The following is a 57671-nucleotide window of genomic DNA, read 5'->3' on the forward strand; positions in this document are numbered from 1 at the left end:
ATTGATAACATAAAATCGGAAAAAAAATCATTTTGGCATGGGTGTGAAATTACTTTAGATCTAGAAACAATGAAAATTAATATAGATTTTAAGTACGAAGATTAAAATAAGATATTCAGAGATTGTAATTTACATCATATACTTTGCCTACTTTTAATGTATTAATTTCCATTTAAAAGTAGGCAAAGTATATGATGGGAAGAAAAGTTTTCAAATATTTTTGATCTGAGTTTATTAAGGAAATTATTACAGGATTATACCAACCAATCAGACTTTGGTACGGGCGGCAAATACACCCGTGCCATCCAAGCCATCACCGTATTTACACAAGGTGTCATGGGCAACAATATTGTTACCGCGATTGCTAATGGTTCCGCCCCTTATCTTGCTAATGAAGTGAAAAACCAAATTCAAGGTAATAGTGTTGAAAGTGATATTCAGCGCACGATAGCGCACGGATTACTGAATGCAGGCCTTGCGTTGGCAAAAGGTGAGAATGCAGTAGTGCAAGCCTCTGGCGCAATGACAGGGGAAACAGTGGGTATTTTATCGCACTCACTTTATGGCAAAACCCCCGAAGAACTCACTGAAACTGAAAAGCAGAATATAAGTGCATGGGCAACGTTAACTTCAGGGATTGTCGGTGGTTTAATCAGCGATAATAGCACAGGCGTTGCTAATGCCGCTCAAGCCGGGAAAGTGGTAGTTGAGAATAACTTTTTGGGAGATATTTCACGCGAGGCATTAGATAAAAGCCGTGAGGCATTACGGGAAAACAAATATACGGAGAGGGATGTTCGTGAGTTACTGGCGTTGGAAGTCCGTGACCAAATCAATGATGAACTGTTAAATCAGTACCGGAAAGATCCGGCGTCTTTGACACCGGAGCAGCAACAGAGATTTCTGCAGGAATTGCAGCAATATGCTTATGAAAAAACTCACTTGCACGATACCAAAACTGTCGAACAGCTGGTCATTATGTTGTTAAAAGAAGGGGATTCATCGCTGCTCTCGAACAAAGGCTTCCCATATGCAGGGCGTACAGAAGCGAAAAATGCTTGGGCAGACAAGGAAAGGCAACGGGCATATGAGCAAAACGGATGGCTGGGTGCTCTGAACTGGACACGTACACAAACCGAAGAAGAAAAACTGTTCAGAAAAGCCGATAACCTAGCCAATACGTATGGCTACCACAGAGATAATGCGGCTATTGGTGATGCTCCTCTTCAGGTATTGCAGGGTGGTTTGACAATCCGAGTTATGGCACCGCTATTGGGAGGGGCAGGTAAAGCCACGGCATATTTATTGGGAGATGGGACAGGCAAAATGATGCTCACAACAGGAACAATAGGAGCCACAGCAAATGCTGGGATTCAATATGGATTTACAGGAGAAATCAATTCCGTGGATGTAGTGTTTGCTTTTGGAACAGGCGCTATGACGGCGTATACGAAGCTTGGGGGAACAGTTGCCTGGAATGCAGGCATGGGGGGAGCCGCAAGTATGTTTAAGGGGGATGATCCTTTTACAATACTTACAAATGCCACTACTGCAGGTATTGGTTCTAGCGTGGGATATGGTTTCGCGGGTAAGCCTATAAGTTATGGATGGAATCAATATAAATTGTGGAAAACAGGAGGTTGGGATCCCAAATATAACCCTAAATTGCAAGGTGGAGCTATAAAAGGATTATATGGACTTTCGAAAGATATGAAACCCCATCCTTTGCCTGGTATTTTGGGAAATATAGGCTCTGCCTTTACAACAGAGACTACAAACTTTCTGATGCAAGAGAAAATTAAGGAAGTTGAGGAAAAAAATAGTGAATCAAAAAACTAATCAATTTGAATACTTTCTTGTTATGACTATTTTGTGTGCGGTAGTCCTGTTTATTATGGGGCTGGTTATATACAGCATAGGTGAGTGTATTATTTGGTTATTGATTGGTGGAGATTTTATTTTTTCAATCGAGTTTTTAAAAAAGATTATTAAAGCAAGTCTATGGGCTGGGCTAGTCGTTGGAATAGGGATGTGGTTTATAGAATATAAGTTACGTAGATGATGTTAAGATCCCATCTCAAAATGGTGGGATCTTTCTTTTGGTTATCACTCCGTCTCAATAACCTTGGCTTGTTAGCCCGTGATACTCATCAATCCTTTTAGAAACCAACGATAACGTTACTGAGCGTGATATTCAAAATCACCTCTTCCAGCAATAGGGGCAATCACGACAGGAAGTGGAGCATTAATGGAGTATGGATTAGGTAATTTTATAGCAAAACCTGTAACTAATTGGGTTGGTAAAATAATAACAAAAGGCAATAATCCCGGATTTAATAAAGTATTAAGAAAATATTCAGAGTCAGAAGTTAAGGGAAACTCTTATATTATGCAGGAAGTATCCGAAATTAGAATTTCTTCTGGAGCAGGTAACTTAAGTAGTAGTGCTATATCTGAATTAGGTGTTTTTTATATACAAAAAAAAGATGAAGAGGAGAAAAAAGAGTGAAAATAATTTTTCTTATTATAGTGTTAATGATTATGTTTATATTTGTTTCATTTATAAGTGTAATGATTTTTTATTTTTTAGTGGAGGTGTTTTTTTATTTTTATTCAGATATTTCAATTTCATTTAAAGTTAATGAAATAAAAAAAGCATTAAAAGTAAGTATTGGTGGAGGTGCAATTATGGGGTTAGGTATTGGAATGTTATATATAAAAGAAAATAAACTAAAATAATTTTTTTAGAATAAAATTTCAAACTTTGAACCATTTTAGATATTTTAACGTAAATTAATAATATTATGAATATAAAATTAATCGAATATTTACACTCAGTTTATCCGGAATTATCTATCGATATTAGTTATATAAGAGGATATTCTGATAAAGAAATTTCCAGCATGGAACGCCTTTATGATATTCGAATTACAGGGCAATTCTATGAGTTTTTAAGGTGTATGGGGCGCTGCAGTGGTGGTCTTTTTGGTGATGATCCACTAGTATTTTATCAAGGTCAGGAAACCATAAGAGGTGATATTTTATTTCAAATTGGTGCAAGAGAAGAGCTGGCATCGATCCAATGCCATGATTTGTTAAAACAAAAACCATTTTTTATTTCAGTAGAAAGTTATACACAATATCTCTTTCTACTAACAGATTCAGATAATCCAGACCTTATATTTAATTATAATGAAAATGATGAATGTGTAGAGAACACGAATTGGGATCTGAATAGTTATTTACAGCATGTTATCAATGTTTATACTCGTCATTATCCGGTTGATCCACCTTTTGATCGACACGGCGAACTTATTTTGATTTAAATAAAAAATCTATCTTATGAACTGCTCCCAGTTTAAAGCTGGGAGCACACTTGAATCATGAATTTTTTAAGTCACTTACAGCTTCATTTAGAATTTCTAAAAAGTCATTTAACTTAAATTTCATTGGATTTTTTCTGAAAGTATTTCGCATCAGAACAAAACTCTATTTCTATGTTATTAATTCCTTTGTCCTTATTCAATTGGCAATATATTTGTCTGTTATATGTAATTTCAGCTGTTATTTCTTCATATTTAGAATCACTGAAGAAAGTAATTTCAAAATGGTTATTTATATATTATTCTTTCGGCCTTTTAGGATCTAAGAAACCAAAAGATAGTCATCTGAGTTATAGTGAATATCTCTACCATTTGGTAAGCCAGCGAGAATCAAGTAGGAGATAGGATGGCAATTGATATTACATGTTATACCAAGTTAGATGTTGAGTCATTACAACCTAAATTAGATGTAATTAAATTAAATTACGGTTATTTATTCGAGCAGTCATATCTTATGTATGCTGCTAATGAAGTGTTAGTACATGAACAATTGAATTTTATTGAGGATCGAGTCGAAAAATATAAAAAGGAAACAGATCTACTAATAGCGGAAGAATTTGGGCTTGAAGAACCGAAGTCATATTTTATGATATCAGTGAATGATAAATTCTTCCCTGAATTGAACACTTCTGAAGTAGCAAATATGCTCAGAAATGAGTTAGGAGAGGAAAATATTATTGTGCTTTTGAATGGTGAAAATTCAATCTAAATTTTGTGATAAATCCCAGTCAACTCTTGGAATGCAGCTCAAGATTGCGGATCTTAATGCTCAGAAAGACTCCACTTGCGACAATTGCAGTGTTACTTGGCTAAAGGAAAGGAATAGTGAGTGTTTTAAATGAATATTGGGAACCTAATTTTGGTACTATTTATACTTGGTTTGCAATGGATAAAAATGGAAAAATTGCGGTTATGGTAAATAACTGTTTTGGTGATCTACCAATAAATTTGTTACGTATTAAAAATGTAGAGCCATTACTTGACCATCTCTGTGAGTATATGTGGGAAGAGTCTCAAGTATTTAACCACTATCCAAGAAATAAGAATGGCTATTTTGAACTTGATTTATACTCAGCTTGGCGGCAACGATCTGATTTAGATAGAAATAATATTATCTATAATCTTCAAGCTGATTTGGTAAAATCTGGTCATTATAGTGAGTCTAATCTACCTGCTAATAAAGGTTTTTTTGTTTATCATGGAATTGAAGGCAATACTGCAGGGGAAGATTATCCAGTTGGTTTTACTGGAAAAACAAAAATGGGAGACTATTTTAGGTACTTAGTACCAACGATATACGCTTCAATCTATGACTTTCCTGAAGAATTACGTTATGGAATAGCTGTTTCTGATACAGTAGATTTTACTCTCGACAGAATATTAGATAACGACAAAATTGATGAGTATTTCCCAAGGATATATTGTAAAAATTAATATCTTGATTTTCATAAAATATAAATGAAGATATTTTCTCTAGAATATAATCTGTGTCGATAATAAATACTTAGATATAATACAATGAGGAATTGGTTTGAAAGCAATACTAAAAGAGTTATCTAGCGATTTTTATGATTTAGATAATTATTATCCTGATAATGAGTGTTTTTCTTTGAGTTTATTACTACGTATAGGCACCGAAGAGAGTAATGGTGCTGATAATTTTGATCTGTTGGTTTGTTCTCCTGAATGGATTTTGAAGAATATATGGGGACCTCGGATATTAAGACATATACTTATTACACCGGAATATAATATTAATGAAATAAAAAAAGTTATTAATAGTTATATTGCCAAGTGTGATGGTAACTCATGGTTAGAAATAGCAGGGAAACTTTCTTGTTATTTTGCATGGGAGTATGAAAATTACCATTTTTAATTGTATTAATTACATGGCATCGTTAGTTGATGAGTTTATTTAGTATTAAGAATTTTGAAATTATTAAAATGTTTAGACATAAAATACATAAGTACACTGTGAACATCACTTGAAAATAAATATTTGTTTCGCATCAAAAAATAAAAAATATTTCTAAGCCATTTACCTTCAAGTGTTATGTGGATAAAATAAGCAAGTAAATTTATAATTAAAATTTATATGGAATATATCTTGAGAAAGTATTACTTAAAATAACTTTAGTAAATAAGTATAAAATTAAAAAATGAAATAAGTAATACAGTATTTTTAGTTATTAAAAAATTCAAAGTGACAGTTAATTTTATTTGGCTGAACAGAATAGATAAATCTCTGGCAAGACTCAAAGAACACTATCAAAAACCTAGCCTAAGTTAAATAAACATTGGCTAGGTTTTATTATTTAAATCATACTATAACTTAAAAAGAATAAAGCGAATCTTTAGACTCTTTTAATTTTTGTGCTAATTCAGAAGCTTCATATCGCTCTGTTACTATTTCGATATAAGAGGCATTTTCTGAGGATCCTGCGACTTCAAGCGCTTTATTTAATTCATCTATTGTTGTGACTTTCTCACAATACCAATCTCTTGCACCAAATGCTTTAGGTAATTGATGATAATTCCATTGAGCAAGATCGTTATAATAAGCTTCGGGATAATCACATAATAATCGTTCAATTAAGTAACCATCGTTATTTAAAACAAGGATGATTGGTTTTAATCCAAAACGAACAAATTGGCTAATCTCTTGTACGGTTAATTGATGCGAGCCTTCACCTGTAATTAAAATAACTCGTTTGTTAGGCGCTGCAAGTGCAGCACCAAATGATGCAGGTGTTGCCCAACCAATAGAACCCCATAATGTTTGATTATGGAATTGTGCACCATCTGGTAATAGGGAAAAACCTAACCCCATTGATGATGTACCTGTTTCAGCAATAATAATATCGTTAGGTTTAAAAAACTTTTCTAAATGAGGATAGAGATACTGAGCAGTAATTTTACTATTATCAGATAATACAGCTTTGCCTAATCCTTTGGCTTTTATCTGATGATAAGTTCTATTCGGTAATCTTTGAGTTAGTGCTGAGAGCACGTCTTCCATATAAATGGATGTATAGATAACAGAATCAATCTCAACATATTCTGGCATGATGCTGATATATTGCTTTGATTTAATATTGGCAGTGAAACTCCCTGTATTAAAGTCAGTCATCATTGCACCAATTCCTAATACGTAATCACTATTTTCTACAAATTCTCTGACTTCAGGTGTCATTAATTTGCCATCATACATACCAACATATTGAGGATGAGATTCACTTAAAATACTTTTATCCATAAACATAGTGGCATAAGGTAAGCCGGTCTTATCAATAAAAGATCGAACACTATCTGATAACCCTAAACGTGCGGATAAAATACCGGGCAATACGCAGGTATTATTGCTGTGTGTAAGTTTTTCAATAATGAGTGATACTACTTTTTCAAGTATTTCTTGATCGCTTATTGGTTTTTTCGGTGTGATGATTGGTGAATATTCTATCACTTGCATAGTGGCATAATCAGAAGGTAAGCCAATATAAACAGGACGACGCTCTTTTAATGCAGTCACAATTAAGCGTTCCATTTCGGGAATACAATTTTCAGGTGTCAATATTGTGTGAGCACAAGCAAGGCGTTGGCCTAATTGATAAAAAATATCAAAATCACCATTACCCAATGTGTGATGAACCAGACGCTTACTTTTTTGTACACCACTTGCTGGCATACCAACTAAATGAAAGATAGGTAAGTTTTCTGCATAAGAGCCAGCGATAGCATTAATCGCACTTAATTCACCAACACCAAATGTTGTCGATAACGCAGCCATACCTTTAATTCGGGCATAACCATCAGCTGCGTAAGCCGCATTTAATTCATTGCAGTTACCAATCCAACGCATATGGTTGCTATTACAAATAGTATCTTCTATGGGGAACGCATAATCACCTGCAACACCAAAAACATCACTTATTCCTAAGTCATATAGGCGGTTTAACATATACTCAACGACAGTCTTACTCATATTATCTCCATAAAATCCGAATAATAGTCTGTAAAAGTAGAAGAATGCTTTTACATTATGCTTAATGTTTTATCGCGGATATTATTTGATATGAAATGGTTTATTATCATTGAGGGTATAACTAAATGTAATAAGGTGAGCGTTGCTAATGGATATTCGCACATTGCGCTATTTTGTTGAGGTTGTTCAATTAAATGGTTTTAGCCGAGCCGCTGATGCACTATTTATCACTCAACCTGCGATTAGTCGTAGTATTAAAAAATTAGAAGATGAGTTAGGTGTAACTTTATTACTGAGAGAAGTTGATGGTGTCAGGCTAACGGATGATGGTGCAATACTATTTGAACATGCAAAACAGATACTTGCGCAATTTAATAATATGAATAAAGCATTACAGGATAAGTCTGGGCCATTAACAGGGGTATTAAATGTTGGATTACCTCCTGTAATAGCCTCGACTTATTTTGCTGATATTATTATGGCATTTAGTTCTCTTCATCCTCAGGTTGAACTAAAAATATTTGAACTAGGCACCAAGCAAATGGCCGATGCCATGAGAGAAGGAAGAGTTGAAACAGCCGCGGTCGTATTGCCTTTTAATGAAGATACTTTTGAATTAATACCTTTTTCAGAAGACCACTTAATGTTATTAATGTCGCCATCCCATCCTTTGGCTATAAAAAAGGAAGTTCATTTTAAAGAGTTGATTAATGAGCCTTTTATTTTCTTTTCTGAAGATTTTCGTATTAATGATTTAATTTATAGTGCTTGTGGTATTTACAATACTATGCCTATTATTGCGGGGCGTAGCAATCATTTAGATTTAATTATTGCAATGGTAAAAGCGGGTGTGGGAATAACGCTTTTACCTAACAGCATGTGTAATAAAAACCCTATTGATGATTTGGTTGTTGTTCCAGTGGTCGAGCCAATATTGTCATATCAAATAGCACTAGCGAATAATAAAAATAACTATAAAAGCCGCAGTTGCCAAGCATGGGAACAGTTAGCAAGAAAAAAGCTAATAATAGAATAAAACATTAAAATGGAGCTTATTTATATTCTATTTAAGAAATAAATATCAAAATTATCTTTAAATAATAAAATGATTAAAAATAAATAAATGTTATTTTTTAAGAAACGCGGATAGATGTATAAAAGTAGTTACATAAATGATAAGTTTATATTTTGCACGTAGTCCTACGAGTAATAATAAAACGGGCAAATAAAAGAGTAATCAGACAAGACAGGAATAGGATAGGGAAAATGAATGAGAATAATAGTTCTGTAAATCAACATTTTATTCGCAAACTTGAAGGTATTGTTGGTAAAAAACAGGTATTAACACAAGCACATAAAACAGAACGTTATCGTAAAGGTTTTCGTTCAGGACAAGGTAAGGCATTAGCTGTTGTCTTTCCCGCTAATTTATTAGAACAATGGCGAGTTTTTAAAACCTGTGTTGAAGCCGATAAAATTATTATTATGCAAGCGGCGAATACTGGATTAACAGAAGGCTCGACACCTAATGGTGATGATTATGATAGAGACATCGTAATTATTAGTACATTACGTCAAGATAAAATACAGGTTCTCTCAGAGCATAATCAAGTTATCGCTTTTCCTGGCAGTACGTTATGGCATTTAGAAAAAGTATTAAAGCCATTAGGACGTGAGCCTCATTCTGTTATTGGATCATCTTGTATTGGTGCGTCAGTAATAGGGGGGATTTGTAATAACTCAGGTGGTGCTTTAGTTCGCCGTGGACCTGCATATACCGAATTATCACTTTATGCTCGTGTTAATGAAAAAGGGGAAGCTGAATTAGTTAACCATTTAGGTATTGATTTAGGCGAAACGCCAGAAGAAATATTAACTAATTTAGATAATCGTCATTATCATGAGAAACAGATACAAACGACAGAAAAATTAGCTTCTGACCATGAATATCATGAGCGTATACGCGATGTTGATGCTAATACACCATCTCGTTTTAATAATGACGAACGCCGTTTATATGAAGCCGCTGGGAGCGCAGGAAAATTATCTGTATTTGCCGTGAGATTAGATACTTTCCCAGCAGATCATCGCACTCAGGTTTTTTATATTGGTACTAATAATCCGGACGAGCTTGAAGATATTCGCCGTCATATTTTAAGTCATTTTAAAAAGCTACCAGTTGCTGGAGAATATATGCACAGAAGCTATTATAAAATGGCTGAAGTGTATGGAAAAGATACGTTTTTGGTGATTGATAAATTAGGCACAGATAAAATGCCAATATTATTTGCCGTAAAAGGGCGAGTAGATGCGGTATTAAATAAAGTGCCTTTCTTACCTAAAAATATGGTAGATAGAACCATGCAATTTATGAGCAAACTATGGCCTGCTCATTTACCAGAGCGTATGACAGATTTTCGTGACAAATATGAACATCATCTTATGTTAAGAATGGCTGATGATGGAATTGAAGAAGCTGCGACTTATTTAAAAGAATACTTTAAATCAGCATCAGGCGATTATTTTGAATGTACTGAAGAAGAGGGAAATAAAGCCTTCTTGCATCGTTTTGCCGCCGCAGGTGCTGCTGTCCGTTATCATGCCGTTCATGTTAATGACGTAGAAGATGTGTTGCCATTAGATATTGCATTGCGTCGTAATGACAAAGATTGGTTTGAAAAACTACCACCCGAAATAGAGAGTAAATTACTTTATAAACTCTATTGTGGGCATTTTATGTGTCACGTTATGCACCAAGATTACATTATTAAAAAAGGTGTTGATGCTAAGGCATTAAAAGCAGAAATGCTGGCGCTATTAGATCAACGTGGAGCAGAATATCCCGCAGAGCATAACGTGGGCCATATGTATTATGCTAAGCCTCAATTAAAAGCATTCTATAAACATAACGATCCAACCAATAGCATGAACCCAGGTATTGGTAAAACCTCAAAATTAAAATATTGGGGAGATGAGTGTGGTTGTGGACGCGCTCATAATGAGGCTAATACAGAGAATAAAGAATAATAGTTTTATACTGAGCTTATTTAAGCAACAAGAAAGGCAGGGTAAAACCTGCCTTTTATTTTATCAATTAACTCGCAATCTCTTGAGCATATAAATAAAGCTCTTGTAGCTGTTTTAATTTTTCCTCGTTATCAGCGTGTTCTTCCGCTAATAACTGAATAGTATTAATATATTCCGTTAGTTTTTCTGGCGTTAACATCTCTTTTCTATGCGCCAACCAACGTTGTTGTTCATCATAATCAAGCGTTGAAGGATAATTTCTTGCACGATAACGGAAAAATAGAGGTTCCATTCTCGCATCTTCAAACGTTAAATCTAAAGCTGGTAAATTCTGTGGTTGTGTTGAGCGAATAATCTCCATCGCACTACGATCATTTTCACTGAAAAAACCATTATAAATCTGTGAATCAACATTATCGGATACAGCAAAAGGCGTTTGTTGTGCAAATATTTCCACAACTTTATTGCGTATATCAGGGTGAGAAAACAAGATCGCTTGATTTTTTAAACAAGTATCAACATCTAAACCAATTCTATCTGCATCTTGTTGTCTTAATGTCTTTTGCGGTGCGACAATTGGGCATTTATTAATATGCAATAATTTAATTGGAACAGGTGGCTCATCAGCTGATAATTCACTACGTGGTGTATATAAACGCTCACGTAATTGGTCTGAGTTGAGGGTTAATAGAGGAGATATATCTGCGGCTAAGTCACAAACAATAACTGCATTACGATTATCAGGATGCCACGCTAATGGGGCAACAAGACTTAAATTAGAACGCGCGGCACCAAACATACCTGAAACATGCACAATCGGTGTCATTGCTGGAATATCAATTAGCGCTTGCACTTTGCGTTTATCACGTAAATTAAAGAAATAATCAAACATTCGTGGTTGAGCTTGTTTTAATTTTTTTGCCATCGCAATGGTGGCATAAACATCAGACATTGCATCATGGGCATTTTCATGAGAAATGCCATTGGCTTTAGTTAATAACTCTAAACGAAAGCTTGGAAAACCGTCCTCATTTTCAGGCCAAATAATACCTTCAGGGCGCAGTGCATAACAGGCACGTAAAACATCAAGTAAATCCCAACGCGAGTTTCCTTTTTGCCAGCTATAAGCATAAGGATCATAAAAATTACGATAAAGGATATTACGAGTGACTTCATCATCAAAACGAAGGTTGTTATAACCCATAATACAGCTATTAGGTTGGCTAAAAGCTTGATGGATCTGGCGAGTAAACTCTGCTTCAACCATCCCATTTTTTGCCGCAATTTGTGGTGTTATTCCCGTGATCATCACGGCTTCTGGATGAGGTAGATAATCATCATTAGGTTTGCAATAAATAACGAGAGGATCTTCAATAATATTGAAATCCATATCAGTTCTTATACCTGCAAATTGAGCTGGGCGATCTAGGGCAGGATTAGTGCCGAAGGTTTCGTAGTCATGGATGTAAAATGTGGGCGTTTTCGCTGAATTAGACAAGGTTTCCTACCGTAAATTTATTGATGATTTTTAAAATCATTACTCAATGAGTTGTATTGGGCTTAATTAAGACCATGGTAAACCATAATGCGGTAAACGTGAAATGTCAGATCAAAGCGTACTTATGTAGTGTTTAATATAGGGTGTCACAGTAAGGATAAGTAGGAGCGTACCGCCACTAATATTGATCTTTTTGATGACAATAACATAAAACTACAACAAGCATATCTATCGTATTATTTTAGCTACTCATTCTTATCATCTTTTTATTTGTCGAAAAATTGCATACCAGAGTAGGGATGTTGACGACAAGCTTCTAAGCGACTTTTTAAATCACCCACATGGACTTCAAGTTTATGATAGTCAGGATCGTAAAAATAGAATGAATCACCTTCGCTTTTATTTTCTTTCCATGCAGTAATGTCATGGGATAAAAGATGCTGTTTAAAGGTTTCAAAATTATTTGCAGATAAACTGAAAGCATAATGGGTGTAATCACTGTCTTCAGTAATATGGCGTTTATCGTGAGATAAACATAGCCATAAGGAACCCAGTTGTAGGTAAGCGCCGTTATCCCATAAAGCAAGAGGTTTAAAACCTAATATTTCAGTATAAAAGGCAAAGCTTTTATTCACATTATTGACGGCGAGGGTTAGGTGGTTTAAATCAGTTAGCATGGCTTTAAGATAGTTATGAAAGATACACCTATTTTAGCAAAGGAAACCAATGAAAATGGATTATATGATACCTATTTGTGCGTTTTACTGTGAATAACAGTAATAAAAGATAAAAGTGGATCTAGAACACATAGTTCAAGTTGTTAACGTTAACTTATGTGCTTTATATCACATTAAAGCGATAAAATTGTTTGTTAACTTAAAAGTTAACGTTAACATTTAGGGGTGGAATGACTTTATAAGGCACTAAAACAATGAATAAAGACTCAAAAAAATACTATGCGATCTTAAGTGCACTGTTATTTTTCTTCTTTTTTACCTGGTCATCATCATTTTCATTAGTTTCTATTTGGTTAAATCAGTATGTAGGGCTAAAAGCGACTGATACTGGATTAATATTTTCTGCAATTTCTCTGATTGCGCTATGTGCTCAACCTTTATATGGCTTTATTCAAGATAAATTAGGACTAAGAAAGAATTTGTTATTAGTGATTGCAGTATTGCTTATTCTTTCTGGGCCTTTTTTTCTAGGTTTCGCATCAATACTACGTTGGAATATATTTGTTGGCTCCATTTTAGGGGGCTTATATGTTGGAATGACATTTAATGCGGGCATTGGTGTATTAGAGTCATACACAGAGCGTGTTAGTCGTATTCGTGGTTTTGAATATGGTAGGGCGAGAATGTGGGGATCGTTAGGTTGGGCATCAGCAACTTTTATTGCCGGACACAATATAAATATCGATCCTAATTACAATTTTGTAATGGCTTCTATTTCTGGCATTGTATTCTTAATTCTTTTAGCACTATTAAAGACCGATAAATCAGACGCATTTAATCAATTAGAGCATGGGAAAACATCAGCGATTACCCTCAAAGATGCGCTGAATTTACTTTCATTGCCGCGCTTTTGGGCGCTTATATTGTTTGTTATTGGTACCTGTGTTTATGGGGTTTATGACCAACAATTTCCCGTCTTTTTCTCATCACAATTTGCAACCTTACAACAGGGAAATGAGATGTACGGATATCTGAATTCATTGCAGGTATTCTTAGAAGCTGGTGGTATGTTTATCGCACCTTTCCTTGTAAATAGAATTGGTGCTAAAAATGGCTTATTACTAGCAAGTAGTGTTATGGCTGCACGTATTATTGGTTCCGGATTAGTTGAAGGGCCTGTTTTGATCTCTTGTATGAAATTATTACATGCGGTTGAATTACCGATTTTATTAATTTCAATTTTTAAATATAACAGCCAACATTTTGATAAACGTTTGTCTTCAACACTTTATTTAGTCGGTTTTCAATGTGTGAGCTCTATTGTCGCAACATTATTATCTCCATTAGCGGGTTATGGCTATGATCATTATGGTTTTGCACCAACTTATATGGTGATGGGATGTATAGTGATAGGAACAACACTTCTCTCTGCTATGTTTTTACGTTCAGATGCGAAAGCATTATTGCCACTTGATGGCTTACAATATGAAGATAAAAATAAAGCACAACCTATTTAATCGCTCATAAGTTTATCCTTTGTAGTGTCGATTTGGGCTACCAGTGAAAATGTGTAGCCATTTTTTTATTATTAATTAAGTGAACATTTACGGGTTAAAGAATGTTGACTATATTTATTAATACATATAATCCTAATTAATTGTTAATTAAGCAAAACCAATTAAATTTGTAAACTTTACTTGTTTATTGACACGATTAAGCGATAATCTTAAACAGAACTATTTATCTTAAATATCAATTGTAAAGGTGTAGGAAATGGATAACGCAAACAAGCCGTCTTTCCAAAACGTACTGGAGTTTGTGCGTATGTATCGTCGTAAGAACAAAATCCGTCGTGAGATCACTGACAATGAGAAAAAGATCCGTGATAACCAAAAACGTGTTCTTTTGTTAGACAACTTAAGTGAATATATTAAACCAGGTATGTCGATTGAAGATGTACTGGGTATTATTGCTAATATGCGTAGTGACTATGACGATCGTGTTGACGATTACATTATTAAAAATGCCGATCTGTCTAAAGAGCGTCGCGAATTATCTAAGCAGTTAAAAGCGATGGGCGAAATTAAAAATCTGCCTGATCTAAAAGACTGATTGCTTTGCTAAGAAATTAACTGCCTCTGAATTAAATATTCAGAGGTTTTTTTTTATCTTATTTTTGGCTTTATAAATGCTCAGTTAATTTGTGAACAGTTACCAAAAAAAGAACCCACTAAAAAGTGGGTTCTCGATTTAGAAGTATTATCAAGATATTCTTAATAACACCTTATTATTAGTTTTTGCTTTCAGCTTTCGTCATTTCTGAAGACGCGTGGCTAGTAGAACAATGTCCGCCTGCACCTGTGCGGCCTTTTTTATCAAAAGCAGGGCGTGCTTCCCACGCTTTGATTTCAATTGCCACAGGCGCTTCATCAGCGGCTGGTGCTTTTGTCATTGGTGAGCTTGCATGTAGTTGGCGTGTAGCTACAACAGGCTCTTGACGAATAACGACTTCAGCTGGTTTGCTCACTGTTACTGCTTCAACTTCCACAACCGGTGTTGCGTTTTCTGCTGGCTGGCCTTCAATGACAGTTTCAACGACAGGGGTAGCAACAATTTCAACAGCAGCAACTTCTTTGTGTTGTTCAACAGTTTCTTCAGTTGCTATTACTGCTTCAACAGGTTGAGGCTCAGGTGTTGATGTTTCACTTTCTACTGGTGCAACCGTATCTTGTGCAACTTCTTCTGGCGCGATATTTGTTTCAATTTGTTGTGAAGTTTCATGCATGTAAGCCTCAGTGGTATTCAATACTGCTGAAATATTCTCTTTACGAGTAACATGCTCTTCTGTATTCACTTCATTGATTGCATCACTGATCACGTTAGTTTCAACAGGCTCAGTTTGTGGCTCTACTGCAACAATTTCAGCAATAGCTTCAGTGGTTGATTCAGTGCTAACAGTGACAGAGTAAGTTGATTCAGAGGTTTCTGTCTGTGCAATATCAGCAACAATGGCTTCTGAAACCACCGGTGCGATAGCTACCATTTGTGGATCTTTATGAGTAATAATGTGGTTTCCAACAGAAACGTCATTGTTGTTTTCAACATCATTCTCAATAAATGGTGCATCACTTACAGGAGTGACTGGATAGCGAATGAAGACTTTACCTGAAGCCAGTTCAGGAGAAGCAACTGCCATTGTCAGAGGCATTGGTGAGACTGTTAAGGTGCGCTCATCACGATAGCGACGACGACGTTGACCACTTACACGTAAATGACGAGGTGAACGGCGAGAACGACGTGGCATAACATTATCTTGTCCGTTATTATCTTCGTTCTTATTGTCATCTTGTGATTTAGTTGCATCAGGTAGTGCTGTTACAACTTGTGCTTCATTTGCTTCAACTTTCACAACAGCGACTGCTTTAGGTGCTGGTTTTTCAGTTGGGGCAACTTTAGTTTGTGTCGTTGCAACTGGTGGTTCAGAAACTGCTTTTTCGGTCGCAACAGGTACAACGGCTAATGTATTACCATCGTCAGTCACACGTACAGATTGTGTTAATTGACGACGATTACGGCGTTGCATAGCAGGGCGACGAGGTTCTTCTTTCTTCTCATCAGCACTATTCTTTGCAACAGTATCATTCTCAGAAAGAGCTGCTTGAGCTTTAGCTGCTTCTTGTTGTTGACGTTTCTCTTCTTGACGACGACGCTGTTCAGCACGTTGTTCACGACGCTGCTGGCGACGAGCTTCGCGTTCTGCAATCTCTTGTTCACTACTAACTTCAGTTGTTGGAGTCGTTTGTGGTTTTTGATTGCGATTCTTGCGATTGTCTTCGCTATTCGAGTTATCACGATTACGATCGTTATCACGGTCACGGCGATTATTATTGTTACGTCGATTATTATTACGACGCTCACGACGATTGTCGTTGTTCTCTTTCTTGTTTTCCTGTGGTTTTTCTTGTGTTACCGCAGGCTCTGGTTCACTAGTAAATAAGTTAGAGAAGAATTTTGCAATAGAAGCAAAGAAACCAGTACCTTGAGCTTCTTCTGTTTTAGCAGGTTTAGCTTGAGGTTGAGGCGCCTTTTTATTTTTTACTGTTTCAGCAACAGTTTCTTCTTGTAATCCAAAGGCTGAAATAGCAGGTTGTTCAGGTGCTTTACGCTCTGTAACAACATCATCTTCAGCTTCATTTAACTGATTTTCATGGAATTGCGCTAAGTTGTAGCTAAGAGAAGTAATTTCTTCGCCTTTACGTACACGAATAACAGAGAAATGAGGGGTTTGCATTTGGTCATTAGGAACAATAACCACTTTGACATTAGATTGACGTAACTCGATGTCGGTAACAGCTTTACGTTTTTCGTTCAGCAAATAAGAGGCGATTTGAACAGGTACAATCGCATGCACTTCATGGGTATTTTCTTTAAGTGCTTCTTCTTCAATAAGACGTAACACAGAAAGTGACAGTGATTCATTATCACGAATAGTACCAGTGCCTAAGCAGCGTGGGCAAACGTGATGGCTAGATTCACCTAATGAAGGGCTTAAACGTTGGCGAGACATCTCTAATAAACCAAAGCGAGAGATGCGTCCAATTTGAATACGAGCACGATCTTGACGAACAGCTTCACGCATTCTGTTTTCAACTTCACGTTGATGGCGCACAGGCGTCATATCAATAAAGTCGATAACAATTAAACCACCCAAGTCTCGTAAACGTAATTGGCGTGCAATTTCGTCAGCTGCTTCTAAGTTAGTATTAAATGCAGTTTCTTCGATATCACCACCACGGGTTGAGCGTGAGGAGTTGATATCAATCGCTGTTAATGCTTCAGTTGTATCAATAACTAAAGCGCCACCAGAAGGAAGGCGAACTTCACGCTGAAACGCAGATTCAATCTGTGATTCAATCTGGTAATGGCTAAATAAAGGAACGGCGCCAGTGTAATGGCGAATTTTACTAGCAAAATCACCACGGCCAATCGCTTCAATATGGCTACGTGCCATTTCAACGACTTTTGCGTTATCAATTAAGATTTCACCAATATCAGGACGTAAATAGTCGCGGAATGCGCGAACGATTACATTACTTTCCTGATGGATTAAGAATGGTGCAGGGCGATTGTCAGCTGCTTTCTTAATAGCATCCCAGTGTCTTAGACGATAGCTTAAGTCTTGTTGCAGTGCTTCAGCTGATTTACCAACACCAGCTGTACGTACAATCAGACCCATGCCATCTGGGATTTCAAGGCTTGATAAAGCTTCTTTAAGTTCAGTACGATCTTCACCTTCAATACGGCGAGAAATACCACCTGCACGAGGATTATTTGGCATTAATACCAAATAGCTTCCTGCAAGGCTAATAAAAGTGGTTAACGCTGCACCTTTATTACCACGCTCTTCTTTATCAACTTGAACAATAACTTCCTGGCCTTCTTTTAAGACATCTTTGATGTTAGGACGACCATGGGAGTGATAATTACTAGGAAAGTATTCGCGGGCTATTTCTTTGATAGGAAGGAAACCGTGGCGTTCCGCACCATAATCAACAAAAGCGGCTTCTAAGCTGGGTTCAATTCGAGTGATTTTACCTTTATAGATATTCGCTTTTTTCTGTTCATGACCGGGGCTTTCGATATCCAGATCGTACAAACGTTGCCCATCGACAAGGGCAACACGCAACTCTTCCTGCTGAGTTGCGTTAATTAACATTCTTTTCATATTGTGACTTACTCGTTATTTTCACGTTTTATAATGTGCCACTAACATACGTAATTACACTATTGATAACCGATGACCTCGTGTCTTTTACAAATGCGTCAACCTCACGGTTGTCGATTGTATAGAGGTGCAATATGTCGGTGAGTCTGATTTTTAGTTCAAAAATTCAGCACTCTTTAATTGAACACAATGTTTCAACTCAATAAGCGATGTATTTATGGCATACTAAATTGTTTGATTTTCGACTATGTCTTACGCCATTGCTGCATTTTGAAAATCAAACAAACAAAATTTTCATAAATATACCTGATAAACATAATCAGGAGAGTCTGCATTATTCCATTGGTGTTAGGGTTATAGCAAGATGACTTTTCTGCTTTGGTGACTTTTTCTGTATAAATATGAGAGATTAGCTAATGTTTCGTCTTTTTCCCATTATTCAGGTTAAAATAGACGACAGAATTGATGTTATTTTGTGCACCATAAAGTTGTTTGTAATTTTTATTTTAAGAGAGCCAAAGAATCGCCACTATGAAATCATTTAATCAAGTTCAGTTCGTCACCATTGATGGCGATGAAGCAGGCCAGCGTATCGATAATTTTTTACTGGCACGCTTGAAAGGTGTACCAAAAAGTATGATTTACCGAATTATCCGAAAAGGAGAAGTTCGAGTTAACAAAGGGCGAATTAAACCTGAATACAAAATTAATGCAGGCGACAGTATTCGTATTCCTCCTGTACGGGTATCAGAAAAAGAAGAGATCGCTGTATCACCAAAACTTGATAAAGTTTCGGCATTGGCAGATTGTATTTTATATGAAGATGACCACTTAATGCTCATCAATAAACCCTCAGGAACCGCAGTGCATGGGGGAAGTGGGTTAAGTTTTGGTGTGATTGAAGGCCTACGCGCATTACGCCCAGAAGCTCGTTTTTTAGAGCTTGTACATCGTCTTGATAGAGATACATCGGGTGTTTTATTAATTGCAAAGAAACGTTCAGCATTGCGTGCGTTGCATGAGCAATTACGCTTAAAACAGATGCAAAAAGATTATTTAGCCTTAGTTCGTGGGCAGTGGCAATCTCATACTAAAGTTGTTCAAGCACCGTTATTGAAAAATATTCTTCAAAGTGGTGAACGAGTGGTTAAAGTGAGTAATGAAGGAAAACCTTCAGAGACTCGTTTTAAGGTTGAAGAGCGTTTTGAATTTGCCACACTTGTGAAAGCAAGCCCTGTGACAGGAAGAACACACCAAATTCGTGTGCATACATTACATGCAGGTCATCCTATTGCATTTGATGATCGCTATGGTGATCGTGATTTTGATTCACAATTGGTAGGAACAAAACTTAAGCGCCTATTCTTACATGCAAGTTCTTTGACATTTACTCATCCTTCAACGGGTGAACAAATGCGAATTGAAGCGCCAATGGATAATCAGTTACGTCATTGTTTACAAGTATTACGTAGTCAAAAATCTTAAGCTTGAAGTTTTTGTTTCAACAGAAAATTCGAATACTCAATACGCCCAGTTAGCTGGGCGTATTGTTTTTCTTAATTCACTAAGAACGTGAATAGAAAATAGGATTAACCTTCGACTTTTGTCATGCATTGCTCAACAATTTTATCAATATCCCACTCTTTAGGCAGTGATTTTGAGCCGTTTTTGCGCATTTCCATATCTACACGGATAAATTCTGTTATTCCGTAATTTTTAATAATATTGTCGTAAGTGCATTCACACACTTCGGCAATTTGAGGAATTAGCGCATCATCAGTAATACCCGAACCTAATATGCAACTACTGACAAAGTTCTTTTTAAATAAGGATGTGTTGTCCTCTTTTTTGTCTGAAATCACGCTGTCTTGGATAGTATTTGCGGTGGTAGTTGTTTTCGTTGTTGAAATTTCAGTATCTTTTTCATCAGAACAACCCACTAATGCTGTTACCACCACTAAAGCTGTTAAGACTGATGCTAATTTATTCATAATACGCTTTATCGCTACATAAGATTAAAAATAAGATGATCAGATTTATTTTTGATCATCAGAGAAAAATAATGGGTTTATTCTTTGCGAGAGTAACATTTTATTCAATCGGATAAGTGGTAAACCAATTAAAGAATTTGGATCATCGCCAACAAGTTTATCAAATAGAGTAATGCCTAGCCCTTCAGATTTAAAACTTCCTGCACAATTGAAAGGCATTTCTTTATTTAAGTAACTGATAATTTCTTCATCAGTTAAATGACGAAAGTAAACTTGAAATAACTCACAATGTGTTTGATGTTCTAACGTTAGGCTATTATATACAGTTAATCCGGTGTAGAACGAAATACATTGCCCTGAAGCTTGTTTTAATTGTGCAAAGGCATTATCAAAATTATGGGGTTTCCCCGTGATCTTTTTATTCAGCACACAAACTTGATCAGAACCAATTATAAGGTGATGTGGAAATTTTGCTTGTAAAGCGCTAGCTTTTTCATAGGATAAGCGGCTGACAAGATCTTGAGCGCACTCTGTGGGTTTTGGGGTTTCGTCAATCTCTGGAGATGCCTGTATAAAGGGCATTCCAAGCTTTTTCAGCAACTGAGCTCGAAAGGGTGAAGTAGACGCAAGAACGAGTGGCAACATATTTTTTTTAAAATCCGTAGCAAAATGATGCCTGACATTCTAAACTATGCGCCGCTGATAAAGCGAATTTTGGTGGAAAGGTGTAGATAACCCGCCTTTTTCTTTGACTATATTCCATTACAAAGATAATATGCGCGCCTTATGCAAAAGGTAAAATTACCCCTGACCATTGATGCGCTGCGAGCAGCTCAAAAGAATTTAGACTATGACGGTCATTATTCTCCAGAGCAAGTAAGCCGCTTAGCTGAATCGGTGGTCAGTGTGGACAGTAATATTGATGTGGCTTTATCATTTGATATTGACCATCAACGTCTTGCCGTGATTAAAGGACATTCCGATGTGGATGTAACTTTAGAATGTCAGCGTTGTGGTGGCCATTTTCCGTATCATGTTCACGCAACATATTGTTTTAGCCCTGTTGTCAGTGATGAACGGGCCGAGGCATTACCGGAGGAATATGAACCAGTCGATGTAAACGAATTTGGTGAAATAGATTTGCTGGCGATGATTGAAGATGAAATAATCCTCAACTTGCCGGTAGTTCCGGTACATGATTTTGAACACTGTGAAGTGTCCGACGCGGATATGGTGTTTGGTGAACTCCCTGAAGAATTATCAGAGAAACCAAATCCATTTGCCGTATTAGCCAGTTTAAAGAAAAGTACTAAGGAGTAAGGTCAATGGCCGTACAACAAAACAAACCAACTCGTTCTAAACGTGGTATGCGTCGCTCTCATGACGCGCTGACAGTAACTCAGGTTTCTGTTGACAAAACTTCTGGTGAAACTCACCTGCGTCACCATGTAACTGCTGACGGTTACTACCGTGGCCGCAAGGTTATCAACAAGTAATTAGCTTTATAGCTCGTTGATACCTTGACAAATCTAACCATAGCGTTAGATGCGATGGGCGGGGACTTCGGTCCTCGCATCACAGTGCCTGCTTGTTTGCGGGCGCTGGCATCTAATCCTCATTTAAAAATATTGCTGGTAGGCCAACCAGACTCTATCTCTCCTCTGCTTGCAAATCAAAATGCTGAGCTAATCTCCCGTTTACAAGTTATACCCGCAGAACATATTGTCGCCAATGATGCTAAACCTTCACAGGCTATTAGAGCAAGTAAAGGCACATCAATGCGAGTGGCACTTGATCTCGTGAAAACAGGGGAAGCACAGGCTTGTGTAAGTGCAGGGAATACTGGTGTATTGATGGGATTAGCAAAACTTCGACTTAATGCTATTGATGGAATTGAACGTCCTGCACTGGTTTCGGTATTACCTAACCAGAAAAAAGGTAAGACGGTTGTTCTGGATTTAGGTGCTAACGTTAATTGTGATAGCAAAATGCTGGTACAGTTTGCGGTAATGGGCGCAGTTATGGCCGAAGAAATAGCAGAGATTGATTCACCGAAAGTGGCGCTTTTAAATATTGGTGAAGAAGAGAGTAAAGGATTAGATAATATCCGCGAAGCTGCTACGGTATTAAAATCGACACCGAATATTAATTATATTGGTTATGTTGAAGGTAATGAATTACTGACAGGCAAAACTGATGTTTTGGTGTGTGACGGCTTCGCAGGTAATGTCTCCCTTAAAACGATGGAAGGGGTTATCAGAGTTTTCCTTTCATTGATTAAATCTTCTACTACCGAAAATAAAAAAACGTCGTGGTGGATGAAAATATTGAAGAAGTGGTTACAAAAACGGCTAATTACGCGTTTTGGGCATATGAACCCCGACCAGTATAACGGTGCTTCTCTGTTAGGATTACGCGGTATCGTCATTAAAAGCCATGGTGGCGCAAATGAAAGCGCGTTTACAGCAGCAATAGAACAGGCTGTTCATGCCGTTGAGCGAAAAATTCCAGAGCGAATTGCTTCACGGCTGACAACAGTATTACCCAAGAGCGACTGATAGAATGTATACAAAAATCTTAGGTACTGGTAGTTACTTGCCTGTACAAGTGCGAACTAATGCCGATTTAGAAAAAATGGTTGAAACATCTGACGAGTGGATTGTTACCAGAACGGGTATTCATGAACGTCGAATTGCAGCAGAAGAAGAAACTGTTGCTGTGATGGGGGCGGGCGCTGGCGAAAAAGCATTAGAGATGTCAGGTATTGATAAGCAAGATATTGGATTGATTATTGTTGCGACTACATCTGGCTCACACGCATTTCCAAGCGCGGCTTGCCAAATTCAAAATGCATTAGGGATTAATGACTGTATTGCTTTTGATGTTGCGGCTGCATGTTCTGGTTTTGTTTATGCATTAAGTATTGCGGATCAATTTATTAAAGCTGGTTCTGTTAAAAAAGCATTAGTTATTGGTGCTGACAGATTATCTCACGCGTTAGATCCAGAAGATCGTGGCACGATTATCCTATTTGGTGATGCAGCAGGTGCTGTGGTTGTTGGTGCATCAGAAGAAGAAGGCATTATCTCTACCCATTTACATTCTGATGGACGTTTTGGTGATCTATTAGCATTACCTTATCAGAGTAGAGAAAGTGTCGATTTACCTGCTTACGTTACTATGGCAGGAAACGAAGTATTTAAAGTCGCAGTTCGTGAACTTGCCCACATTGTGGATGAGACACTTGAAGCTAACAAAATTGATAAATCTGAACTGGACTGGCTTGTGCCTCATCAGGCAAATTTAAGAATTATTTCAGCGACAGCGAAAAAGCTGGATATGACAATGGATAAAGTAGTGGTGACATTAGATCGCCATGGCAATACGTCAGCAGCATCAGTCCCAACAGCATTAGATGAAGCTGTAAGAGATAATCGCATTCAACGTGGTCAGTTAATTTTACTGGAAGCGTTTGGTGGTGGTTTTACTTGGGGTTCTGCACTTATCCGTTTTTAATATTATCAGGAAAATAAACATGACTGATTTTGCAATGATTTTCCCCGGTCAGGGATCACAAGCTGTTGGAATGCTTGCAGAACTTGCAGAGCAATACCCAATCGTGACTGAAACATTTGCTCAAGCATCTGATGTATTGGGTTATTCTCTTTGGGACTTAGTTCAAAACGGTCCAGAAGAAGAGCTAAACAAAACCTGGAAAACACAGCCAGCATTATTAGCAGCTTCTGTTGCTATCTGGCGTGTATGGCAAGAAAAACAAGGCAAAATGCCACAAATGATGGCAGGTCACAGTCTTGGCGAGTATTCTGCTTTAGTGTGTGCGGGTGTTATTGATTTCGCAGCTGCAATTAAATTAGTAGAATTACGCGGTCAACTGATGCAAGAAGCCGTGCCTGCGGGTACCGGTGCAATGTATGCGATTATCGGTTTAGATAATGACGCTATTGCAAAAGCCTGTGAAGAAGCAGCACAAGGACAAATTGTCTCGCCTGTAAACTTTAACTCACCGGGCCAAGTTGTTATTGCAGGCAACAAAGAAGCCGTAGAACGTGCTGGTGTGTTATGTAAAGAAGCAGGTGCTAAACGTGCTTTACCATTAGCGGTAAGCGTGCCTTCTCACTGTGCTTTAATGAAACCGGCAGCTGATAAGCTTGCGGTTGCATTACAAGAAATTGAATTTAAACAACCTGAAATTCAGGTTGTTAATAACGTTGATGTGGTAGCGCAAACTGATGCGAATGCAATTCGTGATGCGTTAGTTCGCCAGCTTTATAATCCGGTTCGCTGGACTGAAACGGTTGAACTTATTGCCGAAAAAGGTATCACACAACTATTAGAAATCGGGCCAGGAAAAGTATTAACTGGCTTAACAAAACGCATTTCTAAAGAAATGAACGCTGCAGCAGTTAATGATATTGCGTCATTAGATGTTGCATTAGGAAATGACTGAGGGATCTCATGGGATTTGACGGAAAAATAGCGCTAGTTACTGGTGCAAGCCGTGGTATTGGCCGTGCGATTGCAGAAGATTTAGTTGCACGCGGTGCGACAGTAATTGGTACAGCAACGAGTGAAAACGGTGCGCAAGCTATCAGCGAATATCTAGACGGTAAGGGTAAGGGTTTTGTGTTAAATGTCACAGAAAACGACTCTATCGAAAAATTTTTAGCAGATGTGCGTGCTGAATTTGGCGAAATTGATATTTTGGTCAATAATGCAGGTATTACTCGTGATAACCTGTTGATGCGCATGAAAGATGATGAGTGGCAAGATATCATTGACACTAATCTTTCATCAGTCTTCCGTCTGTCTAAAGCAGTTATGCGTGCTATGATGAAAAAACGTCATGGTCGTATAATTACCATTGGTTCTGTTGTTGGAACCATGGGTAACGCTGGACAGGCAAACTACGCGGCAGCAAAAGCGGGTGTGATTGGTTTTAGTAAATCATTAGCACGCGAAGTTGCTTCCCGTGGCATTACGGTGAATGTTGTTGCTCCAGGCTTTATCGAAACTGATATGACTAGAGCATTAACAGATGACCAAAGAGCAGGTATTTTATCTCAAGTCCCTGCTAACCGTTTAGGTGATGCCAAAGAGATTGCCAGTGCTGTAGCTTTCTTAGCTTCTGATGAAGCAAGCTATATCACGGGTGAAACATTGCATGTCAATGGTGGCATGTACATGATCTAATTATGGGGACGTCTTTATATTTGCTTTTTGCGTACAATATAATGCAAAATATAGCGAATAAAGTAGTCCACACAGTCGGGATTGGTTAGATCTTTTCCTGTATTTATAAACTAAGAAAATCATCGCGCAAGCGAGTTTTGATAGGAAATTTAATAGTATGAGCACTATCGACGAACGCGTTAAGAAAATCATTGTTGAACAACTGGGTGTTAAAGAGGAAGAAGTTGTAAATTCAGCTTCATTTGTTGATGACTTAGGCGCTGATTCTCTTGACACAGTTGAGCTGGTAATGGCTCTGGAAGAAGAATTCGATATCGAAATCCCAGACGAAGAAGCAGAAAAAATTACTACAGTTCAAGCTGCTATTGATTACGTTGAAAACGCAGGCAAATAAGCTTGCTAATCTAGGCGGTCACTCGACCGCCTATATTTTTAATCCTAAACTTTTTCCCTCCTTGGAGGATAAGCGTGTCTAAGCGTCGTGTAGTTGTGACCGGACTAGGCATGTTATCTCCTGTCGGTAATAACGCAGAAGCTTCTTGGGAAGCTGTGTGTGCCGGACAGAGTGGTATCGGCCTTATCGAAGATTTTGACACCAGTCATCATGCGACTAAATTCGCTGGATTGGTAAAAGATTTCAATCACGAAGATTATAATCTTTCGCGTAAAGACGCGCGTAAGATGGATCTTTTCATTCAATATGGTATTGCAGCTGGTGTGCAGGCCATTGCGGATTCAGGTCTTGAAGTAACAGAAGCCAATGCAAGTCGTATCGGAGCTGCTATTGGTTCTGGTATTGGTGGCTTAGGCCTTATCGAAGAAAACCATACATCTATGATGAATGGTGGTCCTCGTAAAATTAGCCCATTCTTTGTACCTTCAACCATCATTAACATGGTTGCAGGGCATTTAAGCATTATGTATGGTCTTCGTGGCCCTACAATCTCTATCGCAACAGCGTGTACTTCAGGTGTTCATAATATTGGACATGCTGCACGTATTATCGCTTATGGTGATGCAGATGCAATGCTGGCAGGCGGTGCTGAAAAAGCAACCACACCATTAGGTCTGGGTGGTTTTGGTGCTGTTCGTGCATTATCAACACGTAACGATAATCCTCAAGCGGCTAGCCGTCCATGGGATAAAGAGCGTGATGGTTTTGTATTAGGTGATGGTGCAGGCGTTCTTGTTCTTGAAGAATACGAACATGCTAAAAACCGTGGCGCTAAAATTTATGCTGAAGTAGTTGGTTTTGGTATGAGTAGCGATGCTTATCACATGACTTCACCAGCAGAAAATGGCGAAGGCGGTGCGCTGGCGATGACAAATGCACTGAAAGATGCAGGTATTGCCTCATCAGATGTGGGTTATATCAACGCACACGGCACATCAACAAATGCAGGCGACGTTGCTGAAGCTCAGGCGGTAGAAAACGTATTTGGTAAAGGCACTGATGTATTAGTTAGCTCAACAAAATCTATGACAGGTCACTTATTAGGTGCTGCGGGTGCAATTGAGTCTATCTTTACAATCCTTTCACTGCGTGATCAAATCGTACCTCCAACAATTAACCTAGATAATCAAGACGAAAATTGTCATCTTGATTTTGTTCCACATAAAGCACGTAAAGTTGAGAACATGGAATATGCTCTGTGTAACTCATTCGGCTTTGGTGGTACTAACGGTTCAATTCTCTTTAAACGCGTATAAGCCGTTTTTTGTAGAAAGTTGAAAAAATACCTAAAGGCCCAGGATTATTCTGGGTCTTTTATTTTGTCCTTTTACTGCCAGTTGCTTTATCATGTGCAGATTGATATCAATAACATAGATGTAAGGTGTGTTAGATGTATTGGGTAAATGGACAACAGCAACAAAATGTAGATGCCAGTGATCGAGCAGTACAGTTTGGTGATGGCTGTTTTACAACACTGGCTGTTGAACAGGGGGATCCCGTTTTATTATCTGCACACATAAACCGCTTAAAACAAGGCTGTAACGCTCTCTTTTTACCTCATCCTAATTGGTCTGAACTTGAAAAGCAGATCATCTATGTGGCTTCTCTGGCTCAAACAAAAAGTGTTATAAAAATTATTATTAGTCGTGGTTTTGGTGGGCGAGGATATTCCTCTAATGGATTTATAACACCGACAGTAATAATCTCATTGTCCTCTTATCCTACTCATTATCTCCACCAGCAAAACGAAGGTGTATCGCTTGGTATTAGCCCTGTTACCTTAGGGCAAAACCCTTTGCTGGCTGGGATCAAACATCTCAATCGTTTAGAACAAGTCCTTATCAAATATCATTTAGAAAAAACAGAATTTGATGATGTTTTAGTGTGTGATAATGAAGGATATTTAGTTGAAGCTAATGCAGCGAATCTTTTTTGGCGCAAAGGAAATAGGTTTTTTACACCAAATCTGACTAATTCAGGGGTAAATGGCATTATGCGCCAATCTATTTTTCAATTAGCTCAAAAAAATCATTGGAAAATTGATATTGTGAGAGAAAAACCTGAAACGCTTTATCAGGCTGATGAAATATGGTTAACAAATGCGTTGATGCCAGTGATCCCCGTTTCACAAATCACTTTTTCAGATGATAAGTGCTATAAATACCCTAGTAGGGATTATTATCATGTTGTTTTACAACACACTTTGTCACTTAAATAGAATTTAATGAGTTATAAATGAAGATAAAAAAAATAGTATGGATAGTTTTTTTTGCCTTATTGTTTAGCCTTGGCGCAGTTGCATTGTATATGATGCAACATATTCGGGGTTTAGAAGAAAATATTGTTGTGAAACAAGATGAAATGCTACTGACTGTACCAGCAGGAACAGGGCGTGTTGCTATGGAGCAACTATTAATAAAAAACAATCTGCTTAGCGAAGGGGATTTTTTTCAGGTTTTATTAAAAGTGAAACCTGAATTAAGCCAATTTAAAGCAGGTACTTATCGTTTAACAAAAGGAATGACATTGCATGATGTCTTACTGCTTATCAAAAGCGGTAAAGAAGCCCAGTTCTCAATCCGTTTTATTGAAGGAAGTCGCTTAAAGGATTGGCAATCTATTTTTGAGCAAGCGCCTCAACTTGCAGCTGTGGCACACACAATGGATAGTGATAAGTTACGTGAAGAAATAGGAATAAAACCAGAGATTTCTAATTTAGAAGGTTGGTTTGCACCTGATACATACCATTACACCGCGGGTACGACAGATGTCGCAATTTTAAAACGCGCCTACCAGCAAATGGAAAAAACATTAGAAGAAGAGTGGATTAAACGCGATAGTGATTTACCGTATAAATCGGCTTATGAAATGCTTATCATGGCATCAATTATTGAAAAAGAGACGGGCATTGATGCCGAAAGAACAAAAGTCGCGTCTGTTTTTATTAATCGATTAAAAACTAATATGCGATTACAGACCGACCCAACGGTCATCTATGGTTTAGGTGATAAATATAGAGGCACGATTTATCGTAGTGATTTAAATGGTTATACACCTTATAACACGTATCAAATTGATGGTTTACCACCAACACCAATAGCAATGCCGAGTGTCGCTTCAATTAGAGCTGCTGCACATCCAGCGGATACTCGTTATCTCTATTTTGTTGCAGATGGAACGGGTGGTCATAAATTTTCAACCACACTCAATGAACATAATAAAGCCGTCGCACAATATCGACGCTTACAACAAAGATAATTATGAACAACAGTAAATTTATTGTAATTGAAGGACTTGAAGGCGCTGGAAAAACCAGTGCGATCCAAACGGTTGTTGATACCCTAAAAGATAAAGGTATTACTAACCTAGCATTTACTCGTGAACCGGGTGGCACACCGCTTGCCGAAAAATTACGTGAACTTATCAAACAAGGTATTGAGGGTGAAAAAGTTACGGATAAAGCAGAATTATTGATGCTATACGCAGCGCGTGTTCAACTTATAGAAAACGTGATAAAACCTGCACTTGCGGATGGTAAATGGGTTATTGGTGATAGACATGATCTCTCTTCACAAGCTTATCAAGGCGGCGGGCGCGGCTTAGATAAAGATCTTATGTTGTCACTTCGTAATACTGTCCTTGGTGATTTTCGCCCTGACTTAACCTTATATCTTGATTTAGATCCTGCTATTGGCCTTGCCAGAGCGCGTGCTCGAGGCGAGTTAGATCGGATTGAACAAGAGTCAATGGATTTCTTTTATCGTACTCGCGAACGTTATCAAGCATTGGCTAAAGATGATGATTCTATTATTACGATAGATGCCTCTCAAGCAATTGAAAAAGTACAAGCAGATATTCGTCAAACATTAACAGCGTGGCTAGTTCAGCAGGAAAATAAATTACTATGAATTGGTATCCTTGGCTAAATCAGGCATATCGGCAACTTATTAGCATGTATCAAGAAGGGCGTGGTCATCATGCTTTGCTTTTACATGCGATAGAAGGCATGGGAGGAGAAGCACTCTCTTATGGATTAAGTCGTTGGTTAATGTGCCAGAATAAACAGGGATTAAAAAGTTGTAATGAATGCCATAGCTGTCGATTGATGCTTGCTGAAACACACCCTGATTGGCATGTTTTACAAAGTGAAAAAGGTAAGTCTTCGATAGGTATTGAAGTTGTAAGAAAAGTCACTGAAAAGCTGGAGCATCATGCTCAGCAAAGTGGTTCTAGAGTAGTTTGGATAAAAGACGTTGAAGCGTTAACAGAAGCGGCTGCAAATGCATTACTCAAAACGTTAGAAGAGCCGCCTAAAAACACCTATTTTTTACTGAATTGTCAGCAACCAGAGGTTTTATTAGCGACATTGCGTAGCCGTTGTTTTTATTACCATTTAGCAACGCCGGATTTTCAACACGCAACGCACTGGTTACAGCAACAATTACCAAATATACCTTATGCGAATAGTGTGACAGCATTGAATTTATCGCAGAACGCTCCAATTTTGGCGCTTTCATTATTGAAAGATGAGTGGAAAGAAAGAGAGACTTTTTGCCAAGCGTTATACACCAGCATACAACAACGTAATTTATATGCATTTCTGCCACAATTAAATCAAGATAATGCTGAGCATCGCCTGTATTGGTTGTTATCACTGCTGCTTGATGCATTAAAATATCAAACCAATGCACAAACCTATTGTGTGAACCAAGATCAGCAAGCATTGATTATGGCGTTATCACAATGGCCTTCGGATATTTTATTATCCACTATTGATGGATGGAAACAGTGTCGTTATCAGTTAATGACCATTCCTGCATTAAATAGAGAATTATTACTAGTAGAACAACTGCTAGATTGGGAAAATCAGCTAGCCACAAAAAATTAATTAGCTATATATTAATTATGATTTAGCTGTAATAAAAAACACCTATACGTTGTACCAGATAAATGAGAGTAAGTTATGTTTTTAGTTGATTCACACTGCCATCTCGACTGCTTAGATTATGAAAAATTACATGAAAATATTGATGATGTTGTCGAAAAAGCACAGCAGCGTGATGTTCAATATATGTTAGCAGTAGCAACTACATTACCGGGTTTTAAGAGTATGCGTGAGCTAATCGGTAAACGTGACAATATTGCCTTTTCTTGTGGGATCCACCCTTTAAATTTAGACGAAGGTCATGATGTTGAAGAATTAGCTCGTTTAGCAGCCGCACCTGATGTTGTGGCTTTAGGTGAAACAGGGCTAGATTACTATTACCAACAAGAAAATGCGGCACTACAACGTGACATTTTCCGTGAGCATATTCGTATTGGGCGCCAAGTTAATAAACCCGTTATTGTGCATACACGCAGTGCTCGTGAAGATACGTTATCCATTTTAAAAGAAGAAAAAGTTCAAGATTGTGGCGGTGTTCTGCATTGCTTTACAGAAGATAAAGAGACCGCAACAGCATTACTTGATCTTGGAATGTATATCTCCTTTTCCGGCATTGTGACATTTAGAAATGCAGAACAAATTAGAGAGGCCGCTCGTATCGTTCCTCTTGATAGAATTTTAGTCGAAACAGACTCTCCTTATTTGGCACCAGTTCCTCATCGCGGAAAAGAAAATCAACCGGCTTATGTCCGTGATGTTGCAGAGTATATGGCAGTCTTAAAAGGGGTGAGTGTTGAAGAGTTAGCGCAACAAACAACGCGTAACTTTGCTAAGCTCTTTCATATTCAAAACTTACCTGCTTAATAGAATTGATCAGGAATTAAAATAAATAATAAGGTGATGAAAATGGCAGAAGAAACAATTTTCAGTAAAATTATTCGTGGTGAAATCCCAGCTAATATCGTTTTTCAAGATGATACAGTGACCGCATTTCGTGATATTTCACCTCAAGCACCCACTCATATTTTAATTATCCCCAATAAACTTATTCCTACTGTAAATGATGTTACTGTGGAAGATGAACAAGTATTAGGACACCTTTTTGTTGTTGCTGCAAAAATTGCACAACAAGAAGGTATTGCGGAAGACGGTTATCGTTTGGTGATGAACTGTAACAAACATGGTGGACAAGAAGTTTTCCATATTCATATGCATTTGCTTGGCGGAAAACCATTAGGGCCACTATTAAGCCAATAATGGATATAATGCTAACAGCAGGATAACAGGAAGTAATACATGATAAGACAAGGTAAGGCCATTTGTTCATTACTTATCGCTGTATTTATGACGACATTGCTCTCAGGATGTTTATCATCTCATTCAGGTAATAAACTCTATTTCAATCGTCAGCAGGCTATTATTATGGAGCCTTCGGTATTAGTTGTAGGTGTTGTTGCTGGTCAGCCAACCATTGAACACCATGCTAATGGCACAAAAGCGACAGTCATGTTATCAAATACACAATCTTACCCTGTCTCTATTCGCTATCGTTTTTATTGGTATAACGAACAAGGGCTTGAAGTTTCCCCTGCTGGGAATGTAAATGATGTGACTATTCTTGGCGATGGTGATACCGAAATTAGTGGTGATATACCAGATAAGACCATTAGTTATGTCAGAGTTTATCTCTTTACTTAGGATAAGGTAACGCGAGCATGAAAAGAGTTCTATTTGTGGCGATGTCTGTGTTTTTATTAGCAGGTTGTCCATCCATGTTGCCACAACAACCGCCAGTACCTGTTGAACCAGTTACGCCTACTGAGCCAGTAGAGCCACCTAAACCCATAGAGCCACCGATTGAAGTTGTGCCAACGCCACCTAAAATCACGAGTATTAATTGGAATGCAGCTGTCACGCCTTTAATTAGAGAAATGGCGGTTACTGGTGATTTAGAAGTGGGTAAGCTTATCGTTGTTGATAATGTTAAAAATAATTCAGGCGGGAATATTCAAGCGGTAAATGCAACCAATACTATTATTGAATCAGTTAATACTATTAGTGCATTGCAAACTGTGCCTTATACACAAATGATGTCAGCACGAAAAGCACTTGGTTTATCAGGTGAAGATAGTTTAGGTCTTCGTAGTGCAGCGATTGGTTTAGCCCGTTATTTGAAGGCTGATTATATTTTATTCTCAACCGTTGATGGTAAAAAAGATAACCGTGTGATCAGTATGCAGTTAATGTCAGTTTCTTCTGGTGAAATTCTTTGGAATGGACGCCATCAGGTTGAGTGATCCGCATTACTCAAGTTTGCTTAATGCCTTGCAAGCGCTTTTTCCTGCAACGGCATTAAGTAAATGGAAAATTACGACATTAGAAGGATCAGGTGGTGGCGCTTTTCGCGTGCAATGTGCAGATATAGATTGGGTTGCTCGTTATTATGGTGATGAAAAAAAAGCGCTTTATGTACATGGAAGAAAAGAATACGCCATTTTAAAACAGCTTTCAGGATCTGACATATCACCTAAAGTTGCCACCCGTTATAAAGAATGGTTTTTTCTTTATTGGTTACAGGGCGAACATTTAACCCATCAATCGCTTTTTAGTACTTATTTAAAACCGCTGGCTGAAAAAATAGCTATACTTCATCAACACACGCCGCTAGGTTTCCCTCTTAACTTAAATCATGAGCTATTAGTTTATTGGCAGAGTATTGATAGGAAACGCTTGTCTGCTAAATGGCTACACTTACAACAACATTTTTTACGCCAACCGCGATGCAATCTCATAAAATACGCGCCTGCTCACATGGATTTGCATGTTGAGAATATTCTTCTTAGTGATTCAGGTATAAAATTTATTGATTGGGAATATGCCGCCGATATTGATACAGCGGATTCGTTGATGACGTTCTTTGCAACAAATCAACTCAATGAATCGCAGCAAAATATGTTTTTAGATTATTATTGTTCGTATCATTGCCATTATGCTCAACTCAAAGAGACGGATGTTTCTTCTGTAAAGGAGTTGAGAGAGCGTATTCTTTCAAGAGAGCCATTTATTTTTTATATGATGCTAATGTGGTATGAAGTTCGTTGGCAACAAACAAAAGATAGATCATTTTTAATAATGTCTGAACCTTTACGTCGCTATTTTAGTCTGACGAGTTAAAGACGTTATCTTGTCACAATTACAAAGAGAGGAATGTTATGGGTCCAGTAATGCTTGATGTTGAAGGATATGAACTCGATAGTGAAGAGCGTGAAATTTTAAAGCATCCTCTTGTCGGGGGATTAATCCTTTTTACCCGCAACTTCCACGATGCTGAACAATTAAATGAATTAGTTCGCCAAATTCGTGATGCATCTCATGAGCGCCTTGTGATTGCAGTAGACCAAGAAGGAGGACGAGTACAGCGTTTTCGTGATGGTTTTACACGCATACCGGCAGCTCAATCTTATGCGGCATTAAATGAAAGTTATCAAGCGAGCCATTTAGCACAAGAAGCTGGATGGTTAATGGCATCAGAAATGATAGCTATGGATATTGATATCAGTTTTGCGCCTGTACTCGACTTAGGTCATAACTGTATTGCCATTGGTGAGCGTTCTTTCCATGATTCACCGGAAGTTGCCATGACAATGGCAGAGAGTTTTATTAAAGGTATGCGCTCTGCTGGCATGAAATCAACAGGTAAACATTTCCCTGGCCATGGTGCGGTCAGAGCAGATTCTCATAAAGAAACGCCTCGCGATGATCGCTCTTTAAATGATATTCGCCAACGTGATATGTCTATTTTTAAAGATTTTATTCAACGCCAGTTATTAGATGCCATTATGCCTGCTCACGTTATTTACTCTCAGGTTGATGAGCGTCCTGCAAGTGGCTCATCGTACTGGCTGAAATCCATTTTACGTGAACAATTAGGCTTCCAAGGCGTTATCTTCTCTGATGATTTATCGATGGAAGGTGCTGCTATTATGGGAAGTTACGCAGAAAGGGCACAACGTTCATTAGATGCTGGTTGTGATATGCTGTTAGTGTGTAATAACCGAAAAGGGGCGGTGAGTGTGTTAGATAACCTGTCCTCTGTCAAAGCAGAACGCATTTCCACATTGTACCATCACCGAGGTCGTTACACATTGAGTGAGCTACAAAACTCTGATCGTTGGAGAAAAGCGAATCAGTTGCTGACCCAATTACAGGAGCAATGGCAGGAGCGAGCATGATTATATATTTACATGGTTTTGATTCCACAAGTCCTGGAAATCATGAGAAAGTTTTACAGCTACAGTTTATTGATCCTGATGTGCGTTTTTTAAGCTACAGTACGTTGCATCCTCGTCATGACATGCAACACTTACTGAAAGAAACGGATAAAGTGATTAAATCCACGAAAGAGCCCGTATTAATTTGCGGTGTAGGATTAGGTGGATATTGGGCAGAGCGTATTGGTTTCTTATGTAATATTCGTCAGGTAATGATTAACCCTAATCTTTTTCCTTACGAAAACATGACAGACAAAATCGACAGACCTGAAGAATATTTAGATATTGCAACGAAATGTATTAAAGATTTTCGTTCTAAAAACAAAGATAACGCTTTAGTAATTTTATCCCGTAATGATGAGGTTTTAGATAATCAGCGTTCTGCTGATGAATTATCGCCTTATTACTCTGTAATTTGGGATGAAGTACAAACGCATAAATTTAAGAGCCTCTCTGAGCATCTATTTAAAATTAAAGCGTTTAATAGCAAAAGCTAAGACTAAAGTAATGTGTTTAAAATGGATGGCGTTTGTTCCATCCATTTTTTTGTCTAATGTAGCTAAAAATGCTCATACTTTCCTTTCTACCTATCTCTTTTCAACATTTGTTTTGATCCTTTATTTTTATCATTTCAATTATCACGACTGACTTTAACAGTCTCCTTTGTTGTTATTATGTTAATTCATTGTATTTGTTGATAAAAATAAATACCTTTGTATTTTTAATGGTGATTTATTCATCACTCAAAGGCAAAAAACGACTATATTCTTCAAAAAATAGGTATGAATATTCAAATATTTTTGATATAAATCAACTTTGGTATGACCATCTTCCCAATTAACTTGCTTAAGAACAAAAATAACAGCCGAAACGATTTAACTGCCGTTATTTAAGTAGATTTCACTAAGGCTATTTAAATAACAACAGTAAATATCTTTATGGAGTGACGTTAAATGTCATTAAAAAAAATTGTTATTGTCGGTGGTGGTGCGGGTGGTTTAGAACTGGCGACCAAATTAGGCAATAAATTAGGACGCAGCAAAAAAGCAGAAATTACCTTAGTGGATCGCAATAACAGCCATCTATGGAAACCCCTGCTACATGAAGTAGCAACGGGCTCTTTAGATGATGGCGTTGATGCTTTAAGCTATCTAGCACACGGTTATAACCATCATTTCAATTTCCAATTAGGTTCATTAACGGGGCTTGATCGCGAACAGAAAAACATCACACTGGCTGCTATTTATAACGAAGAGCAAGAGCTACTCGTACCTGAACGCACGTTAGACTACGATATTTTAGTGATGGCATTAGGCAGTAAATCAAACGATTTTGGTACCCCAGGTATTAAAGAAAACTGCATTTTCTTGGATAGTCCGCAACAAGCACATCGTTTCCATAACGAAATGTTGAATTTGTTCTTAAAATATTCAGCAGATGCTAATGCACAAGAAGAAAACCGTAAGGTAAATATTGCGATTGTGGGTGGTGGTGCTACGGGTGTTGAGCTTTCGGCTGAATTGCATAATGCAGTACGCCAACTAAATAGCTATGGATTAAAAAAATTAGCGCCTTCAGCATTAAATATTACGTTGGTTGAAGCAGGCGAACGTATTTTACCTGCATTACCAGTGCGTATTTCTAGTGCTGCACATCAAGAATTAACAAAATTAGGCGTGCGAGTGATGACCAAAACTATGGTCACAAGCGCAGATAACGGTGGATTAAACACCAAAGATGGTGAGCATATAGATGCTGACTTAATGGTGTGGGCAGCAGGTATTAAAGCGCCTGATTTTATGAAAGAGATTGCAGGTCTAGAAACCAATCGTATTAATCAGTTAGTTGTTAAACCCACCTTACAAACAACCTTAGATGAGTCTATCTTTGCGATTGGTGACTGTGCATCTTGTCCACGAAAAGAAGGGGGATTTGTTCCTCCAAGAGCACAATCCGCTCATCAAATGGCAAGTCGTTGTTACAGCAATATTTTAGCAATGTTAAAAGATAAACCGCTAAAAGATTATGTGTTTACCGATCATGGTTCGCTCGTTTCACTTTCTAAGTTCAGTACTGTAGGTAGTTTGATGGGGAATTTGATGAAGGGTGACATGATGATCGAAGGGCGCATTGCGCGGATTGTTTATATCTCTTTATATCGAATGCATCAGATTGCTTTGCATGGTTACATCAAAACAGGGCTTATGATGTTAGTAGGATCAATCAACCGAGTAATTAGACCTAAGCTGAAACTTCATTAATTTATCTTTTGCTTTGTAAATAAGACAAAAGTTACCTTTTTAAACCCTCATATTATATGAGGGTTTTTTATCTATTTTTTCTTTTAAATTAAATAATTAAATGAGAATATCTAAACAAGGTAAATAATCTTAGCATAAAGCACTAGATGATTTATCTGTTTATATCGAAAATAACCAATAACTCTAAAGCTCAATAGAACAATGATAAATATAATTTTATTATTAAGGTTAAACTTGTAATATTAAAGATAGCATTTGTTTTTATTTATTACGCTAAGTTATTTAAGAATTTTCTTAAATAAAAAATGATGTTTAATTCATTAATTCATCAAATAAAATGTTATGGTATTTCGTAAATTTGTATTAGAAAGATAATAAGTGAAAATTATTAGAGATAAGCTTAACTTGTTATTTTTACTTGTATTTAAGTGAATAAAATAATTTTACAAATCTTAAAAGTAAATTTTATAATATGAGTTAAATATGAAATATCGCCTATTTTTAGGCAACACTTGTTAACTTGGTGTTATCATAATGCTATATTATAAAATAGTATAATGACTTCTATTTTTTTCAGCTTAATAAATTAAGATCTATCTTAATATAATGTGTAAGTCTTAAGAATGTAGTCAGTATTTATTTAATTAAGTAATTAAAACAGAAATAAGTGGTGTATTTAACATGTCATAAATACGTAGTTTACTTATTATGTTAATCAGCATGGATGTTGAATTAAGCTATCAGATTAGAGAATTCATTTATTGAATACTAAATATATTAGCCAGTTAGAGTGAAACAGTGGCTTTTATTACGTATCTGCGGCAATTAAGGATAAAACAAATGAAAAGGGGTAAAAGTGGGTGTTAATGTCAGAAAGTACACACTAATAGGACTAATCATTGTATTAGCTATTCTTTCATTTATTGCATGGAGGTGGGTATTTCCCCAGCCTCAATACGCTCATGTCGTTTCGGCGACACCTATTAAATCGACCGTTTTTGTGACAGAAGAGTATTGTCATCGAATTGGCTTACCTACACCTTTTACACCAGAAAAATTGTCACGATTTCATCCTGCAGAGCAAGAGTGTCGAGTGTTTTATATGATTGAAGCACTTAATAATAGCAATATTGCTAATTTCCCTTATCCCCAATTTAAAGAGTGCATTCCAATTTATCGTCAAGAGCGCAGAGTTGTGGGTTATGATGTGCTTTATACTATCGATGGAACACCAGGCAAAGTACGGACTACATTTAAACCAGGTGAAGTTATCGCGTTAGATTCTGATGGTAGGCTGATTTTAGAACAAGAACCTTATTGCTCTATGAATGAAAAAGTACCTTGTCGCAAAGAATAAACCTAATGATATAAAAAGAAAGGCGTAATGAAGTTACTTCAGTTACGCCTTTTTGTTGATTTAATAACCATTAGGGGTGGTTATTTTATGCTCATCAAATGCACTTAACATATCATCAATAAACGTAAGTCGTTTTTCACGCTCAGTTAAATCTGTAATAAATTTCAATTTTGATGGGCCATCTAAGCGGAAAATGGCAGGTTGCTCCTGAAGTAAGCTGATTAAATAGCTTGGATCGACTTTGTTTTTCTCACCAAACTCAATAAAACCACCTTTATCATGCGCTTCAATTCGGGTGATACCCAAGCTCATCGCACTTAAGCGAATAGCGGCATTACGCAGTAGATAACGTCCTGCATCAGGCAATTTACCAAATCTATCAATTAACTCTGCTTTTAGATCATTAAGCTCTGTTAAGTCGATAGCACTAGCAATTCGCTTATAGAATGAAAGTCTGACATTTACATCAGGAATGTAATCATCAGGCAACAAGACTGGCATTCTTAATTCAATTTCAGTTTGTTGATTGGTGAGATCTTCAAGTGATGGCTCTCTACCTTCTTTAAGTGCTTCTACAGCGCTTTCTAATAATTCCATATAAAGTGAGAAACCAACGGTATTCATTTGACCGCTTTGTTCTTCACCTAGTAATTCACCTGCACCTCGAATTTCTAAGTCATGAGTTGCTAATGCAAAACCGGCACCCAGATCTTCCAGTGAAGCAATCGCTTCTAAACGTTTATGAGCATCCTTTGTCATTGCTTTCGGATGTGGCGTCAACAAATAAGCATAAGCTTGATGATGAGAACGACCTACACGACCACGTAATTGATGTAATTGCGCTAAACCAAAATGATCTGCCCGTTCAATAATAATGGTATTTGCAGTGGGTATATCGATACCTGTTTCAATAATTGTGGTGCAAAGTAATACATTAAAACGCTGATGATGGAAATCATTCATCACACGCTCAAGTTCACGTTCCCGCATTTGCCCGTGACCAATACCAATACGCGCTTCAGGAACGAGTGCAGCCAGTCTCTCGCGGGCTTTTTCGATATTTTCAACATCGTTATACAAATAATAAACTTGTCCGCCACGCAAGGTTTCACGCAAGATAGCTTCACGAACCACTAAATCATCATATTCACGAACGAATGTTTTCACGGATAAGCGACGTGCTGGCGGTGTTGCAATAATAGAAAGATCACGCATGCCACTCATTGCCATATTCAGCGTACGAGGAATAGGCGTTGCTGTTAGCGTTAAAATATCGACATTTGCGCGCATAGCTTTGATACGCTCTTTGTGACGAACTCCAAAGCGGTGCTCTTCATCAACAATTAACAATCCCAAATCTTTCCATTGAATATTCGGTTGAAGGAGTTTGTGTGTACCAATCACAATATCAATTGTTCCTTCAGCCAGTTTTTCTGTGATTTGTTGCTGCTCTTTTGCACTACGAAAACGCGAGATCATCTCAATATTAACGGGCCAATTAGCAAAACGATCACGGAAATTATCAAAATGTTGCTGAGCTAATAGAGTAGTTGGTACTAAAATGGCAACTTGCTTATTGTTGTTAACTGCAAGAAAAGCGGCACGCATCGCAACTTCTGTTTTACCAAATCCGACATCACCACAGACGAGTCTATCCATTGAAATAGCTTGGCACATATCGCTAAGTACCGCATTGATAGCCATTTCTTGATCAGGTGTTGTTTCAAAAGGAAAACTTTGACGGAAAGATTGATACTGCTCTTTGTCCATTTTAAAGGTAAAGCCTGTTTTTACTTCACGTTGAGCATAAACATCTAATAACTCGGCTGCGACATCACGTACTTTTTCAGCGGCTTTTTGACGAGCTCTTACCCATGCATCGCCACCCAATTTATGTAATGGGGCATTTTCATCTGCACCACCAGAATAACGGCTGATCAAATGCAGTGATGAAACAGGAACATAAAGCTTGTCATTACCTGCGTAGCTTAACATCAAATATTCAGCTTTAACGCCACCCGCTTCTAGGGTTGTCATACCTTGATAACGGCCAACACCATGCTGAAGATGAACAACAGGTTGCCCTATGCTTAATTCAGCAAGGTTGCGAATTAAGGTATCTGTATTGATGGCGCGACGATTGTCATGGCGACGACGATTAATGCGTTCACCTAACATATCGCTTTCACAGATCATGGCTAACTGGCGATGGCTATCAATAAAACCATGCTCTGCGGCACCAATGATAAAGTAAAAACCTTTCTCTTGGGCGTCAGATAATTCAATGATCTGCTTGGGTGCTATTTTTATCCGTGATAAAAGCTCTTGTACTGTTTCGCGTCTACCTTCACTTTCAACAGAGAAAATCACACTGCCTGAAAATTGTTCTTGGAATCGGCGTAAGTTATCTAAAGGCGATTTACTTTGAGCGTTAATCGATAAATCAGGAAGAGGCTGATAGCCTAAATTGGTCTGTCCGGCTTTTTCTGGCAACGTTTCTGTTTTAAGTTGAATACGAGGCCACTGTTTTAATTCTTTATTAAATTTATCAACATTTAGCCAAATATCATCTGGCGGTAACAGTGGTCGCATAGGATCAACACGACGGCTTTCAAAACGTTGATTGATGTCTTGCCAAAATTTTTCGGCAAAATCTTGCAGATCTTGTGTCACTATCAATGTGTTTTTAGGGAAATAAGCAAATAAGTTAGATAAAGGCTGTTCAAAAAATAGGGATTGCCAATATTCAATTCCCGTTGGCAATATGTGTTTACTTACTTGCTGATAAATATGTTCAGGATCACGTCTTACATCAAACCGCTCGCGCCATTGGCTACGGAAAATTTCTATCGCATTTGCATCTGTTGGGAATTCATGGGCAGGCAGCAAATTAATTTGATCAACTTCTGTTAATGTCCGCTGTGTGTCAACATCAAAAGTACGCAGGCTATCTATTTCATCATCGAAAAAATCAATACGATAAGGAAATTCACTTCCCATCGGAAATAAGTCTAATAATGCACCACGCGTTGCGTATTCCCCATGTTCTAATACTTGTTCGACATGGCGATATCCCGCTTCATCTAATGTTTTACGTAAATTATCACGAGAAAGTATCTCTCCTTTTTGCATTACCAACGCATGACTTGCGAGATAATCAGTAGGGCAGACTTTCTGCATTAACGTATTGACTGGTAAGATTAAAATTCCCTTGAGAAGTGATGGAATACGGTATAGCGTAGAAAGGCGGTTTGAGATAATTTCTTGATGAGGTGAAAAACTGTCGTATGGCAGTGTTTCCCAATCCGATAATGTCTCTACTGGATAATCACAAAACTGACGGATTTCATCTTGTAAACGTAATGCATTTTGCATATCACGAGTAACAAGAACGACTAATCCAGAGTGGCGTTTGATGATCTCTGCACATTCTAGAGCACAAGCGGCACCAGTCAGTTGACCTAGCTGACGAGTATCCCCTTGTTTTATAGGAAGTTGATAACGATATTCTGAGGACATAAGCGTGTAATGTGAACTCTTTGTTGTAGTTAACTCCCAACACATCTTTAGCTTAATGGCTAAAGCTTAAACTGGCGGGCAGGTTAAGATAAAAGAAAAAACCACAGTTTGGGAATAGAGTGGTTCCATTCAGTAAGACTACCCTTTATTATCCCTGAACACTTCGCATTAGCAACAGGAACAGCACAGATTTCATGTACAATTCTGTCTCATTTTATATAGGGCTCCGTTATATGCGGGGTCGTGCGGTCGATAAGTTCGGTCGCTTCGTCTCATGGCTATCCGCTTTAGGGATTATGTTAGGTGTAGCGGCACTGATCACAGTGACTTCTGTCATGAATGGCTTTGAACGTTCATTGCAAGAAAGTATTCTTGCTTATATTCCACAAGCAATCGTGACATCACCTAACGGGCAATTACCCCGAGATCCAAATATAGCTGAAAGACTACTGACGCGTGAAGGTATCATAAACGTGACCCCTTTAGTAGAAGGTGATGTTGTTTTGCAAAGTAAAGACAATATCAGCGTTGGTGTCATGCTGGGTATAGAAAAAGAGCAAGATGAACCTTTAACGCGGTATATTCGGTTTGGGGATTTTTCTATGCTGAAAGCAGGCGATTATGGTGTGATTTTAGGAAGTGGTCTTGCTAAACAGTTAAAAGCAAAAGAGGGGGATAGCATTCGCCTTATTGTGCCAAGTGTAAGCCAATTAACGCCAATGGGAAGATTACCTAGCCAACGGTTATTTACTGTTAAAGGTATTTTCCAAAGTAGTGGTGATGCAGATGCTTCACAAATCTTAGTGAATCAGCAAGATGCAGCACGTTTAATGCGTTATCAGCCGGGTAATATTACCGGATGGCGTCTTTTCTTCTCTGATCCTCTTAATATTGAAAAATACAGTGCGCAACCTTTAGATAAAAATCTAAGTTGGAAAGACTGGCGCGAACGTAAAGGTGAATTTTTCCAAGCTGTTAAAATGGAAAAAAATATGATGGGATTATTATTAAGCTTAATTATCGCAGTGGCGGCTTTTAATATTATTACCTCACTTTCTTTGTTAGTGATGGAAAAACAAGGAGAAGTCGCTATTTTGCAAACGATGGGTTTAAAACGCTCTCAGATTATGTCCATCTTTATGCTACAAGGTGCAGGTGCAGGTATTTTAGGGGCGGTAGCTGGTGGGCTTTTAGGTGCATTACTCTCGAGCCAACTAAACGTCATTATGCCAGCTGTAGGACTTATCCCTCAAGGAGTGGAATTACCCGCAACACTTGATTGGGGGCGTGTCTTTATGATTGGTTTCTCCGCTATTATTATTTCCCTTTTATCCACTTTATACCCGTCTTGGCGGGCCGCGGCTATTCAGCCAGCAGAGGCGCTACGTTATGAGTAATTCTTCTTTGAATAAACAGTCAATGGCATCAGAAAAACAAATGCAAATTAACAAAGATGGTTTATTGGATTGCCACGCCCTATGTAAACAATACCAAGATGGTTCTATTTCCACACAAGTGCTGAAATCAGTCTCTTTTAAAATGGATAAGGGCGATTTTCTTGCCATAGTGGGAAGCTCAGGTTCAGGAAAAAGTACCCTATTACATTTATTGGGCGGGCTCGATTCTCCAACATCAGGTGAAGTCTTTTTTAAAGGGCAGTCACTTAATAAATTATCCTCTTCGGAAAAAGCGGATCTGCGTAATAGCCAATTAGGCTTTATTTATCAATTTCATCACCTACTACCTGATTTTACAGCGCTTGAAAATGTTGCTATGCCACTAATGATTGGTGGCACGAGCGCTTCAATGGCAAAAGAAAAAGCGATGTCTTTACTTGAAGCTGTTGGATTAAAAGATCGCGCTCATCATCGCCCTTCAGAGCTTTCTGGTGGTGAGAGACAACGTGTTGCGATTGCAAGAGCATTAGTAAACGATCCTGCATTAGTTCTTGCTGATGAACCAACTGGTAATCTTGATCAGAAAAATGCAGAAGGGATTTTCGAATTGTTGATTAAGTTAAACAAAGAAAAACAAACTGCATTTCTGGTCGTCACGCATGATTTGTCATTGGCTGCTCGTTTTCAGCGCCAACTTGAAATGAAAGATGGTCAACTACAGTCACAAAACGCAATTTCAGGAGTGAAATAATGGCGCAATTGCCACTTGCATTAGTGACCGCATTACGTTTTTCAAGAGGACGAAAACGTGCGGGAATGGTTTCTTTAATTTCAGTTATTTCAACGCTGGGCATTATGCTTGGTGTTGCTGTCTTAATCATTGGCCTAAGTGCCATGAATGGATTTGAACGTGAATTAAAAAATCGCATTTTATCGGTGGTGCCTCACGGGCAAATTTATTCAGTAGATCAGCCATTTATGCAATGGAAATCCGCATTACCTCGTATCGAGAATACTCAAGGTGTTGTCGCTGCTGCTCCTTATGTTTTACTTACTGGATTGTTAGAAAAAGGAACAGAGTTAAAGGCAGTGCAAGTTATGGGTGTTTCACCTGAAAAGCAAAGTGATATCAGCCTGTTACCTCGATATGTCCAAAACAATGCATGGCAAGATTTTAAGGCAGGTAAGCAACAAATTATTATCGGGCAAGGTGTTGCTGATGCACTAAAGATCAAACAGGATGATTGGCTCACCGTATTAATTCCTAATAATGATGATCCAACTAAACTTTTACAGCCTAAACGTATTCGCTTACAAGTCAGTGGCATATTTAAACTTAGTGGTATGCTCGATCATCAATTAGCGTTAATTCCTTTAACGGATGCCCAGCAATATATGGATTATGGGCAAGGCATTACTGGGATTGAAGTGAAAACGGTAGATCCTTTTTTCGCCAATGAAATTATTCATAATGCAGGTTTAAACAGCAAAGAATATGTTTATGCAAAAAGCTGGATAAGTGATTATGGCTATATGTATAGCGATATTCAGATGATCCGTAGCATTATGTATTTATCGATGATCTTAGTGATTGGTGTCGCTTGTTTTAATATTGTCTCAACGCTGATTATGGCGGTAAGAGATAAAAGTAGTGATATCGCTATTTTACGAACATTAGGCGCACGAGATAGCCATATTCGTAATATCTTTTTATGGTACGGCTTATTATCAGGCATGATTGGCTGTATCGCAGGTGTGATATTTGGTGTGTTGGTTGCTTATAATTTAACGCCATTAGTGTCTGTTATTGAATCATTAACAGGACATAGTGTGTTGTCTGGCGATGTTTATTTCGTTGATTTTCTACCTTCAGAAGTTCATTTAATTGACGTTTTCTCTGTATTTATTACCACTGTGATCTTAAGCCTGATTGCAAGTTGGTATCCTGCACGTCGAGCCACTAAACTAGATCCTGCAAGAATTTTAAGTGGACAATAAGTTTATTGACATACAAAGAAGAAAAAACGCTTAAACTAGTGAAGGTAAGAAACGCGATATTTAAATTTGAAAACCAAGGATTGTAATGATGAAACTTAAACTTCGTCATCGTCGGCTTAGGAAGTTTCGTAAAATTAAGAATTTACGTAGACAACATTCACGTTGTCGCTATTTTCATCTAACCCATAAAACGGAACATGAAATGAATTTACCCAAAGTTGTCGTATTAACAGGGGCTGGCATTTCGGCTGAATCAGGAATTAAAACATTCCGATCAGAAGATGGATTGTGGGAAGAACATCGCGTTGAAGATGTTGCAACACCTGAAGGTTATCAACGCAATCCCCAATTGGTTCAGCAGTTTTACAATGAACGTCGCCGCCAATTGCAGCAACCCTCTATTCAACCAAATGAAGCGCATTATGCATTAGCGAAACTAGAGCAACGTTTAGGCAAAGAGAATTTTTTACTGGTGACTCAAAATATTGATAATCTGCATGAAAAAGCAGGCAGTAAACATATTTTGCATATGCATGGTGAATTGCTGAAAGTGCGTTGCCCTCAATCTCGCCAAGTATTTGAATGGAAAGGGGACTTAGAAACAACAGATCGTTGCCATTGTTGCCAATTCCCATCACCATTACGCCCTCATATTGTCTGGTTTGGTGAAATGCCAATTGGTATGGAAGAGATTTATCGTGCTTTGGCTGAGGCTGATATTTTTATCTCTATCGGTACATCTGGAAATGTTTATCCAGCAGCAGGTTTTGTCCATGAAGCTCGCTTAACAGGTGCTCATACCGTTGAGCTAAATCTTGAGCCAAGTTTGGTTGAAAGCCAGTTTGAAGAGAAACATTATGGCCCAGCGAGCCAAGTAGTTGATGAATATGTTCATAAATTGTTTGAATTAATTAATGATCCTAAAGCTGATTTGACGCAATAATTATTTTATAGAGTTCCCTATTATTGTTCTTAGAGAGATCTTAGGGGGCAAAATGGATAAATTATTAGAACGTTTTTTTGAATATATTAATTTTGATACACAATCAAAACCATCTTCAAAAATGTCACCAAGCAGTGATGGACAATTAAAACTAGCCAAGGCATTGGCTCAAGAATTAAAAAAACTGGGTTTTTCTGATGTGATGCTCAGTGATAAGGGATGTGTAATGGCAAGTTTACCATCCAATGTATCTTGGCCAGTGCCCGTTATTGGCTTTATTTCGCATCTTGATACATCTCCTGACTTTTCAGGAAAACATGTGAAACCACAAGTTCTTGAAGATTATCGTGGTGGTGATATTGCTTTAGGTATTGGTGATGAAGTGTTGTCACCAGTAATGTTCCCAATCTTACATTCAATGATTGGTAAGACATTAATTACTACTGATGGTAAAACATTACTGGGTGCGGACGATAAAGCGGGTATTGCTGAAATTATTACTGCGATGGTGCGCTTAAAAGAAACGAATCGACCTCATGGGGATATTCGTATTGCTTTCACTCCTGATGAAGAAATTGGGCGTGGCGCGCATTATGTAGATTTAAATGCATTTGGCGCAAGCTGGGCTTATACCGTAGATGGTGGTGGTGTTGGCGAACTGGAATATGAAAATTTCAACGCCGCATCCGTGAGTATCAAAATTGTAGGTAACAATGTTCACCCAGGCAGTGCAAAAGGGGTGATGGTTAACGCGTTAGGATTAGCAACGCGAATTCATCAAGAATTACCTGTCGATGAAACGCCAGAAAATACCGACGGTTATGAAGGTTTTTACCATCTGCAAAGTATCAAAGGCTCGGTAGAAAGAGCAGAAATGCATTATATTATCCGTGATTTTAACCGTAACTTATTTGAGAAACGCAAACAAAATATGATTGCGATTGCAGAGAAAGTCGGTAAAGGCCTACATCCTGATTGCTATATTGAGCTAACGATTGATGATAGTTATTACAATATGCATGATAAAGTTGTTCAATTCCCACACATCATTGAAATAGCCAAACAAGCAATGATTGATTGTGATATTGAGCCAAATATCAAGCCTATTCGTGGTGGTACAGACGGTGCTCAACTTTCTTACCGTGGATTACCTTGCCCTAATATTTTTACAGGTGGTTATAATTTCCATGGTAAGCATGAATTTATCTCTTTAGAAGGAATGGAAGCAGCGGTGAGTGTGATCATGCGTATCGCTGAAATTACAGCTGAAAGAGAAAAGGCTAAAGTGATTAATTAATCACTTATTAAGAGCTTCGAAAATAAAAAAATAGCCGATATTTCGGCTATTTTTTTGGTTACATTTTTTATTTACAGTGTTAGCTAAGGTTATTTATGTTCTTTTTAATCTTCATTTAACGTGTTACCTTCAGTTTTATCTTAAGTGATATTGATAAAACAAAATAGAATAAATTACTAAAAAGAAATCTAAAATAAATTAGATAGAGTCTCTTAAGTTAAAATAAAATCACTTCATAATAATATGAATGTTAATTATGAGTTTTTCAAACTTAGAATATACGCTATTTTACCGCAATAGATTGATAAATTAGAACAAGTTAATGTCATCTATAATTATTGTAAAATGATAATATAAGGATGGTAGAATGGATGCGGCATCAGGGAAATTAGTTAATCCTGTAATTGAAAAACAAATTGATTTAAATAATAAAAAAGAAATGAATATTAATAATGAAAATAAAGTGTTAATAAAAACACATGAAAAACAATCATTTATTATTATCTCTAGCTATTTTTTGATAACTTATTTAATCTCATTTTCTCTTTACGCAACAAATAGTAAGCATACGTTATTGCTTTTTTTCTTACAGAGTACATTTTTTGTTGTTATTCCTTTTTTCTTTCGTAATACAAGAGTACTTTTAAAAGAAACGATAAATTATTTAATTCGTTAAATTATAAAATATTTAATAATAAAAAAGCCCTGCCATTAATATGACAGGGCTTTATAACTTATTGTTGGAAATTAGTAATAATTAATCTTCAAAATACCAATAACCTTGATTAACTAACTGAGTTAATAAACGCACAAATTTTGGATCAGCTAATGCATCGCCCAAGTGTTGTTTATCAATATAATCATATTGGCAAAGCGCATCCACAGCTTCTATATGATCAGTATCCATCAATTGACCATTTACAAAACAGTTATCGCCAACACGTAACGCACGAATACCGTTTAAACGATGAAGTTGCTCACCTTGTTGCAGTAAATCGTGAATTTCTGCATTTTCATATAAAGGCTCTGGAACTGCGAGATCAAGTTCATGACGAGATTGAGAAATAAATTCACCAAACCAATGACGGAATACTTCTGGTTGAGCAAGTAAATCTTCCATCATGTCATGGAGTTTATTTAACTCTTGATGTTGCACTAATGCTGGGTTCTCACGCGGTGTTAGATCTGGATCGCTATAACGATAACTACCTAAATCATTTGCTAGCACATAGTCAGCGAAACCACTGAAAAGTTCACGGGCATTAGGTGCTCTGAATCCGACAGAGTAGTTTAGCGATTCTTCAATCGCATAACCTTCATGTGGGAATCCAGGTGGGATATAAAGAATATCACCCGGTTCTAATTCCTCATCAATAATTGCTTCAAAAGGATCAACTTGAAGCAGATCAGGGTGAGGGCAGTGTTGTTTCATTGGGATTTTTTCACCCACACGCCAGCGACGACGACCTTGTCCCTGAATAATAAAGACATCATATTGATCAAGGTGTGGGCCTACACCACCACCGGGAACAGAATAAGAGATCATTAAATCATCAATGCGCCAATCGGGTAACACGCGAAATGGCTTCATTAATGCCGCACTAGGAAAATGCCAGTGATCGACGGCTTGTACAAGTAAAGACCAGTCTTTATCACCAAGTCCTTCAAAGTGCTCAAAAGGCCCGTGTTTGACTCCCCACTGTCCGTCTTGGCAGCTTACAAGACGGCTATCTACTTCATCTTCCATTGCAAGACCAGCAAGTTCGTCAGGAGATAAAGGATCAACAAAACGAGAGAAGCCGTTTTTAATTAATAAAGGGCGTTTTTGCCAATGGCTTTCGAGGAATGATTGCCAATCTAAATTAAGTTTATAGTCCATTGTGTATATCCTGAATTCGGGAAGCCTGAAGCCATAGTATAATGAATTCTAATTTCCTGCTAAACATTCCTTTGAGCAATGTGAGTAATAGCGGGTAACACAATAATAATTGAACAGATATCATACATAACGCCGTATATTTGGCGGTAATGAAAAAAGAAAGGAGTGTCTTATCAATAATGATTATTCACGCTCAGTGGTAAGTTGCTGCTCAGCAAAGGTTACGGTGATACGAGCGCCACCTAAAGGGCTATCGGTAATAGTAATTTCACCACTGTATTGTTCAATAATATCTACCGCGATAGATAAGCCTAAACCTTGCCCCGGGCGCAGCGTGTCTGCTCTAGTTCCTCGCTGGAAAATAGCCTCTCTTTTTTCGGGGCTGACACCTGGGCCATCATCATCAACAATAATCATTACACTGTTTTCATTATTGCTAACGTTGATTTCAACGAATTCTAAGCAATATTTACAGGCGTTATCCAGAATATTTCCCATCACTTCCATAAAGTCATTTTTCTCACCTAACCACATAATTTCAGGTGAAACATTGAGTGTTAAATCAACTCCTTTTGACTGATAAACTTTACTTAATGCACTACAAAGATTATCGAGTAATCCTGACAACGAATGGAGTTTTCGCGTGGTAATATCGTGATCACCATGAATGGATGCGCGGTGTAGGTAATAACCCATTTGTTGTGAAATTCGTTCAATTTGGTCGAGCATAATAGGTTCAGCTTGCTCTATCGTCATTTGTTTGCCTGATCGCAAAGAGCGTAATGTTGATTGCAACACTGCTAGTGGCGTTTTTAAGCTGTGGGTGAGATCAGATAAACTTGTACGATATTTACTGTAACGACTGCGTTCATTACGCAATAACACATTTAAATTTCGGACTAAGCCTTTTAGTTCGGTTGGCGGGTTTTCATCCAAATCATTGCGAGTCCCTTTTTCTAATGCACTGATTTGTTCAATAACTTGCTTTATGGGTCTTAAACTCCAATGTGCAGCCAACCAAATTAAGGGGATAACTAAAAATAGATTTGCAAGAATGATATATAAGAACCAATCCCAAACTTGACTGACTTTTTGCATACGTTGGGGAATAGGATCGATAACCGCGATTGCCATATAAGGCATATTATCAGCCGCAGGATAATGATTAATCACAACAGAGTGAGTTAAAAACTCATTACTGGAATATTCGTCAAGGCGTTTGAGATAAACACGATATTGCGGTAACTGCTGTAACATTAAACGTGTTGTTTTGACATCAACAGAGATTTCAAATAGGCCTTCTTCATGGCGCCATTTATGTTTAATGCTATCAGGAATAGCTTTCGGTAAGTCGGGCGGCGTCCATAATACACTACCTTTATCATCAAAAATAACCACCAGCGAGGTATTGTTATTATTAAGATTTGTTGGAAATTCAATATTTAGCTTGCTCTTATCCCACTGCGCTAAGCTGTAGTAAAGATTACTTTGACTACGCATCAACATAAAAGTAGTTTTATCCACACTGACAATCGAACCGACAATGGCAACTAACCCATAAGAGAGTGTAAGTGCCAAAATAATGGCACTAGTTGCAAGTAAAAAGCGAGTTCGTAATGAGAGCGGAGAGCGCTGTTTTTTTTGCATATTAAGGTTTCATATCAAAACGGTAGCCTTGCCCACGTACTGTAACCACCACATCATTAGGGTATTTTTCTAAGATTTTTTTACGTAATCGACCCATTAGTACATCAATAGTGTGACTCTCTTTTAATTCAGCATCTGGATATAACTGACGCATTAATGCATCTTTACTAACAACTTTATTTTGATTGCGCATCAATGTTTCTAGAATTGTATATTCAAATGCGGTTAACTTAATTTGTTCTCCTGAAATCATGAACTCTTTACGTGATAAATCCAATTCAAAAGGTTCAATGGCGAGAGTTTGTGATGCAATTCCCATGTTTCTTCGCATTAATGCCTGAATACGTGCAACAATTTCTTCAAAATGAAAAGGTTTTGTCACATAGTCATCAGCACCTGCATTTAATGCTGAGACTTTTTCTTGCCAACTTTCACGCGCCGTTAAGACCATTATTGGTAGGGTAATATTATTCTCTCGCCATCTACGAATAAGGCTAATGCCATCTTCATCTGGCAATCCTAAATCCACAATGGCAACATCAGGTGTACCTTCTGCTATAAAGCTATCTGCTTCTTTGGCATCTTCTGCTGCATCAACCTGATGTCCAGCATCACGAAATTGCACAGATAAGTGATGGCGAAGTAAGATATTATCTTCAATAATTAAGATCCGCATTATTCCACCTTGAGTACAATCAGCAAAAATTCACTGTTGTAAAATAAATACAGGAAATGATAGTCAAACTATCATATAAAAATATGGGCTCATCATAGACAATCTAGCGCTTAAAAAACACTGTATCCAGCAAAGTGTTTAAGTTGTAGATAGTTTTCTCTGTGTTTAGGTTATAAAAAAAGGCAGAAATTATCTGCCTTTTTAGAGAGGAAAATTAGTTTAACTTATCAACAAGTTGAGTTGCAAAACCAATATAGCTTTCAGGTTTCATTGCTTTTAAGCGTACTTTTTCATCTTCCGGTAGTTCTAAACCATCAATGAAAATGGCCATATCTTGTTCTGTAATGCGTTTACCACGAGTAAGCTCTTTTAGTTTTTCGTAAGGTTTTTCAATACCATAACGACGCATTACAGTTTGAATCGGCTCTGCTAACACTTCCCAGTTGCAGTCTAATTCTTCACGAAGATGATTTTCATTCACTTCAAGTTTATTAAGACCTTTCATAGTTGATTGATAAGCAATCAGCGCATAACCAATCCCCACACCTAAATTACGCAGTACCGTTGAGTCCGTTAAATCACGTTGCCAGCGAGAAACAGGTAACTTGCTAGAAAGATGCCCCATAACGGCATTTGCTAACCCTAAGTTTCCTTCAGAGTTTTCAAAATCAATAGGGTTTACTTTGTGAGGCATGGTTGATGAGCCAATTTCCCCCGCAATCGTTTTTTGTTTAAAGTGATTCAGTGCTATGTAACCCCAAATATCACGGTCGAAATCGATTAAGATAGTATTGAAGCGACTAATACAATCAAAAAGCTCTGCAATATAATCGTGTGGTTCAATTTGAGTTGTGTACGGGTTCCATGTAATACCAAGTGAAGTGACAAATTCTTCACTAAATTGATGCCAATTTACTTCAGGATACGCAGCTAAGTGAGCATTGTAGTTACCCACTGCACCGTTGATTTTACCTAAGATCTCAACTTGTGTTAGTTGACGATATTGGCGTTCCATACGGTAGGCAACGTTAGCAAACTCTTTACCAATTGTAGACGGCGTTGCAGGTTGACCATGAGTACGAGAAAGTAATGGTAAATCACGGTATTCCTGAGCCATTTTACTAATGGTATCAATAATTTCGCGCCATGCAGGTAATAAGATCTCTTGGCGTGCTGTTTCCAACATAATGGCATGAGACAGATTATTAATATCTTCAGAAGTACAAGCAAAGTGAATAAATTCAGAAACCTGATGTAAAGCAGGGATGGTCGCCACTTTTTCTTTTAAGAAATATTCTACGGCTTTTACATCATGGTTAGTGGTACGTTCGATAGTTTTAATACGCGCTGCATCTTCTTCATTGAAGTTAGCAACAATTGCATCAAGGTAATCGTTTGCGTTTTTTTCAAAGGCTGGAACTTCTTTTATGTCGGCGCAAGATGCCAGCTTTTGTAGCCAGCGAACTTCTACCTGTACACGGAATTTCAGAAGACCGAATTCACTAAAAATAGAACGTAACGACGAAGTTTTACTACCGTAACGACCGTCAATCGGTGAAATCGCTGTCAGCGAAGATAATTCCATTGTTGGCAACTCCCAGGTTGAATTTAAAGTATTAACATTGAGCGAGAAAATCATCAGCTTGTCGCAGAATAGTCTTTTGATGCAGTAAAAAATCAAAACGACGACCACCGACTTGACGCCAGAGCACAGCACTACGAATGCCAGTTAATAACAACGCTCTAACTTTAGCTTGAATAATAGGGTTCTTTAAAAGATCAATAGAGCCATGAACCTGAATGCGAGGGCCAACAGGGCTAACGGCATCAACATAAACGCCCGCAAGTGCATTAAATACACCTTCAGACATAGGTTCAAAATAACTTTTTTGGCGCTCTAATTGAGAAATTTTTTGCGATAAGTGTGAGCTGTAATCATCATTTCTATTAATAAGACGCTCTAGATTGATTAACCCTTGCTGATAAGTCATCAATTCAAGCGTTAGCTTTTCTCTTCTTACCGCCTGATGAATAGCTTTCAGTGTTTGAAAACCTAATTTTAAGTGGCTTATTTGATTGCCATAAACATCTAGTGTTGAAGTTGGGTTGAGATTAAAAACACTGTTAACCATTACTTCAACATCGTTCTCGTTCGCATTACCTTGGTAAGCAATTTGCTGAACGAGACGACTTGCTTGGCAGATGCCTGCCAATGCAAGTGTTATATCACGAAAATCTTTAGCCACATCTACTCCTGAATACGTGTTTCAATGATCCCGCCACCTAAACAGACTTCGTCTTGATAAAAGACGGCTGATTGTCCTGGAGTTACAGCTGCTACAGGATAATCAAAGCGGACTTCAATTTTATCTTCACCTAATGGTGTTACTGTACACTCAATATCAGGTTGGCGATATCGTGTTTTAACAGTACAGCGGAAAGCTTCAGTTATAGGTTCTCTTGATACCCAATGTAACTGCTGAGCAATTAGACCAACAGACATTAATCTTGGATGTTCATGACCTTGAGCGACAACAAGAATATTGTTCTCAACATCTTTATCAACTACATACCAAGGATCTTCTCCGCCATCTTTAGTGCCACCAATACCTAAACCTTTACGCTGACCTAATGTGTGATACATCAAACCTTGGTGTTCACCAATAGTTTCACCATCAACAGTCACGATAGCACCGGGTTTTGCAGGCAAATAGCGCGATAGGAAATCGGTAAATTTGCGTTCGCCGATAAAACAAATACCTGTGGAATCTTTTTTCTTTGCTGTTGCTAAATCAAGCTTTTCAGCAATTTTTCTGACTTCAGGTTTTTCCATTTCACCAACAGGGAAAAGGCTTTGTGCAATTTGCTCATGACTTAATGTGTATAAGAAATAGCTTTGGTCTTTGTTATTATCAACACCGCGAAGTAATTGACTTTTACCATTAATATCGCGACGACGAACGTAGTGACCTGTTGCAATGTAATCAGCACCCAAATCTTCAGCAGCATATTCTAAAAATGCTTTAAATTTTATTTCTTTATTGCAAAGAATATCTGGGTTTGGGGTGCGGCCAGCTTTATATTCAGATAAAAAATGTTCAAAAACATTATCCCAATATTCAGCGGCAAAATTGATGGTATAAAGCTCAATACCAAGCTTATCACACACGGCTTGTGCATCGGCAAGGTCGGTAGAGGCTGAGCAATATTCTGTATCGTCGTCTTCTTCCCAGTTCTTCATAAACAGACCAACGACCTGATATCCCTGTTCCTTAAGAAGATAGGCTGAGACGGATGAATCTACGCCACCGGACATTCCTACGATGACTTTTTTTTGGCTGTTATCTGACATGACTGGATCTCACTGCGGAAAAATAAGCGCCATACTTTACCATATCACTGACACAGGTGCATCAAGTCTTACTCTGTTTTTGATGCTTTGTTTTTTCCTTTTCTATTATTTAGTTAAAGGGAGTTCCAAAGCTACTCAAGATAGAGAGGGGATAACGTTCACCTTGTTGATAACATAACAGGCTTTCCCTCACCAGCGGTGAACGTAGTTGCTGGCTATGAATAATTTCATCAGCACTAACCCAGTGACAACAATTAATATCGCTATCTTGAGGTTGCGTTTCAAATTGCTCTTGCGTCTCAATAAGAAAAAGAAAACGTAGAAAAGGGGTTTTATCCGGCGCAATCCATTGATGTAATTTAAGAAAATGTTGAACAGGAAGTGTTAATCCTGTTTCTTCCCATAATTCACGCTGAACAGCCTGAATAAGTGTTTCATTGGCTTCAAGGTGCCCAGCTGGTTGATTCCATGTTGCTTTTCCATTGACCGTTTCTTCAACAACGAGAAACTTATTTTTTGCATGAACGATACACGCGACAGTCACATGAGGTTTAAACAAAATCAATCTCCTTCCATTCTCCGGGTAATAAGTTATCCAATGTAATATTTCCCATACTAAAGCGGATCAAACGTAATGTTGGATAACCAATATGAGCGGTCATTCGTCTCACTTGACGGTTTTTGCCTTCAAATAACGTTATTTTTAACCAAGTTGTCGGGATAGTTTGGCGTTCTCTAATTGGAGGATTTCTCTCCCATAGCCATTCGGGCTGTTCAACTATTTCGACTTGCGCAGGTAATGTTTTGCCATCTTTAAGCTCTAATCCATCTCTAAATTGTTGTAATGAAGCCACACTTGGAGTGCCTTCAACCTGAGCATAGTAGATTTTTCCTGTTTTTTTACCCGGTTGTGTTAATTTTGCTTGTAGCTTCCCATCATTTGTTAAGACTAAAAGTCCTTCACTATCTCTATCTAAACGTCCTGCTGCATAAATATCACGAATAGGAATAAAATCTTTTAGTGTTTTTCTGCCATTTTCATCCGTAAATTGCACAAGAACATCGAAGGGCTTGTTGAAGATAACGACTTTACGCTCACCTCTTGGGCGCACTGGTTTTCTTTGTGCTGATGGAGTGTAGTGTTTTCTCGATTTAGCGCTATTTTTAAGTTGATTTGCCATAGTTAATTTTTGTAAAAAATGGGAGATTGATTATACCTTAAAAGAGAAGCGATTGGCGTTAGCTGAATAATCAAGTAGTATTGACAGGTCTCTTACAAAAAATTAACAAAGCGTGCGCTTACATGAAAGGAGAGGTAAATGGAAAGCAAAGTAGTTGTTCCGGCTAATGGCGCTAAAATTACACTAGATGCTAAAGGTAAGCTTGTTGTTCCAAATAATCCGGTTATCCCTTATATCGAAGGGGATGGTATCGGTATCGATGTCACGCCAGCAATGTTAAAAGTTGTTGATGCAGCAGTTGAGAAAGCTTACGGCAAAGAACGTAAGATTGAGTGGATGGAAGTCTACACCGGCGAGAAATCAACTCAGGTTTATGGTAAAGATGTTTGGCTACCAGAAGAAACCTTAGATCTTATCCGTGAATATCGTGTTTCTATTAAAGGTCCTCTTACTACCCCAGTTGGCGGTGGTATCCGTTCATTAAACGTTGCATTACGTCAACAACTAGACCTCTATATTTGCCTACGTCCAGTACGTTATTACAAAGGCACTCCAAGCCCAGTTAAACAACCTGAACTAACTGATATGGTTATCTTCCGTGAGAACTCAGAAGATATCTATGCAGGTATTGAGTGGAAAGCGGGCTCAGCAGAAGCAGATAAAGTTATTAAATTCCTACAAAATGAAATGGGTGTAACCAAAATTCGCTTCCCACAAGATTGCGGTATTGGTATCAAACCTTGCTCAGAAGAAGGAACTAAGCGCTTAGTTCGTGCTGCGATTGAATACGCTATCGATAACGATCGTGATTCAGTTACATTGGTACACAAAGGTAATATTATGAAATTTACCGAAGGTGCCTTTAAAGACTGGGGTTATGAGTTAGCACGTGAAGAATTCGGTGGTGAATTATTAGATGGCGGTCCTTGGGTTAAAATCAAGAATCCAAAATCAGGTAAAGAGATCATCGTTAAAGATGTTATCGCCGATGCATTCTTACAACAAATTCTGCTACGTCCAGCAGAGTATGATGTAATCGCATGTATGAACCTTAATGGTG

At 37.8% G+C, this 57671-nt stretch carries 56 protein-coding genes (1 of these 56 running past the window's edge); 41 read left to right on the forward strand and 15 right to left on the reverse strand.

Features of this window, described 5'->3' with window-relative positions:
• Window positions 1–336: 336 nt before the first annotated feature.
• From DK857_RS16515 to DK857_RS16555, 8 genes are all read left to right on the forward strand, one after another.
• Window positions 337–1839 carry a VENN motif pre-toxin domain-containing protein gene (locus DK857_RS16515; protein ID WP_109402752.1) on the forward strand — a complete coding sequence of 501 codons (1503 nt, stop codon included), beginning with the start codon at window positions 337–339 and terminating at the stop codon, window positions 1837–1839.
• The gene (locus DK857_RS16520) at window positions 1823–2062 is read left to right on the forward strand and encodes a hypothetical protein (protein ID WP_109402753.1); all 240 of its coding nucleotides are present in this window, start codon (window positions 1823–1825) and stop codon (window positions 2060–2062) included. Before DK857_RS16515 ends, DK857_RS16520 begins: the two co-directional genes overlap by 17 nt.
• A 186-nt stretch (window positions 2063–2248) precedes the next feature.
• Window positions 2249–2509, forward strand: a complete 261-nt coding sequence (locus DK857_RS16525; protein WP_109402754.1) for a hypothetical protein — start codon at window positions 2249–2251, stop codon at window positions 2507–2509.
• Complete coding sequence (locus tag DK857_RS16530) at window positions 2506–2739, forward strand: hypothetical protein (protein ID WP_227003197.1); 234 nt, start codon at window positions 2506–2508, stop codon at window positions 2737–2739. The genes DK857_RS16525 and DK857_RS16530 overlap by 4 nt, the downstream gene beginning before the upstream one ends.
• Window positions 2740–2903: 164 nt before the next feature.
• Window positions 2904–3326, forward strand: coding sequence for a hypothetical protein (locus DK857_RS16535; RefSeq protein WP_227003198.1), 423 nt, complete (start codon window positions 2904–2906; stop codon window positions 3324–3326).
• 403 nt (window positions 3327–3729) lie between these two features.
• Window positions 3730–4092, forward strand: a complete 363-nt coding sequence (locus tag DK857_RS16545; protein ID WP_109402756.1) for a hypothetical protein — start codon at window positions 3730–3732, stop codon at window positions 4090–4092.
• A 116-nt stretch (window positions 4093–4208) separates the two neighbouring features.
• Window positions 4209–4817 (forward strand): hypothetical protein, encoded by a 609-nt coding sequence (locus DK857_RS16550; RefSeq protein ID WP_109402757.1) that lies wholly within the window; start codon window positions 4209–4211, stop codon window positions 4815–4817.
• 97 nt (window positions 4818–4914) lie between these two features.
• Window positions 4915–5259 (forward strand): immunity 8 family protein, encoded by a 345-nt coding sequence (locus tag DK857_RS16555; RefSeq protein WP_109402758.1) that lies wholly within the window; start codon window positions 4915–4917, stop codon window positions 5257–5259.
• Between the two features lie 456 nt (window positions 5260–5715).
• On the opposite strand, the gene DK857_RS16560 is transcribed toward DK857_RS16555, so the two are convergent.
• Window positions 5716–7365, reverse strand: coding sequence for an alpha-keto acid decarboxylase family protein (locus tag DK857_RS16560; RefSeq protein ID WP_109402759.1), 1650 nt, complete (start codon window positions 7363–7365; stop codon window positions 5716–5718).
• Between the two features lie 148 nt (window positions 7366–7513).
• On the opposite strand from DK857_RS16560, the gene DK857_RS16565 reads away from it, so the two are divergent.
• Together DK857_RS16565 and dld are read left to right on the forward strand one after the other, a co-directional pair.
• The gene (locus DK857_RS16565; RefSeq protein WP_075673168.1) at window positions 7514–8401 is read left to right on the forward strand and encodes a LysR family transcriptional regulator; all 888 of its coding nucleotides are present in this window, start codon (window positions 7514–7516) and stop codon (window positions 8399–8401) included.
• A gap of 230 nt (window positions 8402–8631) precedes the next feature.
• Window positions 8632–10392, forward strand: coding sequence for a D-lactate dehydrogenase (gene dld, locus DK857_RS16570; protein ID WP_109402760.1), 1761 nt, complete (start codon window positions 8632–8634; stop codon window positions 10390–10392).
• 67 nt (window positions 10393–10459) lie between these two features.
• Here dld and sbcB read toward each other — a convergent pair whose 3' ends face one another.
• Together sbcB and DK857_RS16580 are read right to left on the reverse strand one after the other, a co-directional pair.
• Entirely contained in the window at window positions 10460–11890 is a 1431-nt protein-coding gene (gene sbcB, locus DK857_RS16575) for an exodeoxyribonuclease I (RefSeq protein WP_109395320.1), read from the reverse strand.
• A 266-nt stretch (window positions 11891–12156) separates the two neighbouring features.
• Window positions 12157–12567, reverse strand: a complete 411-nt coding sequence (locus DK857_RS16580) for a VOC family protein (protein WP_109395321.1) — start codon at window positions 12565–12567, stop codon at window positions 12157–12159.
• A 254-nt stretch (window positions 12568–12821) separates the two neighbouring features.
• Between DK857_RS16580 and DK857_RS16585 the strand changes: the two genes are divergently transcribed.
• Both DK857_RS16585 and tmaR read left to right on the forward strand, forming a co-directional pair.
• A complete protein-coding gene (locus tag DK857_RS16585) occupies window positions 12822–14084 on the forward strand; it encodes an MFS transporter (protein ID WP_109395322.1) in 1263 nt (420 codons plus the stop codon).
• 256 nt (window positions 14085–14340) lie between these two features.
• A complete protein-coding gene (tmaR, locus tag DK857_RS16590; protein ID WP_036937771.1) occupies window positions 14341–14679 on the forward strand; it encodes a PTS system regulator TmaR in 339 nt (112 codons plus the stop codon).
• A 178-nt stretch (window positions 14680–14857) separates the two neighbouring features.
• Here the strand turns inward: tmaR and rne are convergent, their stop codons facing one another.
• Window positions 14858–18292, reverse strand: coding sequence for a ribonuclease E (rne, locus tag DK857_RS16595; protein WP_109402761.1), 3435 nt, complete (start codon window positions 18290–18292; stop codon window positions 14858–14860).
• A 531-nt stretch (window positions 18293–18823) separates the two neighbouring features.
• Between rne and rluC the strand changes: the two genes are divergently transcribed.
• Window positions 18824–19777 (forward strand): 23S rRNA pseudouridine(955/2504/2580) synthase RluC, encoded by a 954-nt coding sequence (gene rluC, locus DK857_RS16600; RefSeq protein WP_098943379.1) that lies wholly within the window; start codon window positions 18824–18826, stop codon window positions 19775–19777.
• Between the two features lie 104 nt (window positions 19778–19881).
• On the opposite strand, the gene DK857_RS16605 is transcribed toward rluC, so the two are convergent.
• Both DK857_RS16605 and DK857_RS16610 read right to left on the reverse strand, forming a co-directional pair.
• Complete coding sequence (locus tag DK857_RS16605) at window positions 19882–20283, reverse strand: hypothetical protein (protein ID WP_109395324.1); 402 nt, start codon at window positions 20281–20283, stop codon at window positions 19882–19884.
• A 45-nt stretch (window positions 20284–20328) separates the two neighbouring features.
• The gene (locus DK857_RS16610) at window positions 20329–20928 is read right to left on the reverse strand and encodes a Maf family protein (RefSeq protein ID WP_109395325.1); all 600 of its coding nucleotides are present in this window, start codon (window positions 20926–20928) and stop codon (window positions 20329–20331) included.
• Between the two features lie 141 nt (window positions 20929–21069).
• Between DK857_RS16610 and yceD the strand changes: the two genes are divergently transcribed.
• The 21 genes from yceD to umoD all read left to right on the forward strand — a co-directional run bounded on the left by yceD (window position 21070) and on the right by umoD (window position 38722).
• Complete coding sequence (gene yceD / locus DK857_RS16615) at window positions 21070–21603, forward strand: 23S rRNA accumulation protein YceD (RefSeq protein WP_036937758.1); 534 nt, start codon at window positions 21070–21072, stop codon at window positions 21601–21603.
• A 5-nt stretch (window positions 21604–21608) separates the two neighbouring features.
• Complete coding sequence (rpmF, locus tag DK857_RS16620; RefSeq protein WP_006537252.1) at window positions 21609–21779, forward strand: 50S ribosomal protein L32; 171 nt, start codon at window positions 21609–21611, stop codon at window positions 21777–21779.
• A gap of 24 nt (window positions 21780–21803) precedes the next feature.
• Window positions 21804–22841 carry a phosphate acyltransferase PlsX gene (plsX, locus tag DK857_RS16625; RefSeq protein ID WP_109395326.1) on the forward strand — a complete coding sequence of 346 codons (1038 nt, stop codon included), beginning with the start codon at window positions 21804–21806 and terminating at the stop codon, window positions 22839–22841.
• Between the two features lie 4 nt (window positions 22842–22845).
• Entirely contained in the window at window positions 22846–23799 is a 954-nt protein-coding gene (locus DK857_RS16630) for a beta-ketoacyl-ACP synthase III (RefSeq protein WP_098943375.1), read from the forward strand.
• A gap of 19 nt (window positions 23800–23818) precedes the next feature.
• Complete coding sequence (gene fabD, locus DK857_RS16635; protein WP_109402762.1) at window positions 23819–24751, forward strand: ACP S-malonyltransferase; 933 nt, start codon at window positions 23819–23821, stop codon at window positions 24749–24751.
• A gap of 8 nt (window positions 24752–24759) precedes the next feature.
• Entirely contained in the window at window positions 24760–25494 is a 735-nt protein-coding gene (gene fabG / locus DK857_RS16640) for a 3-oxoacyl-ACP reductase FabG (RefSeq protein WP_088493190.1), read from the forward strand.
• A gap of 157 nt (window positions 25495–25651) precedes the next feature.
• Window positions 25652–25888, forward strand: coding sequence for an acyl carrier protein (acpP, locus tag DK857_RS16645; RefSeq protein ID WP_004247087.1), 237 nt, complete (start codon window positions 25652–25654; stop codon window positions 25886–25888).
• A gap of 74 nt (window positions 25889–25962) precedes the next feature.
• Window positions 25963–27204 (forward strand): beta-ketoacyl-ACP synthase II, encoded by a 1242-nt coding sequence (gene fabF / locus DK857_RS16650; RefSeq protein WP_088493189.1) that lies wholly within the window; start codon window positions 25963–25965, stop codon window positions 27202–27204.
• Between the two features lie 134 nt (window positions 27205–27338).
• A complete protein-coding gene (gene pabC, locus DK857_RS16655; protein ID WP_109395329.1) occupies window positions 27339–28166 on the forward strand; it encodes an aminodeoxychorismate lyase in 828 nt (275 codons plus the stop codon).
• Window positions 28167–28183: 17 nt separating this feature from the next.
• Entirely contained in the window at window positions 28184–29206 is a 1023-nt protein-coding gene (gene mltG, locus DK857_RS16660; RefSeq protein ID WP_109402763.1) for an endolytic transglycosylase MltG, read from the forward strand.
• A 2-nt stretch (window positions 29207–29208) separates the two neighbouring features.
• Complete coding sequence (tmk, locus tag DK857_RS16665; RefSeq protein ID WP_109395331.1) at window positions 29209–29856, forward strand: dTMP kinase; 648 nt, start codon at window positions 29209–29211, stop codon at window positions 29854–29856.
• Entirely contained in the window at window positions 29853–30836 is a 984-nt protein-coding gene (gene holB, locus DK857_RS16670; protein ID WP_109402764.1) for a DNA polymerase III subunit delta', read from the forward strand. Before tmk ends, holB begins: the two co-directional genes overlap by 4 nt.
• 75 nt (window positions 30837–30911) lie before the next feature.
• A complete protein-coding gene (locus DK857_RS16675) occupies window positions 30912–31697 on the forward strand; it encodes a metal-dependent hydrolase (RefSeq protein WP_109395333.1) in 786 nt (261 codons plus the stop codon).
• Between the two features lie 42 nt (window positions 31698–31739).
• The gene (hinT, locus tag DK857_RS16680) at window positions 31740–32090 is read left to right on the forward strand and encodes a purine nucleoside phosphoramidase (RefSeq protein WP_098943364.1); all 351 of its coding nucleotides are present in this window, start codon (window positions 31740–31742) and stop codon (window positions 32088–32090) included.
• 39 nt (window positions 32091–32129) lie between these two features.
• Complete coding sequence (locus tag DK857_RS16685; RefSeq protein WP_109395334.1) at window positions 32130–32531, forward strand: YcfL family protein; 402 nt, start codon at window positions 32130–32132, stop codon at window positions 32529–32531.
• Between the two features lie 17 nt (window positions 32532–32548).
• The gene (locus DK857_RS16690) at window positions 32549–33130 is read left to right on the forward strand and encodes a penicillin-binding protein activator LpoB (protein WP_109395335.1); all 582 of its coding nucleotides are present in this window, start codon (window positions 32549–32551) and stop codon (window positions 33128–33130) included.
• A complete protein-coding gene (locus DK857_RS16695; protein ID WP_109395336.1) occupies window positions 33108–34007 on the forward strand; it encodes a phosphotransferase in 900 nt (299 codons plus the stop codon). Before DK857_RS16690 ends, DK857_RS16695 begins: the two co-directional genes overlap by 23 nt.
• Window positions 34008–34045: 38 nt before the next feature.
• Complete coding sequence (gene nagZ / locus DK857_RS16700) at window positions 34046–35065, forward strand: beta-N-acetylhexosaminidase (protein WP_109402765.1); 1020 nt, start codon at window positions 34046–34048, stop codon at window positions 35063–35065.
• Window positions 35062–35601, forward strand: a complete 540-nt coding sequence (gene ycfP, locus DK857_RS16705) for an alpha/beta hydrolase YcfP (protein ID WP_109395338.1) — start codon at window positions 35062–35064, stop codon at window positions 35599–35601. The genes nagZ and ycfP overlap by 4 nt, the downstream gene beginning before the upstream one ends.
• Window positions 35602–36057: 456 nt before the next feature.
• Window positions 36058–37365, forward strand: a complete 1308-nt coding sequence (locus DK857_RS16710; protein ID WP_109402766.1) for an NAD(P)/FAD-dependent oxidoreductase — start codon at window positions 36058–36060, stop codon at window positions 37363–37365.
• A gap of 856 nt (window positions 37366–38221) precedes the next feature.
• Window positions 38222–38722: a flagellar biogenesis regulator UmoD gene (gene umoD / locus DK857_RS16715; protein ID WP_098943352.1), complete on the forward strand. Its 501-nt coding sequence runs from the start codon at window positions 38222–38224 to the stop codon at window positions 38720–38722.
• A gap of 60 nt (window positions 38723–38782) precedes the next feature.
• On the opposite strand, the gene mfd is transcribed toward umoD, so the two are convergent.
• Window positions 38783–42241: a transcription-repair coupling factor gene (gene mfd / locus DK857_RS16720; RefSeq protein ID WP_109395339.1), complete on the reverse strand. Its 3459-nt coding sequence runs from the start codon at window positions 42239–42241 to the stop codon at window positions 38783–38785.
• A 194-nt stretch (window positions 42242–42435) separates the two neighbouring features.
• On the opposite strand from mfd, the gene lolC reads away from it, so the two are divergent.
• The 6 genes from lolC to DK857_RS16750 all read left to right on the forward strand — a co-directional run bounded on the left by lolC (window position 42436) and on the right by DK857_RS16750 (window position 48552).
• Window positions 42436–43638: a lipoprotein-releasing ABC transporter permease subunit LolC gene (gene lolC / locus DK857_RS16725; RefSeq protein WP_109395340.1), complete on the forward strand. Its 1203-nt coding sequence runs from the start codon at window positions 42436–42438 to the stop codon at window positions 43636–43638.
• A 40-nt stretch (window positions 43639–43678) separates the two neighbouring features.
• Window positions 43679–44389 carry a lipoprotein-releasing ABC transporter ATP-binding protein LolD gene (gene lolD / locus DK857_RS16730; RefSeq protein ID WP_202611132.1) on the forward strand — a complete coding sequence of 237 codons (711 nt, stop codon included), beginning with the start codon at window positions 43679–43681 and terminating at the stop codon, window positions 44387–44389.
• Window positions 44389–45636, forward strand: a complete 1248-nt coding sequence (gene lolE / locus DK857_RS16735) for a lipoprotein-releasing ABC transporter permease subunit LolE (protein WP_109402767.1) — start codon at window positions 44389–44391, stop codon at window positions 45634–45636. Before lolD ends, lolE begins: the two co-directional genes overlap by 1 nt.
• Window positions 45637–45721: 85 nt before the next feature.
• Complete coding sequence (gene cobB, locus DK857_RS16740; protein ID WP_088493175.1) at window positions 45722–46579, forward strand: Sir2 family NAD+-dependent deacetylase; 858 nt, start codon at window positions 45722–45724, stop codon at window positions 46577–46579.
• A gap of 52 nt (window positions 46580–46631) precedes the next feature.
• Window positions 46632–47876, forward strand: coding sequence for a peptidase T (pepT, locus tag DK857_RS16745; protein ID WP_109402768.1), 1245 nt, complete (start codon window positions 46632–46634; stop codon window positions 47874–47876).
• A 367-nt stretch (window positions 47877–48243) separates the two neighbouring features.
• Window positions 48244–48552: a hypothetical protein gene (locus DK857_RS16750; protein ID WP_109395343.1), complete on the forward strand. Its 309-nt coding sequence runs from the start codon at window positions 48244–48246 to the stop codon at window positions 48550–48552.
• 81 nt (window positions 48553–48633) lie between these two features.
• Here DK857_RS16750 and DK857_RS16755 read toward each other — a convergent pair whose 3' ends face one another.
• The 8 genes from DK857_RS16755 to rluE form a co-directional block, all read right to left on the reverse strand.
• On the reverse strand, window positions 48634–49755 hold the full coding sequence (locus tag DK857_RS16755) for a ribosomal protein uL16 3-hydroxylase (protein ID WP_075672658.1): 1122 nt from the start codon (window positions 49753–49755) through the stop codon (window positions 48634–48636).
• Between the two features lie 183 nt (window positions 49756–49938).
• Window positions 49939–51402 (reverse strand): two-component system sensor histidine kinase PhoQ, encoded by a 1464-nt coding sequence (gene phoQ, locus DK857_RS16760; protein WP_109402769.1) that lies wholly within the window; start codon window positions 51400–51402, stop codon window positions 49939–49941.
• A gap of 1 nt (window position 51403) precedes the next feature.
• Window positions 51404–52078, reverse strand: coding sequence for a two-component system response regulator PhoP (gene phoP, locus DK857_RS16765; protein WP_109395346.1), 675 nt, complete (start codon window positions 52076–52078; stop codon window positions 51404–51406).
• A gap of 214 nt (window positions 52079–52292) precedes the next feature.
• Window positions 52293–53663 carry an adenylosuccinate lyase gene (purB, locus tag DK857_RS16770; RefSeq protein ID WP_109395347.1) on the reverse strand — a complete coding sequence of 457 codons (1371 nt, stop codon included), beginning with the start codon at window positions 53661–53663 and terminating at the stop codon, window positions 52293–52295.
• Between the two features lie 31 nt (window positions 53664–53694).
• Window positions 53695–54324: a high frequency lysogenization protein HflD gene (gene hflD / locus DK857_RS16775; protein ID WP_098943331.1), complete on the reverse strand. Its 630-nt coding sequence runs from the start codon at window positions 54322–54324 to the stop codon at window positions 53695–53697.
• Window positions 54325–54326: 2 nt separating this feature from the next.
• Window positions 54327–55430, reverse strand: a complete 1104-nt coding sequence (gene mnmA, locus DK857_RS16780; RefSeq protein ID WP_109395348.1) for a tRNA 2-thiouridine(34) synthase MnmA — start codon at window positions 55428–55430, stop codon at window positions 54327–54329.
• A gap of 109 nt (window positions 55431–55539) precedes the next feature.
• Window positions 55540–55989, reverse strand: a complete 450-nt coding sequence (locus DK857_RS16785) for an NUDIX hydrolase (protein ID WP_109402770.1) — start codon at window positions 55987–55989, stop codon at window positions 55540–55542.
• Window positions 55982–56611: a 23S rRNA pseudouridine(2457) synthase RluE gene (gene rluE / locus DK857_RS16790; RefSeq protein ID WP_109395350.1), complete on the reverse strand. Its 630-nt coding sequence runs from the start codon at window positions 56609–56611 to the stop codon at window positions 55982–55984. Before rluE ends, DK857_RS16785 begins: the two co-directional genes overlap by 8 nt.
• Before the next feature lie 138 nt (window positions 56612–56749).
• Here rluE and icd point away from each other — a divergent pair, with 138 nt between their 5' ends.
• Window positions 56750–57671 carry the 5' portion of an NADP-dependent isocitrate dehydrogenase gene (gene icd, locus DK857_RS16795; RefSeq protein ID WP_006537208.1) on the forward strand. Its footprint extends 332 nt past the window's final position, so only the first 922 of its 1254 coding nucleotides appear in the window; the start codon lies at window positions 56750–56752; the stop codon falls past the right edge of the window.

It is taken from the genome of Proteus terrae (genome assembly GCF_003144325.1).
Classification (GTDB): Bacteria; Pseudomonadota; Gammaproteobacteria; order Enterobacterales; family Enterobacteriaceae; genus Proteus; species Proteus terrae.

Coding starts and splice junctions, on each gene's coding strand:
- DK857_RS16515 (WP_109402752.1), top strand. CDS start 337: ATGGGCAACAATATTGTTACCGCGATTGCTAATGGTTCCGCCCCTTAT.
- DK857_RS16525 (WP_109402754.1), top strand. CDS start 2,249: ATGGAGTATGGATTAGGTAATTTTATAGCAAAACCTGTAACTAATTGG.
- DK857_RS16535 (WP_227003198.1), top strand. CDS start 2,904: ATGGAACGCCTTTATGATATTCGAATTACAGGGCAATTCTATGAGTTT.
- DK857_RS16545 (WP_109402756.1), top strand. CDS start 3,730: ATGGCAATTGATATTACATGTTATACCAAGTTAGATGTTGAGTCATTA.
- DK857_RS16560 (WP_109402759.1), bottom strand. CDS start 7,365: ATGAGTAAGACTGTCGTTGAGTATATGTTAAACCGCCTATATGACTTA.
- DK857_RS16565 (WP_075673168.1), top strand. CDS start 7,514: ATGGATATTCGCACATTGCGCTATTTTGTTGAGGTTGTTCAATTAAAT.
- dld (WP_109402760.1), top strand. CDS start 8,632: ATGAATGAGAATAATAGTTCTGTAAATCAACATTTTATTCGCAAACTT.
- DK857_RS16580 (WP_109395321.1), bottom strand. CDS start 12,567: ATGCTAACTGATTTAAACCACCTAACCCTCGCCGTCAATAATGTGAAT.
- DK857_RS16585 (WP_109395322.1), top strand. CDS start 12,822: ATGAATAAAGACTCAAAAAAATACTATGCGATCTTAAGTGCACTGTTA.
- tmaR (WP_036937771.1), top strand. CDS start 14,341: ATGGATAACGCAAACAAGCCGTCTTTCCAAAACGTACTGGAGTTTGTG.
- rne (WP_109402761.1), bottom strand. CDS start 18,292: ATGAAAAGAATGTTAATTAACGCAACTCAGCAGGAAGAGTTGCGTGTT.
- rluC (WP_098943379.1), top strand. CDS start 18,824: ATGAAATCATTTAATCAAGTTCAGTTCGTCACCATTGATGGCGATGAA.
- DK857_RS16605 (WP_109395324.1), bottom strand. CDS start 20,283: ATGAATAAATTAGCATCAGTCTTAACAGCTTTAGTGGTGGTAACAGCA.
- DK857_RS16610 (WP_109395325.1), bottom strand. CDS start 20,928: ATGTTGCCACTCGTTCTTGCGTCTACTTCACCCTTTCGAGCTCAGTTG.
- yceD (WP_036937758.1), top strand. CDS start 21,070: ATGCAAAAGGTAAAATTACCCCTGACCATTGATGCGCTGCGAGCAGCT.
- rpmF (WP_006537252.1), top strand. CDS start 21,609: ATGGCCGTACAACAAAACAAACCAACTCGTTCTAAACGTGGTATGCGT.
- DK857_RS16630 (WP_098943375.1), top strand. CDS start 22,846: ATGTATACAAAAATCTTAGGTACTGGTAGTTACTTGCCTGTACAAGTG.
- fabD (WP_109402762.1), top strand. CDS start 23,819: ATGACTGATTTTGCAATGATTTTCCCCGGTCAGGGATCACAAGCTGTT.
- fabG (WP_088493190.1), top strand. CDS start 24,760: ATGGGATTTGACGGAAAAATAGCGCTAGTTACTGGTGCAAGCCGTGGT.
- acpP (WP_004247087.1), top strand. CDS start 25,652: ATGAGCACTATCGACGAACGCGTTAAGAAAATCATTGTTGAACAACTG.
- pabC (WP_109395329.1), top strand. CDS start 27,339: ATGTATTGGGTAAATGGACAACAGCAACAAAATGTAGATGCCAGTGAT.
- mltG (WP_109402763.1), top strand. CDS start 28,184: ATGAAGATAAAAAAAATAGTATGGATAGTTTTTTTTGCCTTATTGTTT.
- tmk (WP_109395331.1), top strand. CDS start 29,209: ATGAACAACAGTAAATTTATTGTAATTGAAGGACTTGAAGGCGCTGGA.
- holB (WP_109402764.1), top strand. CDS start 29,853: ATGAATTGGTATCCTTGGCTAAATCAGGCATATCGGCAACTTATTAGC.
- DK857_RS16675 (WP_109395333.1), top strand. CDS start 30,912: ATGTTTTTAGTTGATTCACACTGCCATCTCGACTGCTTAGATTATGAA.
- hinT (WP_098943364.1), top strand. CDS start 31,740: ATGGCAGAAGAAACAATTTTCAGTAAAATTATTCGTGGTGAAATCCCA.
- DK857_RS16685 (WP_109395334.1), top strand. CDS start 32,130: ATGATAAGACAAGGTAAGGCCATTTGTTCATTACTTATCGCTGTATTT.
- DK857_RS16690 (WP_109395335.1), top strand. CDS start 32,549: ATGAAAAGAGTTCTATTTGTGGCGATGTCTGTGTTTTTATTAGCAGGT.
- DK857_RS16695 (WP_109395336.1), top strand. CDS start 33,108: ATGGACGCCATCAGGTTGAGTGATCCGCATTACTCAAGTTTGCTTAAT.
- nagZ (WP_109402765.1), top strand. CDS start 34,046: ATGGGTCCAGTAATGCTTGATGTTGAAGGATATGAACTCGATAGTGAA.
- ycfP (WP_109395338.1), top strand. CDS start 35,062: ATGATTATATATTTACATGGTTTTGATTCCACAAGTCCTGGAAATCAT.
- DK857_RS16710 (WP_109402766.1), top strand. CDS start 36,058: ATGTCATTAAAAAAAATTGTTATTGTCGGTGGTGGTGCGGGTGGTTTA.
- mfd (WP_109395339.1), bottom strand. CDS start 42,241: ATGTCCTCAGAATATCGTTATCAACTTCCTATAAAACAAGGGGATACT.
- lolC (WP_109395340.1), top strand. CDS start 42,436: ATGTACAATTCTGTCTCATTTTATATAGGGCTCCGTTATATGCGGGGT.
- lolD (WP_202611132.1), top strand. CDS start 43,679: ATGCAAATTAACAAAGATGGTTTATTGGATTGCCACGCCCTATGTAAA.
- lolE (WP_109402767.1), top strand. CDS start 44,389: ATGGCGCAATTGCCACTTGCATTAGTGACCGCATTACGTTTTTCAAGA.
- cobB (WP_088493175.1), top strand. CDS start 45,722: ATGATGAAACTTAAACTTCGTCATCGTCGGCTTAGGAAGTTTCGTAAA.
- pepT (WP_109402768.1), top strand. CDS start 46,632: ATGGATAAATTATTAGAACGTTTTTTTGAATATATTAATTTTGATACA.
- DK857_RS16750 (WP_109395343.1), top strand. CDS start 48,244: ATGGATGCGGCATCAGGGAAATTAGTTAATCCTGTAATTGAAAAACAA.
- DK857_RS16755 (WP_075672658.1), bottom strand. CDS start 49,755: ATGGACTATAAACTTAATTTAGATTGGCAATCATTCCTCGAAAGCCAT.
- phoQ (WP_109402769.1), bottom strand. CDS start 51,402: ATGCAAAAAAAACAGCGCTCTCCGCTCTCATTACGAACTCGCTTTTTA.
- phoP (WP_109395346.1), bottom strand. CDS start 52,078: ATGCGGATCTTAATTATTGAAGATAATATCTTACTTCGCCATCACTTA.
- purB (WP_109395347.1), bottom strand. CDS start 53,663: ATGGAATTATCTTCGCTGACAGCGATTTCACCGATTGACGGTCGTTAC.
- mnmA (WP_109395348.1), bottom strand. CDS start 55,430: ATGTCAGATAACAGCCAAAAAAAAGTCATCGTAGGAATGTCCGGTGGC.
- rluE (WP_109395350.1), bottom strand. CDS start 56,611: ATGGCAAATCAACTTAAAAATAGCGCTAAATCGAGAAAACACTACACT.